Below are 56,934 nucleotides of genomic sequence, written 5' to 3' on the forward strand. Positions count from 1 at the left end.
GCTTCGACGGTGAGCGAGCCGTGAACTCCGACGGGACGGCGACCGCCACGGCCGCCGGCTTCCGCTCGCTCACCCCGCCCGAGTCGTTCGAACGGGGCAGGGACGGCACCCCGCGCCACGGCGACTTCCTGCGCCCGGCCCGTCACCGCCCGCTGAACACGGCCGGTACGGACGGCTCACCGATCGGAGCCCTGGGCGCCGGACACCGACAGGTCCGCGCACAACGCCGATCCGCGGCGGCCCCGATCACGCGAGCCCGCGTCACGACAGCGTCGCGGGCCTCCGCACCTCCGGTCGGTGGCATCGGGCGCCAGCACCTCCGGTCGGCGACGAGCGACCGGACCTCCACATCATGTCGGACGCCGTCGCATGGCTCGGCCGGGGGAGGCCGTCGTCCCTCAGAGTTCCTCCAACGCGCCCATCGCCCGGTCGAGCAGCACGGCCAGCGGGACGGTGGCCTCACAGGCCACCCACCCCGTGGCGGCCACGTCCAGGCAGGCGAGTGCGGCGGCGGCCAGTGCACCCGGCCTGGTGTCCTCGGGCCGGTCGGGGCCTACCCCCAGTCGCCGGGCGATCTCCGGCACCAGCAGCTCCTGCCAGCTCAGTTGCTTCTCGTGGTGCCGGGCGCGCAGTGACGGGGTCTCCTGGAGCATGCGCAGATAGACGAGTGTCTGCTCGGGCGCTGCCTCGTTCATCCTCGTGAGGACGTCCAACGCCCGGCGCAGTGCCTCCCAGGGCCGCTCGTCGTCGGGGCGGGCGGCGAGCGCCTCCGCGATCTGGCGGCCGGATTCCTCCAGGCGTCCCAGGACGATGTCTTCCTTGGTGCCGAAGTACCGGAACAGGCTGGCGCGCGACAGGCCCACCTCGCCGGCGATCTGGTCGACGGTCGTCCGGTCGAACCCCTGCTCGGCGAAGAGCCGGTGCGCCACCTCGACCACCTCCGCCCGAACCGTCGCACGCATGCGCTCACGCAATCCGGGCGGCTTGCGTGCGGGCTGGTCGGCGGTACGGGCGGTCTCGCTCATACCAGAAGGGTACAGCAAGGACTCAATCTGATACTGAGTATCAGATTGTGGAGCTGGCTATGTGCGGCCGCTGCGCGCGAAGATCGGCAGCGGATTCATCGAGACGGTGAACGGCAGGCCCGCCGACCGCTCCCGTGGCTGCGGCGACGTGCGCCGGCCCTGACCTGACCGGCGCTGTCGGCGGGCCGCTACGCCACGGCGCCTTGGGCCTGCGTGGCGACGTGGGCCCATTCCTCCCAGGTCTTCAGCCGCTCGGCGTAGACCTGCGGGACGAGGTGCAGCGGGGCGGTGCCGAAGAAGACCCGCAGGGGCGGGTTGTCGGCGTCCACGATCTTCAGCAGGGCCGCACCGGTGGCGGTGGGATCACCGTTCTCGATGTTGCTCCAGTTGGCGGCGACGGCCGCGCGCAGGTCGTCGTAGGCGGGCAGTTGCCCGGCGAAGGTGGCCGAGGAGCCGGCCCAGTCGGTGGCGAAGCCGCCGGGCTCGACGAGGGTGACCTTGATGCCGAATCCGGCGACCTCCTGGGCGAGGGCCTCGCTCAGGGCCTCCAGGGCCCACTTGGAGGCGTTGTAGACACCGAGGTTGGGGAAGGCGGTGACACCGCCGACGCTGGAGATCTGCACGATGTGGCCGTTGCCCTGGGCCCGCAGGAGGGGCAGGGCGGCCTGGGTGACCCACAGGGCGCCGAAGAAGTTGGCCTCCATCTGGTCGCGGACCTGCTGCTCCGTCAGTTCCTCGATGGTGCCGAACAGGCCGTAGCCGGCGTTGTTGACGACGACGTCGAGGCGACCGAAGTGGTTGTGCGCCCGCCGGACGGCCTCGGTGGCGGCGGCCTTGTCGGTGACGTCCAGGGTCAGCGGAAGGATCGCCGCGCCGTGGGCGGCCACCAGGTCCGCGAGGGAGTCGGTGTTACGGGCGGTGGCCGCGACCCTGTCGCCGCGCTCGAGGGCGGCCTGGACGAACTGGCGGCCGAAGCCGCGCGACGAACCGGTGACGAACCAGATCTTGCTCACGAGAACACTTCCGTTCGAGATTGAGTCTTTCGAGGGGACTCTATATCAGTCTGATACTCAGTATCAAGATGAGTCGTAGAGTCGATGATGTACGCTGCTCCGCATCAGCGAGGCCCGTTTGACAACTGGAGGACAGAGATGTCTTCACATGTGGTGTCCGGCGACCAAGTGACGTCCGGACTCGACCGGCGTACCGAGCTGAGGGAGTTCCTGCGTTCCCGCAGGGCCCGGCTCAGGCCCGAGGACGTGGGCCTGCCCTCGCACGGCCGGCGGCGGGTTCCGGGATTGCGGCGCGAGGAGCTGGCGCAGCTGGCGGGGGTGTCGTACGCCTACTACGCCCGCCTGGAACAGGGATACGGCGACACCATGTCGGTCGAGGTGCTGGACGCCGTCGCCCGCGCCCTGCGTCTGACCGAGGAGGAGCGTGGCCATCTGATCCGGCTGGCCCAGCCCGACCGGCAGAGCACGACGCAGGCCGCGCCACGGCCGCAGCGGCTGCGGCCCACCCTCCAGCACCTGCTCGACACGCTCGGCGTGCCCGCCTATGCCGTAGACCGGCGCATGGACATCGTGGGGTGGAACCGACTCGCCGCCGCCGTCTTCGGGGACTGGGCCCAACTGCCGCCCGAGGAGCGCAACGTGGCCCGGCTGACCTTCCTCTCGCCCGAGGCCCGCGACCGCTTCGCCGACCCGGAGGGTGTGGCGCTGAGGGTCGCCGGAGTTCTGCGCATGAACGCCGGCAAAAGCCCCGATGATTCACACTTCTCTTCCCTGATCCAGGAGTTGTCGCAGAAGAGCGAGGAGTTCCGGCGGTTGTGGGCACGGCACGAGGTGAGCTGCGGGACCATCGGCGAGTCCGTGCGGATACGGCACCCGCTGGCGGGAGAGTTCGACCTCGTCCACGAACCCATGGCGCTGCCCGGGGGCGCCCCCATGCGGCTGATGACCTATCACGCCGAGCCGGGCTCCCGGTCGGAGGAAGCCCTGCGGATGCTGGCCAGTTGGGAGATGGAGCCGCTGCGCTGAGACGTGGGACCGATGACAACGGAGCACCGGGCCTCTCCTCCATCCATGTCGCGCCGTCATGCGGCCTGGACCGAGGCTGGTGACATCCGGGCCACCGGGACGGAACCGTGGATGGGACCGGGGACGCGGGACAGGGGCAGGCCGGTGCCGTTGTTGGCGTGGGCGATGATCTCCGCGGTGATGGAGATCGCTGTCTCCTCGGGGGTGTGGGCGCCGAGGTCCAGTCCGATCGGCGAGTGCAGGCGCGCGAGGTGCTCATCGGACACGCCGGCCTCACGCAGACGTTCCAGGCGGTGTTCGTGGGTGCGCCGGGAGCCCATCGCGCCGATGTAGCCGACCGGGAGACCGAGGGCCAGACGCAGCAGGGGGATGTCGAACCTGGCGTCGTGGGTGAGGACGCAGATCGCGGTACGGGCGTCGACCTGTGTGGTCTCCAGGTAGCGGTGGGGCCAGTCGACGACGACCTCGTTGGCGTGTGGGAAGCGGGCGTGGGTGGCGAACACGGGGCGGGCGTCGCAGACCGTGACGTGGTAGCCGAGGAAGCGTCCGGTTTGGCTGAGGGCTGCGGCGAAGTCGACGGCGCCGAAGATCAGCATGCGGGGCGGCGCTGCGTGGGTGTGGACGAGGAGCGTCAGCTTCTCCGGGCAGGTGTCGGCGTCCCCGCCGACCTCGACGCGGCCGGTGCGCCCAGCCCGCAGCAGCGCGCGGACCTGGGTGGCAACCGCCCGGTCCTCCTGCCGGCCGCCCAGTGTTCCGTCGTACGCGCTGCCGCCTCCGAAGACGGACAGGGTACGGCCCAGAAGGTGCTGCGGCCCGTCCACCACCTGTGCCACGGCTATGGACAGACCGGCCAGCACCTCTTCCAGGGCGGTGGTGAGGTGGGGCTGGTCGGCGGGGTCGACGCGCTGGACCAGGACCTCCAGCTCGCCGCCGCAGGTCAGGCCCACGGCGAAGGCGTCGTCGTCGGAGTAGCCGAACCGGGCCCGCACCGGGGGTTCGCCCGACTCCAGCACCTGCCTGCACAGCTCGTAGACCGCGCCCTCCACGCATCCTCCGGAGATGCTGCCGACCGCCTCGCCGCCGTTGTCCACGGCCAGTGCGGTGCCGGGGGGCAGGGGTGCGCTGCCGCTGATCTGGACGACGGTGGCGAGGGCGAAGGAGCGGTCCTCGCGGCACCAGCGGTACAGCGTGTCCGCGATGTTCAGCATGAGTGGCTCTCCTGGGGGAGGTCGGGAAGCCCGCCGCCGCGCCGGCATGGGGGATTGGGAGGCACGGCGGCGGGCCGATCATGTGGGACGGCGCTCAGGGCCCCGCCCGGGTGGCGGGAGGGGTCCTTGCCGCCCGGGGTTCAGAGCAGGGCTTCGGCGGTGATGGGCAGGTCGCGGACGCGGCGGCCGGTGGCGTGGAAGACCGCGTTGGCGATGGCCGGCGCCACCCCGACCTTCACGATCTCGCCGAGGCCCTTGACGCCGATGGGGTCGGCGTGGAGGTCCTCCCCGTCCAGATAGATCGCCTTCAGGTCGGGGATGTCGGCGTTGACGGGGACGAGGTAGTCGGCGAGGTTGGCGTTGACGATCCGGCCGTCGCGGTGGTCGGTGACCGTGTGCTCCAGCAGGGCCTGCCCGATGCCGCCCACCATGGCGCCGAGGGCCTGGCTGTCGGCGAGCTTGGGGCTGATGATCCGCCCGACGTCGTAGACGCCCAGCATGCGCCGCATCCGCACCAGACCCAGCCGCCGGTCGACGGCCACCTCGGCGAACACCGCGCTGTAGGCGTTCATGGAGTACCGGTCGTCGCCGCTCGGGGTGAAGGTCCCGCGCGTCTCCAGGTGCGTACGGTTGTTGCGGGCCAGCAGTTGCCGGTAGGTCTCCCCGCGCGCGGGGGTGCCCTTGACGTGCAGCCGGCCGCCGCGGACCACGATGTCGTCGGCGTCGACGCCGTGCAGCGGCGACCGCTCGTCCTCGACGGCGAGTTTGACCGCCTCCTGTCGCAGCTTGTCGCAGCCGTCCTGGACGGCGGAGCCGACGCCGGCCATGGTCTGCGATCCGCCGTGCGGCGGGGCCGCCGGGAAGGTGGAGTCGCCGAGTTCGAAGCGGACCGTGCGCATGGTCAGGCCGAGGGCGTCGGCGGCGAGCTGGGTCATGGAGGTGTAGGTGCCGGGGCCCATGTCGCTGGTCGACGCCTGGACCAGGGCCGTGCCGTCGGCGTCCAGCCTGACCCGTGCCTCGGACCGCATGCGCAGGGTGTCGTAGATACCGCTGGCCATGCCCATGCCGATCAGCCAGTCGCCGTCCCGCCGGGAGCGGGGCTTGGGGTTGCGCCGGTGCCAGCCGAACGCGCGGGCTCCGGTCCGCAGGCACTCGCTCAGGCGCCGGGTGGAGAAGGGCAGCCCGTTGGACGGGTCCTCCTGCGGTTCGTTGCGCAGCCGCAGCTCGATCGGGTCGATGCCGGTCTCGTGGGCGAGTTCGTCCATGGCCGACTCGATGGCGAAGGCGGCGCTGGACCAGCCGGGGCCCCGCATGAACGTCGGTGTGTTCACGTCCAGCGGCACGGTCCGAAACGCCTGGCGGACGTGGGGCGTGGCGTAGAGCAGCTGCCCCGGGTTCATCACGCCCTCGGCGAAGTGCTCGTACGAGGACGTCTCGGCCCGTATCCGGTGGACTGCCGCGGTCACGCGTCCGCCTCGGGTGCTGCCCAGACGCAGCCCGTACTCGTAGGCGGGCCGGTAGCCCACCCCGTAGTACAGCTGCTCGCGGGTCAGGACCAGTTTGACCGGGCGGCGGATCTCGCGGGCGGCGAGGGCCGCGATGGTGGTGTGCGGCCAGGTACGCAGCGCGTTGCCGAACGCGCCGCCGACGAACGGCGAGATGACGCGCACGTTCTCCGCCGACATGCCGAACACGGCGGCAAGTTCGTCGCGCGCGCCCAGCACCCACTGGGTCTTGTCCCACACGGTGAGCTTCTCGCCGTCCCAGCGGGCGATGGTGGCGTGCGGCTCCAGCGCGTTGTGGTGGTTACGGGTGAGCCGGTAGGTGCCCTCGACCCTCACCTCCGCCGAGGCCAACGCCTCTTCGGGGTTGCCGCGCGCGTAGTCCTGCGTAGGCAGGGGGTCGTTCTCGGGCGCGCCGGTCAGGTCGGTAGTGGGCTGCTCGGCGTCGTAGGAGACCCTCACCAGGTCCGCGGCGTGCTGGGCGGCCTCCAGTGTGCGGGCGACGACCACGGCGACGGGCTGTCCGAAGAAGCGGACCTTGTCGTCCTGGAAGACGTGCAGCCGTTCGCCGACGAAGGGATCCAACCAGGCGCCCGGGTTGTCGCGGTAGACCAGCGCGGGTTTGTCGAGGTGGCTGATGACGCCCAGGACTCCGGGCAGGGCATCGGCGGCGCGGGTGTCGATGCCGGTGATACGTCCGCGTGCGACGGTGCTGTCGACGACGACGGCGTGGACGACGCCGTCGATGATGGGGGTCCCCCCGCGCGAGGTTGTTCGAGCGTGGGGGAGGTCGGCAGCGTACTCGGCCTGGCCGGTGACCTTCAGCCGCCCGTCCACCCGGGACAGCGGTGCTCCGACGGCTGCCTGTGGCTGCTGGCTCACTTGCCACCTCCTGCGACGCGCAGTTGGCGCTCGACGGTCCGTTTGAGCAACTCGACCTTGAAACGGTTGTGTCGGAGGGGCCGGGCCCCGTCCGCCGCCCGCTCGGCGGCCTTGGTCCACAGGGCCTCGGACGGCCGCCGCCCGATGAGCTCCCGCTCGACGGCGGCGAGCTTCCAGGGGACGGTGCCCACGCCTCCGGCGGCCACCTTGGCCTCGCGGATCACTCCGCCGCGGATGTGCAGGGCGACGGCCGCCGAGGTGAGCGCGAACTCGTAGGACTGCCGGTCGCGCACCTTCAGGTAGCCCGACTTCAGCGGGCGCGGAAGGGCCGGAAGCTCGACACCGGTGATCAACTCGCCCCTGCGCAGGGCCTGTTCGCGGTTGGGTGTGCTGCCCGGCTTGAGCAGGAAGTCGGCGAAGGGCACGGTGCGCTTGCCGTCCGGCCCCAGCAGGTGCACGGTCGCTTCCAGGGCGGTGAAGGCCACGGCGACGTCGGAGGGGTGGGTGGCCACGCAGTCGTCGGAGGTGCCGAGGATGGCATGGGTGCGGTTGACGCCGTGCAGGGCCGCGCAGCCCGAGCCCGGCTCACGCTTGTTGCAGTCGGCGCTCACGTCGCGGAAGTACGTGCAGCGGGTGCGCTGCATGATGTTGCCGCCGATGGTGGCCATGTTGCGCAACTGCGCCGACGCGCTCAGCTCCAGGGCCTGCGAGATCACCGGATACAGTGCGCGCACCCCGCGGTGGGTGGCGGCCTCGGCCATCCGTACCAGCGCGCCGACGCGCAGGCCCCCGCGCCGGGTGACCACGATGTCGCGCAGCGGCAGGGCGCTGATGTCGACCAGTGTGCGGGGGCGTTCGACGGTCTCGCGCATCAGGTCGACCAGTGTGGTGCCGCCGGCGATGTAACGGCCGCCGTCGCGGCCCGCGTCGAGGGCCTCACGGGTGTCGGAGGCCCGGGTGTAGGAGAAGGGATGCATGGGGGCCGTGCCTCATTTCCCGTGCGCGGTCTGCTCGACCGCCCGCACGATCTTCACGTAGCAGCCGCAGCGGCAGATGTTGCCGCTCATGAACTCCCGGATCTCCTCCGGTGAGCCGGTGCGGCCCTCGTCGATGCAGCCGACGCCGGACATGATCTGGCCGGAGGTGCAGTAGCCGCACTGGAAGGCGTCCTGGTCGATGAACGCCTGCTGCAGCGGGTGCAGTCGGTCGCCGTCGGCCAGGCCCTCGATGGTGGTGACCTCGGCGCCGTCCAGCCGGACCGCCAGCGTCAGGCAGGAGTTGACCCGGCGGCCGTCGACCAGGACGGTGCAGGCGCCGCAGGCACCGGCGTTGCAGCCCTTCTTCGAGCCGGTCAGCCCCAGGTGTTCGCGCAGCAGGTCCAGCAGCGAGGTCCGGTTGTCGACCGTGACGGTGCGGCGCTCGCCGTTGACGGTCAGGGAGACGCGGCTGCCGGGCGACGCCTCGGCGGCGTTCGCAGGCTCGACGCCGAACACGGACGGCCCCGCTGTCAGGCCGCCCGCCACGACCGCACCGCCGACGGCGGTGGTCGCGATGAACGTACGCCGGGACGTGGTGGACGGAGACCCGGCAGGAGGAGAAACAGTTGACACGGAGGGCTCGGTTGACATGACCACTCTCTCGGTCGACGGAAGACGGATGGCGGTATCGACCACCGTCATGTGCACGAATCGGCCTGAGGACGAGACATCACGGCTTCCTCAGGAGGAGGTGACAGCGCACATGCCGGGGGCGGCGTCGTGGCGCCGCACGGTGGTTCTGCGGCGGATTCCGTGTCGGACTCGGGCCGTGTGCGGCCGTCCGGGAAGCGGGCGGGCGGCGCGTCCTGGGCGAAGAACGTCTTCGCGCGCGCCAGCGCCTCGGTGTCGCGTGGTTGCCCTCCTCGGGCCGCGTGGGGTGCCCCGCGCCGTGCCGCAGGCCGTCGAAGTCGGGGAGCGGATGCTCGGCGAGCGAGATCCACTGCTGCTCGATGCCGGCGGGCAGCTGTGCGGCGGCCCGGCGCGCGAGTAACTCGGTGTTCCCGTTGCCGCGGTGGCTGCCGAGGATGAAGAGGAAACGGCGGGACAATGGGGGATCTCCTTGGTCGGCGCGAGGACGACTGCTGTGTGTGCGCAGTCGCGCCGGGCGGCGTCGTGGTCTGCCGTGTCCCGGCGGTGCCGGTCGGGCCGGCGTCCGGGGACACGGTTCACGCCGCGGCGGACGAGGCGGGCCCTCGGCTGAGAGGAGTGCGGCGGCCGGGGGGTTGAACGCGATCGGCAGGTGCCTCACCAGGCCTGCGGTGCGGCACGGCATCCACTGTGCGGCACGCGGCGCGATACAACGAGCAGAGAGTTTTGGGACAACTCCGTCAGGTACCACTGCCGTTGGTACGTCTGGCAGTAGCAGCCGGAGCGGTCCGACCGTCGGCGGTGGTCGTCATGCCGTCATGCGTGGGGAGGGTGCCCGGTACCGGACACCCTCCTGGCGTGACGGCGTAGCCCTCCTGCGCGGCGCAGGTGGCGATCGCCTCCAGGGTGCGGACGTTCCCCATGGTGGCGAGGGAGAAGGTGATCACGCCGAGGGTGCGGAACTCCCCGCGCTTGAGGGCACGTGCCGCGCTGTTGGGCCGATAGTCCAACTCCCGCATGGCGGCGTGGACTTGGCGGCGGGCCGCCTCGGTCCCATGAAACCCATCTGCCCCTCTGTCAACACCTTCCGCATCTCGGGGGAAGCCCACTGTGCCGCTCGTCGCCGACGCTGTTCCGGATGACAGGCACCGGCTTCCTGACACAAGCTCCGGGACGTCCAGGGGCATCGCACCGGCCTGAGATCACCGCAGCGGCCTGCGGATCCACACGTCCCGAGCCGCCGGTCCCGGGCCGGAACTGTCCCGGGCGGCACGGGGGTCGAGTGCGCCCAGCTTCGACCATCCCCAGGAGTGCAGGACGTCCGCCGCCGCGTCGTCCTCCGTCTCGTCGCCGGTCCGGTACACGGCCGCCACGATCAGATCGGCGTCGAGGCGGGCCAGCAGCCGCTCGCCCAGGCGGGTCGCGATGCCGGTGCGGCGGTGGGCGGGCAGGACCATCAGCTCGGCCAGCAGGAACATGCGGCCCGAGGCGGTGAGTTCCTCGATGTCCTCGGGCAGTTCTCCGCGCAAACCCGACCACCATGCGCCGGTACGGGCGATCCGGAATCCGTAGGCGCAGCCCACCAGGCCGGCCGCGTCGGCGACCACCATGTCGAAGTCCGGGCGTTGCACATCCTGCTCGAACCGGTCGAGGAAGGCCTGACGGTCGTGGTATTCGGCGCCCGCGGCACCGCGGTACGTCTTGGCGTAGAGGTCCGCGACGGCATCCCGCTGCTGATCGGCCTGCCAGCGGGACAATGTGCGCAAGTGCACCTCTGTCATGCGAGCCTCCCCCGGCCGCGGGACGGACACCCCCGGACACGGCATCCTGACATCAGGAGCCGACGGGGTAAACCGGGCGTCGGGACACGGCCGGCAGGCCGAGACCCTGCGGGAGGACCTGGTCGATCACGACAGACGGCAGAAGGCCCAAGTCCACCTGTGGACAAACCAGGTCAGCGCGGTCGCCGGCACCGATCAGTCGGAGCGCTGAGTGAGGGCCGACGCTGGGTTCTGTGCCGGCCTTCATCGAGGGGGGATCGTGTCCTCATGGCTCAGTGACGGTCCGCCCTGGCCGGCGGGTTCGGCGATCCAGGTGATGTGCGGGGGCAGAACCCGTGCGCACAGGGGGTTGCCGCCGGCGTCGGTCAGGCCGAGGCGTCCGACCAGCAGGCCGTCGCGTGCGGCGGCGGCGAGTACGTCCGCCGGGATGGCGTCGATCATGAGCTTGGCGCGGCGGAACATGGTGAAGACGCCGGAGTCGTCGACCGTGCCCCACGACAGGTAGATGAACCGGCGGCCCAGCCGGTCCTGCACGTACGGGCCTGTCACGTCGATGCCGTCAGGGGAGGCGGTCGCGGTGCACTCCAGGGTCCACGTCGCGGACACGGCGTCGCCAGGCTGTGGTTCGAGGAGCTCGGCCGGACGGTCGCGGCGTTGCACGGCGACGTGGATGTTGGCGAACACGGGACCGTTCCCGTCGGCGGGGGCCGGGCAGGTGCGGCCGGGGAGGTCGACGGCGTCGATACGGATACGCATACCGGCCATCATCTGCCCGTAGTCGGTGCGGTGGACAGGGAGGCGGTTGCTCAGGGTTGTTCGTTGTTCTTCGCCGGGGCGAACAGCAGGGCCATGCCGTGCCAGAGGGGCGTGGTGGATGAGGTGGTGGTGTGCGGCATGGGAGACGCTGACCGCTTCGGCCTGGCGAGGCGTTGGGCCGCAGCACCTGCCCCGGCCCGGCGCGCATTCATCGCGGACCGAAGGCGGCGAGATGATGGGCATCGCCGCCTCGCCACTCGATGAGGAAGACGGTCGCGTCGTCGCTCGTCGTGCCGCCACGCTCCTGTTTCAGGGCGTGGGAGAGAGTTCGTACCACTGCCCGTACCTGGGTGCGTTCGTGGAGGATCCGGTTGGTCCACTCGATGAGTTGCTCCTCACCGAACTGTTCCCCGCCGGCCTGGTGCTCCTCGAACAGGCCGTCGGTGAAGCACAGCAACCGGTCCCCGGGTTGCAGCATCCGCTCGCTGACCACGGGCCCGAGGGTAGATCCCCGGCGGCGACCACGCGCATCGCGGACAGCAGGTCCTCGGGCAGCTCGCCGTGCGGCGCCGACGGCTGCGGATCCTGGCCCGGGACGACTTCGCGCTGGCCGGCGCGCTGTGGCACGCGGAACGGGCCGCGGACGCCGAACGACGTCGGCTGGCGGCGAAGTTGCGCGACGCCGTCCTGAGGGAGGACAGCGCACGTCACGGACGGCGGCTGCGGGGCGCCCTGAGCGAAGGTGTCGATGAGCCGGCGGGTCACGGTCGGGGCCAGGATGGCCTCGGTGCCCGGCCTGCTCGTCGTGGCCGTGCTGCTGACCGCTCACGCGGTGCCGCTGCTGTGGCGCACCCCACGGCGGCACTGGTCGAACAGGCCAGGCAGGGGAGGAGGTGGCCGCCGGTGCCAGGTCGGCACTCGCCGCCATTCTGCGAACGTGTCCCCGTCGTCCCCGGCCATAGCGCCGGCAGCCGGGACCAGGACTCCGGGGCCGGTCGTCAGCGGGCCGATACGCCGGTGGCAGGACCGGTGCTCCTTTCGGTGGGACCGCTCTCCCGGTGGTGTCCCGCATCCCATGTTCCGAGGTCGATGACCTGCTCGTCGGGGAACAGGGCGCACGTGTGTCGTTCCCTCATGAAGACGCTGAGCGGTCTGGCGCCGAGCACGGACGCCGCCACGGACGCGCCCACGATACGGGTGACGTCGCACACGGCGCCGATGCGGAAGAGCGACTGCGAATCGGCGGTGACCTCGTCGCCGCCGGCCCGTAGCACGATGCGCTGCTGCGGGGCGACCGCCCGGGTCGTGACCGCCACAGCGATGTTCTCCAGGCCGTCGGAGCCCACCGCCGCCAGGGCCCGGGCCCGCTGGACGCACAGGCGGTTCAGGAGGAAGCGGTCTCCGCCCCGACCGAGGACGACGGGGATGGCGAAAGACCGCGCCAGGGGCACACAGTCGGCTTGGGGGTTGCGCTCCACGGCGACGACCTTGATGCCGAGAGTGCGCAGCTGGGCGCACAGCCGCAGCCCCACCTGACCCAGGCCGACGACGATGACGTGGCCGTGCCGTGGGATGGAACGGGCTCCCAGGATGCTGGTCATGCGCCGCCCGGTGAGCTGGTCGACGAGGCCGGCGGTGAACAGTGCGGCGAGGGCCAGCACGGCCAGCATGGAGAGGGCGGAGAGGAGCTTGTACCAGGCAGGGCCGTGTTCCGCGGCGGGTGAGGATCCGATCGTGGTGAGGGTGCGTGCCGCGTTCCACAGGGCGTCGTACCAGTGTTCGTGGAGGACGAAGACGCCGAGCAGTATGTCCAGGGTGAGCAGTACAAGGAGCCCGGTGAAGCTGGCGACGAGGGCCTTGGCGGCGATGCCGAGGGAACGGAACCAGGTCATGACGTCGACGCGCGGCCGGGACCGGGAGACGGTGGCGAGGGCCCGCCGGGACAGGTGATCGACCATTGCGGGGCCGTCCTGGCGCCGTACGCCGACCACGCCGGAGCCGGTGGGCTGGAGTATGGCGTACCGCGGGTCGAGGCAGCTGGCCAGGAGGCTGGGCACGATCGTGTCGGTGATGCTGAGCACACTGCAGTTCGGGACGGTACGGGAGACCTCGTCTGCGACGGTGCGGTCGAAGAGGGTGACCACCAGGCGGATGCCGGGCTTGAGATGCTCGGTGAGCAGTGCGTAGCGCAGTGCGACGATGTCGTCGCGGGACACCACGGCGATGCCGTCGACGGGTTGCTGGAGTCGGCGTTGCAGGGTGTCGTGGTCCGGGCGGTTCAGACGGTGAACGGTGTTGCCCCAGCGGCTGATGCGCTCCGCGACTTCCCTGCCCAGGGCTTCGTCGTCCTCGACGATCACTATGCGCTGACCCGTGGCGGGAGAGTGGAGCGGCGCCTCGCCGCCGGCAGTCCGTGTGCTCAACCTTTCGGCCCTTCAGGAGATTCGGGACGGTGAGGGCTGCTGCCAGGGCCCGAAGCCTCGGCGGTTCACCGGGCGTCGCGCTCAGCGTTCGGGTGGCCGCGCAGGGGGTCGCCCCACGTGAAGGACCGCGTGTGCCCAGACGGTAGAAGCGAGGCTTGCCCGGCACCATGGACAGATGCCACACGGCCGGGGCTCCTGATTGCGACAGATGCTCAACGTCGCGACGCGACGCAGACTTCTCCCGCCTCCCGGACCGCAGGCCGGGCGGGGGCAGGCGGCCGGTTCGGCCGGTCCTACGCAGGCCCCCTGCGTCGGCGCAGGGAGGGTCGACGGTGCGCGACCTCGACGCCGCGTCGGGGGCGTGAGAGGGACCTTGCCGCTGCGGCAGCCGGCTGCGAGAGCCTCTCCGCGCTGCCGCCGCTGCCGAGCGGCACACCCGACACGTCGCCCCTTGCGACTCGTATCTGTAGATTTGTACAGCCGGGGCATACCGCTGCCAGGCGCGCCGACGGTCACGCCGGTGCTTATGAGCCTCGCAGGCGAGGACCATATGTTCGATTTGAGCGCGCCGATCGTGACCGCGTTCCTGGTGTACGCGGCCGCCATGATCGGCACGGGTGTCTGGGCGTACACCCGCACTCACACGTTCGCCGACTTCGCCCTGGGGGGCCGCAGGCTCAGCGCGTTCGTCGCCGCCCTGTCCGCGGGGGCCAGTGACATGTCCGGCTGGCTGTTCCTCGCGCTTCCCGGAGCGGTGTACGCGGCCGGCATCGGCGCGGGCTGGATCGCCGTCGGACTTGTGGTCGGCACCTACCTCAACTGGCTGTTCGTCGCTCCGAGGCTGCGCACCTACACCGAGCGCGCCGGGAACGCCGTGAGCCTGTCGGCCTATCTGGAGGAGCGGTTCGAGGACCGCACCCGGATGCTCAGGATGGTCTCGGCGGCGGTCACCCTCGTGTTCTTCACCGTCTATGTCGCCAGTGGTCTGGTGGCCGGCGGGTTGCTGTTCGAGCAGGTCTTCGACGTCCGTTTCGGGCTCGGGGTGACGCTGACGGCCCTGGTGATCGTCATCTACTCGGCTCTGGGCGGCTTCCTCGCCGTGAGCCTGACGCACGTGGTGCAGGGCACGCTGATGTTCCTCGCCCTGCTCGTGCTTCCCCTGGTCGGTGTCGGGGTGCTCGGTGGCTTCGGGGCACTGCGCGACGCCCTCGACGACAAGGCGCCGGGCGTGCTGGACGCGGGGGCCGAGGTCCACTACGCGGACGGCCGGTGGTCGGCAGGCGGGTCGCTCGGCGCCGTCGCGATCGTCTCGCTGCTCGCCTGGGGCCTCGGCTACTTCGGCCAGCCGCACATCCTGGCCCGCTTCATGGGCGTCCGCAGCATCCGTGCCATCCCCGCGGCCCGTCGTATCGGAACGGGGTGGGTCATCGTCGTACTCGGCGGTGCCACGCTCGTCGGCCTCGTAGGGATCGGGCGAATCGGCGTGCCGCTGAACGACCCGGACACGGTGTACATCGTCCTGAGCCGGACACTGCTCGATCCCTGGGTCGCCGGGGTGATGCTGATCGCCGTACTGGCCGCGATCATCTCGACCGCGGACAGCCAGCTTCTGGTCTCGTCCGTCGCCCTCACCGAGGACTTCTACCGCGCGCTCCTCAACCGGCGGGCCTCGGACAGGATGCTGGTGTGGGTCGGTCGCGGCGCCGTCGTCGCGGTGATCCTGGTCGCCTTCGTGATCGCGCTCAGAGCCGACGGGCTGCTGAGCATCGTCGCCTACGCCTGGGCGGGCTTCGGGTCGGCCTTCGGGCCGGTCGTCCTCCTCTCGCTGTACTGGCCTCGCATGACCTGGGCGGGGGCCATGGCCGGCATCGTGTCGGGGGCGGCCACGGTGCTGCTCTGGAAGAAGATCAATCCACTGCTCGGGCCGCTCGAGTCGGGCATCTACGAAATGGTGCCGGGCGTGCTGGTCGCCACGGTCGCCGCACTGGTCTTCGGCAGATTCGTCGGCCGGCCGCCGAAGAGGGCGTTCTGGCGGATGCCGGGCGGCGGGGTGAACCAGCTGATGCTGACGCCGTTCCTCACCCACGCACCGGTCGGCATCGCCGTCCTGGACACGGACCTGCGCTACGTCTGGGTGAACGAGCCGCTGGACCGCCTGATCCCCCTCGGCCAACGGCTGGGGCGGCAGGTGAAGGACGTGCTGCCGAGGCTGGAGGCAGAGGAGTTCGAGGAGAGGATGCGGACGGTCCTGGAGACCGGGACGCCGGTGATGGACTACGAGTTCCGCGGCCCCAGTTACGCGGACCCCGGCCGGGAGCGCGCGTCCTCCGCCTCCTTCTTCGCCATGAAGGACCGCCAGGGCCGGCAGGTGGGCATCTGGTACATGGTCATCGACGTCACCGAGCGCTGGCGGGCCCAGGAACGCCTGGCCCTGCTGAACGACGCCGGTGCCCGTATCGGCAGCACGCTGGACGTGACGCGGACCGCGCAGGAACTGGCCGACGAGGCCGTGCCGCCCCTCGCCGACTTCGTCGCCGTCGACCTGCTGGACACGGTCATGAGGGGGGAGGAACCGGCCCCCGGACCGGTCGGCATGACGCCCGTCCTCCGCCGCGCGGGGCAGCAGTCGGTGCGCGAGGGCTGTCCGGAGGCGAGTCTGGCCGTGGGAGAGACGGTACGGCGTGCCCCCTCGTCGCCCGTGACCCGCTGCCTGCTGGAGAGCAGGACGCTGGTGGAACGGACGCTGGACCCCTCCACCAGCGCCTGGGTGACCGAGGACCACTCCCTGGGCGCCTCCATCCGCGGGTTCGACTTCCGCTCGCTGATGGTCGTTCCGGTACGGGCGCGCGGCGTCACCCTGGGCGTGGCGACGTTCGCCCGGTCCCGGCGCCTCGGCCCCTTCGAGGACGACGACGTACGCCTCGCCGAGGAAATCGTCTCCCGTGCGGCGGTGAGCGTCGACAACGCGCGCCGCTTCACCCGCGAGCGCACCGCGGCCCGTTCCATGCAGCGTTCGCTGCTGCCGCAGGAGCTGACGGGAGGGTCCGCTCTGGAGGCGGCGTCCTGGTACCTCCCGGCGGATGCCCCCAGCGGTGTGGGCGGCGACTGGTTCGACGTGATCCCGCTCTCCGGAGCCCGGGTCGCACTGGTCGTCGGGGACGTGGTCGGACACGGCATGAACGCGGCGACCACCATGGGGCGCCTGCGCACCGCGGTCCGCACGCTCGCCAACCTGGACCTCCCCCCGGACGAATTGCTGGCCCATCTGGACGACCTGGTCATCGGCCTCATGGGGGCGCACGACAGCGACGGGACGGCGGCGGCCGAGGACGAGACCGGGGGAGCCGCCTTCATGGGGGCCACCTGCCTGTACGCCGTGTACGACCCGGTCAGCAGACGGTGCACGCTGGCCCGGGCCGGTCATCTCCCGCCCGTGATCGTCGGCCCGGACGGCGGCGGCGCCGACATCCTCGACCTGCCCGCCGGACCGCCCCTCGGCCTCGGGTACCTCCCCTTCGAGTCCGTCGAACTGGAGCTGGCCGAGGGTAGCCTCATCGCGCTCTACACCGACGGCCTCATCGAGACCTTCGACCGGGACATCGACGTCGGGCTCTCCCGACTGCGCGAGACCCTCATGATGCCCGGAACGACGCTGGAGGAGATCGGCCGCAAGGCGGTCGACGCCCTGCTGACGGGGCCCCCGTCCGACGACGTGGCCCTGCTCCTCGCCCGGACCCACGTCCTGGCTCCGGAGCGGGTCGTCTCGTGGGACCTGCCCAGCGACCCGGCCGCCGTCGGACACGCCCGCACGCTCGCCGGCCGGCAGCTGGCGGAGTGGGGCATGGACGAGCTGACGTTCACCACGGAGCTCATCGTCAGCGAGCTGGTCACCAACGCCATCCGCCATGCGGCCGGACCGGTACGTCTCCGCCTGATCCGGGACCGCGGCCTGATATGCGAGGTCTCCGACGCCAGCAGCACGTCCCCGCGCCTGCATCATGCCCGGACCACCGACGAGGGAGGGCGGGGCCTGCTGATCGTGGCCCAGCTCGCCCAGCGCTGGGGCACCCGCTACACGGCGAACGGCAAGATCATCTGGACGGAGCAGATCATTCCCGCCGACACCCTCGCCGCCGAAACGGTCACCTGATGCCCCGTGACCTGCGGTCGGCTGATCGTGGAGTGTGGTTTCCGCGCCGGCGGACAGGGCGTGTGAGAAGGCGCTGGTGGATTCGGGTCCACGCGTCCACGGAACCGGAACCGTTCTGTATGCGGCTGGGAGTCGGCGGCCTGAACATGCCGCGGCTTGCTCACCCCACCGGTGCCGCTCCCCGCCTCGGCGTCACGGGCCCCAGGCCTGCCCTCGGAGGTGGCGCAGAGCTCGTGCGGCGGCGTGGGCTCCGGGCACACATCCAGCACGCGAAAACTGATTGTTGACCGTGGTTGCCCGGTCTTACGGGCACGGCTGGGGCACGGCCTCGGCTCACGCCGGTCGACCGCGCCCTCCTTCCCGTGGAGAGGTGCCTCACATGCTTCCTCGGTAAGGCGCACATAGGCGATATCGCATGTGCAATCAGTTGGCGCGCTTGCTGCCTGAGGTGAGGCCAGTGCCGTGTGCCCCGACGCGGCATCGGCCTCGCGGTGGGGAACCGGCGTCAGGCGGGGCGGAAGGCCTCATGCTCGTCCCCTGCGCCGAGTGGTTTGTCGCCCTCGTCGCTCCCGGCCCCGTGCCGGGCGTGTTGGCGGTAGCGGAACAGGGCGAGGGACCGGGCGGTGATGACCGCGGTGGAGGCGAGGCCACCGGCCGCTGCGCATACGACAAGGGCCGGCCAGGCGTAGGTGGTCTGTGCCAGGGTTCCGGAACGGTTCATCAGCAGGCCCAGAAGCGAGGCGAGTTGGGTGAGGAGGAGGACCGGGAGCGCCTGGGGCAGCAACCGCAGGGCCGTACGCCACCACGGTCGTCGCGCGGTGTGCCGCGCCCATCGACGCGCTCGCAGGACGCCGCGGATGCCGAGGCCCGTCGCCAGCAGGGTCAGCGCCGCCAGGACCCAGTCGGCCGTCATCGAGAAGGGCTTTGCCACCTCGGGGCTCTTGCCCCGCGCGAGGTCGACGAGGCCCAGCGAGATCTGGGCGGCGTCGTCTCCGGAGATCAGGCCGGTGTTGGTGACGACCGCGATGCCGACCTTGCTGTCGGGCAGCAGGGTGGCCGTGGAGTTGTGGGTCAGGAGCTGGCCGTTGTGCTGGATCTCCGATGTCCCGTCGTCGTGCCGGTACCGCGCCCAGCCCATCGCGTAGTCCGTGTCGCCCGGCACCTCCGGTGGGGTGTGGGTGAGCCGGATGGTGCGTGCGGTGGCGATGCGGCGGCCGTGGGCGGACACGGCCTGGTTGTTCTGGGCGATCAGCCACTGGGAGAGGTCGTCCGCGGTGGTGACGACACCGTGGCCGCCGGCGGTGAACCAGCGGGGGTGAGCACGGGAGAACGTGGTGCCGTAGGCGCGCACATGGCCGCGGCCGGATCGGCGGAGAATCCCCAGCAATACACCAGCCCCAGGCCGCTGACCTGGGGCTTCAAGAAGAGCGGGTGACGAGAATCGAACTCGCGCCCGCAGCTTGGGAAGCGACGGCGCTTGACCTCGGAGGGTTGGCCGGCCGAGGTCCCTCGTCGGTGGGGGCGGAGTCTGTCGCCTGCCGAACTGCGGTGACTCAGTTGTTTTGGTTCTGCTGCTCCTCCTCGTCTTGACGATGCGGGGTCGCCTCGCGCATCGTCCGGACAGCCCGGCGCCAGGAGCTCGTGCAGGACGAAGCGAGGTCCCTCAGCCATGGCGGGGCCGCAGGCCGTTGTGCCTGCGGCCCCGCTCGGGCGTTGGGGTCAGGACGGGTCGCCGTACTGGAGGCCGCGTCCGTTGGTGCCGACATAGACGCGCCCGAAGGTGTCGGGGTCGCCGGTGATGACGCCGACGCCGCCGATGCTGCCCCACTGGTGGGCGTCGTCGTTGACGCGGAGCCAGGTAGCGCCCTTGTCGGTGGAGCGGAAGACGCCGGTGACGTCCTTGACGGTACCGATCAGGTACAGGGCCTGGTAGGCGGCGCCCGGCGCGGCCTTGCCGAAGCCGAGGGTGGAGGCGGACTGCACCGTTTTGAGCGTGGTGAAGGTGCGGCCGCCGTCGGTGGAGTGCAGCAGCCCCTTGCCGCCGCCGGAGATCCACAGGTCCCCGGCGATGCCGGGGACGGCCTTGAGCTCGCCGCCGGGCAGGTTGGTGGCGCGGGCGGTGAAGCTCGCGCCGCCGTCGGTGCTGGCGTGGAGCGTGCCGCCGGCCAGTGAGTAGAAGGTCTTGGCCGAGGAGCGGTCGGCGACGACCACGGCGCCGGTGCCCAGGCCGCTGACCTTCGACCAGCTCGCCCCCTGGTCGGTCGAGCGGTACGGGGCCCGGCCGGCCTGGGTCCAGACGATGGCGGAGCCGTCCGCCGCGAGCGCGACATGGCCGGTGTCGGCGCTGTCCACCGGCTCTGTCCTGAAGCCGGTCCAGCTGGTGCCGCCGTCGGTGGAGTAGGCGCCGTCCTTGTCGCCGCCACGGCCGACGCGGACCATCAGCGCGGGGTTGGACTGGGCGAAATCGATGTCGGTGCTGTTGGTCATCATCGGGTTCTTCAGTCGCCCGGCGGGCACCTTGGTCAGGGAGTCGTGGCGGAAACCGCCCAGGTCGCCCATGGCGGTGACGACTTGGGCGCCGCCGGGCGGGGCGATCGCGTCCAGCAGCGCGGTCTCCTCCAGCCCTCGGGCCCCCACGCTCCAGTGGCTGGTGCCGCCGCTGTCGGAGGCGTTGGCGTCCTTGCTGCGCAAGATGCCGCTGCCGGTGCCGTACAGCACGTGCCCGGAGTCGAAGGGATCGATGGCCAGGGCGGTCATCCAGTGCCCGGTGCCGGTACCGACGTAAGGAGCGGCGGAGGCATTCCGCACCGATTTCTCGGCCAGTGCTTTCCAGCTCGCGCCGCCGTCGGTGGTCCGGTAGATCTCGTCCTCCGGCCACCAGCGGCCGAGGGTGGTGACCATCACCGTGGAGGGCTTGCGCGGGTCGACGGCCAGACCGGAGAACCCGTAGCTGCCCTGGGACGGGGAGATGTTCTTCCACGCCCCGCCGGACGGCGTGTGCTTCCACACCGAACCCGCCGTCACGCCGTTGGGGCCGAGGGCGTTGGTGTACGTCAGGTACAGCGAGCCGTCACCGGAGAGCACGCCGTGCTGCGGCATCTGGCCGGTGGGCTGCCCGGAGACGGCCTGCCAGGTGCTGCCGCCGTCGGTGGAGCGGTACAGGGAGGTGGACTTGTCGGCGACGCCGACGTAGACCGTCTTGCTGCCGGCCGGGCCGTACGTCACGAAGGCGATGCCCGCGCCGCTGCTCGCCCCGTCCTTGACGGGGAACGAGGAGACCTGACTCCATGTCACGCCGTGGTCGGTGCTGCGCCACAGGCCGTTCTTGCGGGTGCCCAGCAGCAGGGTGCCGTTGTCCGAGGGGTTGACCGCCAGCCGCTCGCCCGCCCCGCGGCCGTCCTCGTTGCCGCCCAGCTTGAACGGCAGAGCGGTGCGCTTGAAGGTGCGGCCCCGGTCCGTGGAGCGCAGGATCGCGCCGTTGCCCGCCCAGCCGTTGGTGTAGGTGCCCGCCGCGAGGTAGAGCCGCTTGGGGTCGACGGGGTCGGTGGCCAGCGAATCGATGCCCAGCAGGTTCCAGTCCTTCTCGCCGACCCAGTCGGTCAGCGGGATCCACTGCTCGGCCGCGGCGTCCCAGCGGTAGGCGCCGCCCATGTCGGTGCGCGCGTACAGCAGACCCTTCTCCCGCGGGTTGAACACCAGCCCGGTGACGTAACCGCCGCCCACCACCTGGGCGTTGTTCCATACATACGGTCCGGCCGCGGCCGTGGTCTGCGCTCCGTCGGTCCCGGCCGCCCGGGTCCCGGCCGCCTGGGTCTCGGCCGTTTTCACCAGCTTCCACTGCTGGTTGGTGCCGCCGTGGCTCGGATACTGGATGACTGCCGCGCCCTGGGCCGTGGAGCCTCCGGAGACGTCCAGGACCTGGCCGCTTCTGCGGGAGGTGAAGGTGACGGCCTCGGAACCGCTCACATCGCCGATCCGCCACTCCTGGGAGGCGGAGGAGCTGTCGGTCTGCTGCTCAGCGGCAGCCGCCTTGGCGGTCGAACCGCCCGCTATGCCCAGCACTTTGCCGCTGTTGCGGTTCACCAGCTCGTAGTAGCCGTCCCCGGCGGACTTCAGCTTCCACTGCTGGTTGGCGGTGTTCTGGTCGGTCCACTGCTGGATGCGGGTGCCGTCGGCGGTGGAGAAGCTATTGACGTCCAGCACCTTGCCACTGCGCACGGAAACCAGCCGGTAGTAGGCATCGCCGTCGACCGTCGCGGCCTGCGAGTCCTCCTGCGCGAACAGGAGATACGGCACGACGATGGCGGGCACACCGAGCAGCAGACCGGTCGCGGTCCAGCGACGGCGGTGACGCCCGCGGCGCCCGCCGTTCGTGGGGTTGTTCATGGGGAAGTGCTCTCCTTGCATGCCGTTCACCAGAGGAAGGTGGATCCCGGCCACCGGAACTGGCCGGATCCGACTCCTTGTGGTCACAGGCCCCGCAAAGGGTTGCCGCGAGCCGGGAACTTTTTCAGGTCACCTCGTGGCGCGGCAGGCGTTGATCAGCGACCGGGTGACGCTGGTGCCTTGGTGTCGACGACCTTGGCCCGGAAGGACATCGAGCCGGGCGTTCCAACCCAGGCCATTGACCCGGGGTTTACTGCGCGGATGCCTTCTCCCTGGGGTGGTCGTGAGGGTCGGATCGCACCGCTGTTGACCGTGGCTGTCCGCTCTTACGGGCACGCTATGGGCACGACGTCGTGGAGCGGCGGGATAGTGCGTGAGCACGATGTTCGATGCCTCTGGTTCGGCTCGCTCCGCTTTCTGCTCGCTGTCCGGCGGGGTGGGGATGGTGGCGTGGAGCCGCTGGAGGGCGTCGGGGGTCAGTGCGTGGTCGATCCAGCGACCGCGGCGGCTGCCGGTGATCAGGCCGGCCTCGCGGAGCACCTTCAGGTGGTAGCCCCTTCCTGCCCGCTGTCCCGGGGCGTGCCGAGTTCGTCGGGCGCCAGCTGCACACCGTCGAGTACCGCAGCCCCCGCGACTTCGCCGGACAGCGAGTCGTCGTGGTCGGCGGCGGCAACTCCGGCGCCCAGATCGCCGCCGACCTCGCCTATGACACCGAACTGACCTGGGTCACCCAACGCCCACCCCGGTTCCTCGCCGACGACATCGACGGCCGCGCCCTGTTCGACGTGGCCACCGCTCGTCGCCGCGCCTTGGACGAGGGCCGTACCGACACCGAAGGCGTGATGTCGCTGGGCGACATCGTCGCCGTACCGCCGGTGCGGGAGGCCCGGGACGCCGGGCTGCTGAAGGCATCGCCCATGTTCGTGCGCCTGGACCGCGACGGCGTCGTCTGGGCCGACGGCACGCGAGCACCGGCCGACGCGGTCATCTGGTGCACCGGCTTCCGCCCGGCGCTCCCGCACCTGGCGCCCCTGGGGCTACGCGGGCGGCGCGGCCACATCCCCACCGCGGGAACACGCGCTCCCGGCGAACCGCTCCTGCACCTGCTCGGCTACGGCGACTGGACCGGGCCGGCCTCCGCCACGCTCATCGGCGTGGGCCGCCCGGCGCGTGACGCGGCCCGGGAGATCGCCGAACTGCTCGCGCCCAACCGGTGATCGGGCTGTCAGCTCAGCGTGCTGACGACCTTGCGCACCTCGGCGGCAACGGACTCCGGTAGGCGCGCGTAGTGAATGCGCGCCAGCGATTTCTGGCCCTCGTCGCCGGCGGCGTACGTCAGGAACGACTTGAGCGAGGGCAGAGTCGCGGCCAGGTTGCCCCCTGTCGCACACGATCTCGTAGCTGACCAGGACGATCGCCGCGCGGCCTGCTGGTGGTCCAGGACGGGCAGGAGGCCCCGAACGGTACGCGCACGGCGACCGGCCTCAAGTGCGTCGACCTCGGTGCCGTGGTGGACGCCACCGACATGTGATCCTCTACGGCCGCCGGGCGCACTCCCGGCGGCCGTACGCGCCGCTCAGCCCAGGTTGCCGAGTATCTGCCCCATGGCCGCGACCACGGCCGGCTCCACCCGGTATCCTAAAGGGCCCGGGGGACCCCAGGTGGGGCGAGGACCGAGTCCGCGCCCTCACGATCGTCACCCTCGCCGAACACCTCAGCCGGCGCATTACGTACACGGTCCTGGCGGCGATCCTCGCGGCCGTCACCATCCCGGCCCACGCCCTCGCCCTGCGCGCCCCCTGGCCACCCGCGTCGGCACCCCCGACTCAACAGAGGTCGGCAGCAGGTCAGTTGCCCGAAGCCGTCCCTTCGTCCTGCTCGCCGGCGCACTCACCCTCAACGGCTTCGCGATGTACGCCGTCGTCATCGCCCTCGTCCCCCTCCTCGCCGAACGCGGCACGAGCCCCACCGCAGCAGCCTGGGCCCTCGGCCTCGGCGGCGCGGGCCAGACTCTCGGCCGAACCCTCTACACCACCCTCGCCCGCCACACCGGCGTCACCACCCGCACGGTCACGCTTCAAGAGGGCGCAGCTTCACTGAAGCTCGCAGCCACGGAGCGTCACGGAGTCCACGTAGGGTTCCGAAGCTCGGTCGCCGGTTACCGGAAAGTCATATTCGGCGCGGTACGGCTCCGTCCTGCCGGCGGTAGAGGTCGCGCAGCAGGGAAATCTCGGCGCCGTGATGGATCAGCTCCCTGTTGACGTGCAGGACGATGCCCTCCATGGGAAACCGCTCGGGACCCACCGTGGGCGGATTCTCCAGGTCAGCGTCCGAGAGCCCGCGGACCCCCGCGTTCCATCTCCCATACATCTCATCGAGCTGTTTTAGCGCCTCGTCAGCGGTCCCCGCGTAGGCGAATGTCTGGGAGTCGACGTCCTGGCCGCCGAAGTGCCATCCGACCCGATAGCCCAGGCAGGAGACGATGATGTGCGCCAGCCGCCAGGCAATCGTGGTCACCGGCGCCGGCACCGGGTCAGGGGACGCGGAGTCCATCGTCCATTCCCCCGAACCTGCCGACATCGGTGCGGCCGACGTGCCACGTGGGCGGATGCTCCAGCAGCCACGCACCGGCTCCCAGAAGTACTCCTCATCGGCAAGACCGTGCAGTCGCGGCCGCAGGTTCTTGTGCCAGTGCCGGTCCAACTGGTCCGCGATTCGCTCGCTTCTTGTCATTTCCGCACACTACATACAGAGACCTGGACCTGGCTGCGACCCTCGCGGACGCCGTCGCCGTCCGTGGGCCGCGAGAGCGTACAGTCCCGTCTTGGAGCCCTCTTTGACGCCCGGATGTGGGAGCTGTCGACCGCCGCCCGGGAGAAGTCCAGGGCGGCCGCGCCGCGGAGCTTGGCGAGGAGGACATCGTGCAGCCGGGGCCACACACCAGCCTCGGTCCACTCGGCCAGGCGCCGCCAGCATGTCATCCCCGAACCGCCGCCTGATCAACGTCATGGCCGACACGTCCGGCCTCTTGGCGGCCCTGGACTTCACCCAGCCGGGGCTCGGGGTGGCCGGCGAGGCGATCACGACAGCTGGTCTCCTGATCCTGTCCCCACTCCTGCTCGCAGAACTCGATCACGTCGCCACACGCGAGTTCGGCCGAGAGGCCGCACCCAGCGGTCGACGACCTGCGGCGCCGACTGAGCCGAGGCCGTGTTGTCATGCCGGAGACCACGGAGGACCATTTGAACTCCGTGCAGTCCGTTCGCGCTCGCTACGACGCGCTGGACCTCGACCTGGCCGACGCCGTGAACGTGGCGCTGGCCGCCGGCCACGAGACCGACGCAATCCTCACCTCGACCGGCGCGATTTCCGAGCAGTACGTCCCCTGGGCCGTCACAGGGCATTTCCGCGTACTGCCCGACGGCCTGCCGCTCCGACGGGAACGCCCCGGCGCCGAAGTCCTGTCCAACAGGCACGACTTGGGCAGCCACCGCTGCTGCGGGGTGTGCTGAGAAGGGTGTGTCCTGGCCCTGTCAGGCAGTTCGCCGCCGTGCCGGGGCCTGACAGCTCCCGGACAGGGTGTGATGAGATGGCTCACAGAAAAAGTGCGGCCTCCGCGTGCAACTGTCCCCGTACATGCCATTTACTCGTACGCTCTGGAGGCTTTTCCGGCAGGGGTGCGAGAAACCACCTGTGGCCTTGACCATGCAGGTCATACGATCGCTGAGGCGTCGCACCGCGTGAGCACTCCGCAAGCGCGATGCCCATCGCACTTTTTCCGCCACCCGACCAGGGGTCCATTGTGAAGATTCGCCGTGTTCTCGCAACTGCCGTCGCCGCCGCCGTGACCGCCCCGGTCGTCCTCCTCTCGGCCGTGCCCGCCTTCGCCGACGAGAAGCCGGCCGCGCAGACGCAGAAGGCGAAGCCGACGATCGAAGAGCTCGAGCAGGCCGTCGACCTCGCGCAGAAGGAGTACGACGCCGCCGTCATCGCGGTGAACGACGCCATCAAGTTCTTTGAGGAGGACCTGGAGGCGGAGACCTACCCGACCAAGGCCGCGGTCATCGAGACCGAGAAGGCCGCCGAGGTCGCCGCCAAGGCCAAGACCGAGGCCGATCAGGCCGTCGTGGACGCCCAGGCCAAGCTGGACGCCGCCACCACCGACGAGGAGAAGGCCGCGGCGCAGACGGCGCTGGACGAGGCCGAGAAGGCCGCCCGGGAGGCCGCAGAGGCCAAGACGGCCGCCGACACCAAGGCCACCGAGGCGAGGACCGCCCACGACGATGCCCGCGTCGCCCAGGTCCGAAAGATCGACCTTCTCCAGAAGGCGAGGGACGAGGCCAAGAAGAAGCTGGACGACGCGAAGAAGGCGCTGGCGGATGCCGAGGCCGAGGAGGGGGAGGAGCCGGGTGGCGAGTGCGTCCCCGAGCCCAAGCTCACCACCGTCGTCAGCGGACTGCCGGACAAGGTCGTCGGCGGAACCACGGAGAACTTCACGCTGCGCGTCACCAACGGCACCAACAAGACGATGGACGAGGTGTACCCGTACGGAGCCGTCCACGCCTTCGACGACGAGGGCCTCAAGGAACTCGACTCCCACCTCGACCTGGAGTGGTCCACGGCCGCGAACCCGAACTGGCGCGACGTCGACCTGTCGGCCGGAGTGTCCGTCGGCTCCCTCAAGGCCAGGACCTCGGTCGACGTCAAGCTGCGGCTGAAGGTCGACGCAGACATCCCGGCCGGGCAGGGCGCCGTCTTCGCTACGGCCGACTACGTCAACGAGGACGGGTCTTGCGGCGGTTACCCGGACCTCGACCACTACGAGTTCCAGATCCTGGCCAAGGGCAGCGACCCGGGCAAGGTCGAGGACGCCGAGGGCAAGCCCGGCAAGACCGACAACACAGCCGAGCAGGGCGGCACATCCACCACTCCGGTGAACGGAACCGGCGGTAGCGGCAGCGGCTCGCTCGCCGAGACCGGTTCGAGCGACGTTCTGCCGCAGGTGGCCCTGGCCGGCGGCGCGGCGCTCGTGCTCGGCGTCGGCGCGGTGGTCGTCACCCGTCGCCGCAATGCGGGCGCCGACGCCTGACCGGCACAGTGAGACGCGACCGGGCCCGTTCCCCGAGGGGAGGCGGGCCCGGCCTGTCTCCCGGTCCGAGTGCTTGATCACAGCTGGGCCGGCGCTCAGTGCCGGAGCGGTCACCTCATAGGGCCGTCGGTCCAGAAACAGCACACGGTGTGCTGACGCACGCGGGACATCAGGGTTGGCAGTGGACGGGACAGAGTCGGCGGCGCTCTGCCGGCTCGTGATGCTTCAGTACACCCGTTCTGAATGGCCGAATTCCTCGGCAGGCTTTTCGGTGACGCCTCGTTCCAGGAGGAAACGATCAGCCTTGTCCTGCCGGAACGTGTGTCCTTCCTCAACTGGCGAGCGACGACCTGCCCGACGCCGCCGTCGGCCGGACGCCGACTTCGTCGCCGCCCGCGGCCTTCCGGTGCTTTGCGGCATGGGCGCGGTCGGCGGTCCCGCCCACGCCCAGGGCGAGTTCATCCACCCCGATACGTGCCCGCACCGCATCTGGTGACGGGTGCGCACTGCACGACCTGGCCAGGCAGACCGGCGACGGCTCCGACGATGCCGCACAGTTGACCGTGCAGGGCAAGGTACCGAGCCTCACTGTATGCATGGGACACGAGATGAGGCGAGTCCACAAACTGCGTCGAGTGGCATCCGCGCCACAGGCGTGGTCGTGGATGTCCGGGAGACGACGGATGGCGACGGCGACGCCCAACTGCCCCGACCACAGCCGCGTGTCCGTGCATTGCGTGCCACGCTCGGAATCCTCGCCCGAACCGTCCGACACGAGTCTCTTGCGTGACGCCGGGTGCCCGTTGCACCTGCCGGTTGGGCAGTGCTTGACTTCGCAGGCTCGGTGACTGTGCGACAGGCACGAACAGCTAGAACCGACGACAGCTACCCCGCGTATGGGCGGTTCACGTCGGAAAGGAGAATGCGTGAGTTGCTTACACGCGGCCAGGTGTCCCCTTTTCCCCTACCTCAGGTCGAGTCTGCGGGGCTGGCGCGACTACTACTGCGACAGCGAACACGAGTGGCGTGACTGTGCGCGCTACCGGATGTCGCTCACCGGTGAGCGCGTGCCGATCAGCCTGCTGCCCAACGGAAGAACGGCGCGCTACATCGACTTCACGGGTACCGCCACGTCCCCCTCGGATCCGTCCACCCCCGCCACCTCCGTTCCGCAGTCACCCGACCCCATCGACCGGCCCGGCTCACGGGAGTCCGGCTCCGGGGGCGGCTGGAGCCGGTTCGTCACGTGGATGAGAGGCTCCGCATGAGTACCTACTGGCCCTGGTGGGCGGGGGCCGTCGGGCTGGCCGCGCTGACCGTCGGCTACACCCTCGCCACCGATCGGTCCTTCGGCGTCTCGGGCGCGTGGGACCGTGTGCTGCACTGGCGCCGCGAACGCGAACTCGAGCGGACGGAGGAGGAGTTCGCCGACGAACACGCTCTCACCGCCGCGCTCGTCAAGGCCGGCGCTGACCATTTCGCCACCCTCGCGGCCGAACCGGCCCCACCGCATCAGTCGCATGTGGAGCCGTCGTCGGGCCCGCCCGACGAACCGTCGGCGGCTGAGGACCCGGCGGTCACGCGTCAGCGCCCAGCCCCGTTGGTCACCCAGGCTGCCCTGCTGATATCGATTTTCCTCGGCGGGTTGATCGCCTCCCTCGCCTCCGGGCGGTTCCACCTCCGCCTCGACATGGGACCGGGTTTCCGGAACCTGGTCACGGCCAACCCGGTCGGCATGGTCGTCCTGCTGTTCGCGGGAGGCGTGCTGGTCGGCTTCGGTGCCCGACTGGCCGGTGGTTGCAGCTCCGGCCACGGGCTCAACGGCTGTGGTCGGCTCGACCCGGTCAGCATCGTGGCGACGGCGACGTTCTTCGGTGCCGCCGTCGCGGTGTCGTTCCTCCTGTGGAAGGTGATCTGATGCGTACCCGGGGCGGAATCCTGCTGGCCAACATCGTCACCGGGTTGGCGCTCGGCTTCACCGTCACCAGCATCGGCTTCGGTGACTACGCCGAACTGAACCGCATGTTCACCTTCCAGGACCCGCGGATGCTCCTGTCGTTCGCCGGAGCAATCGTGATCATCGTGTGCGTTTTCGCTCTGCTGCGGGTCCGTCGCACCCCGGGGCGCATCCACGCCGGAGTGATCCCCGGCGCAGTACTGTTCGGCACGGGATGGGCGATCTCCGGTGGCTGCCCGGCGATCCCGATCATCCAGGTCTCCAGCGGTTACCTGCCCGCACTGGTCACGATCGTCGGCATCGTCGTCGGCGTCCGGCTGTGCCGCTGGGCCAGGGGCCGGCACCTTCGCATCGACAGCGGCTCGTGCGAACTGTGAGACCCGGCCGGAGCCGAGCCGCCCTGCCATGACCGAACCGGGCAACTCCGGTCGGCATACGGGCACGGTGGTCATCGTTGTCGACGACACGCCGAGCCCTTCAACCACGAAGTTCACCGAGAGTTCGACGCCATCACACAGAGGGCCAGAAGGGGCCGAGTCCGGTCGACATCCTGGCGCCGCCACTGCCCACGCTGAGCCTCGCCGCACGTGGCCCGATCGAGGTGCGCACTCCACGAGTGGAGACCCGCACGCTCATCCCAGGCACACCGACACGGAAACCGAACCCCATGACGTACCCCTCTCCGCGGATACATCATTCCGGTACATGGACTACTCTTGGTACATGTCCATGAAGCGCACCAACGTCTACGCCGACCCCGAGGACCTGGCCATCATCAAGGAGGCCGCCAAGCGCCGAGGTATAAGCGAGGCCGAGATCATCCGCCAGGGCATCCACCTTGCAGCCATGGCGAACCGGGTCTGGGACGAGCCGCTGTTCTCCCGCACCTTCGAGGGGCCGGGGCGCACGCTGTCCAAGTCGGAGGTACGGGACACGGTCGCCGAGGCCGTCCGGCGCGAGAACGGCCCAGGATCCGGATCCGCCGCGTGATCATTGTCATCGCCGATACGTCCGGCCTTCTGGCAGCCCTGGACTCGGCCCATCCGGAACACCGGGCGGCGAACGAGGCGATCATGGCGGCAGGCCTGCTGATCATGTCTCCGCTCCTGTTGGCCGAACTGGATCACGTGGCGACGCGTGAGCTCGGCAGGGAGGCCGCCCTCAGCGCGGTCGACGACCTGCGGCGCTGGATGAGCCGGGGTCGTGTCGTCATGCCGGAGATCACGGAGGACCACCTGGGTGCCGCCCAGTCTGTCCGTGTCCGCTACCGCGCGCTGGACCTAGACCTTGCCGACGCGGTGAACGTGGCGCTTGCCGCCGACTACGACACGGACGCGATTCTCACCCTCGACCGACGCGACTTCCGGGCCGTACGCCCGTTGGGCCGCTACAAGGCGTTCCGGGTACTCCCCGACGACCTCCCGCTCTGACGCAGGACCCTCGGCGGTCAAGTGCCCGCTCCCACAAGGGGCTTGTGCACCGCCCACGACCAAGCACGTGCAGGACAGGCATCCGCCATGGCCCAGGAACAGCGGGCTGAGGGCTCGCCTCCGGCTCATCCACGTGAAAGTGCAGGTCAGCGCCACGCTGCGATGTGATTGGGGCACCCCCTCAAGGCGCGCGTGCCCTCTGCGTGCCCAATCTCGGGGTACTCGCAGAACGCAGCAACGGATCGCTTGGGGCACGCCGTCGAGATATGGCGGACTGGTGGGTGGCCGATCGCTTCGACGTAGATGGGCGTGCCTGGATCCGGGAGCCCCTTGTGGGCGCCGTTGTGAGTGCGAACGTGCGCGGCGTCAGTCGGCGGTCAGTGCGATCGCGTCGGGGACGGCGTCGAACGCCTCGCATTCCCCGGCTCCGTAGCTCCCATCAGGCGTCGATGATGACGGGGATGATCAGCGGCCTGCGGCGGTGGGTGCGGAAGGCCCAGTTGGCCACGGCACGGGCGATGAGCTGTTCGAGCTGGCGGGCGTCGCCGACGCCTTCCTGGGCGGCGTTGGCCAGCGTCTTCTCGATGACCGGGACGACCGGCTCGAAGGTGCTCGCGTCGTGGACGAAGCCGCGGGCCAGGAAGTCGGGGGCCTCGGCGAGGGCGCCGGTGTCGGCGTCGACGATGGCCACGACCGTGACGACGCCCTCCTCGGCGAGGGTGACGCGGTCCTTGAGGGACGCCTCCGTGGCGCCGCCGACTTCCATGCCCTCCACGTAGACGTTGCCCGCGGGCACCTTGCCGGTGATGGAGGCGCGGCCGTCGACGAGGTCGACGACGACACCGTCCTCGGCGATGACGACCCGGTCGGGGTCGACGCCGGTACGGATGGCGAGGTCGGCGTTGGCCCGCAGGTGGCGCCACTCGCCGTGGACGGGCATGACGTTGCGGGGTTGGACGATGTTGTAGCAGTAGACGAGTTCCCCGGCGCTGGCGTGGCCGGAGACGTGCACCTTGGCGTTGCCCTTGTGGACGACGTTGGCGCCCCACCGGGTCAGGCCGTTGATCACCCGGTAGATGGCGTTCTCGTTGCCGGGGATGAGGGAGCTGGCGAGCAGGACGGTGTCGCCCTTGCCGATACGGATCGCATGGTCGCGGTTGGCCATCCGCGACAGCGCCGCCATCGGCTCACCCTGGGAGCCCGTGCACACCAGCGTGACCTGGCGGTCCGGCAGCTTCTCCAGTTCCTTGGCGTTCACGACCAGGCCGGGCGGGACCCTGAGGTAGCCCAGGTCGCGGGCGATGCCCATGTTGCGGACCATCGAGCGGCCCACGAAGGCCACCTTGCGGCCGTGCTGGTGGGCGGCGTCCAGGACCTGCTGGATGCGGTGCACATGACTGGCGAAGCTGGAGACGATGACCCGGCGGGGTGCGGTGCGCATCACCTGCTCGATCGCGGGGTTCAGTTCGCGTTCGGAGGTGGTGAAGCCGGGGACCTCGGCGTTGGTGGAGTCGGTGAGGAACAGGTCCACGCCCTCCTCGCCGAGGCGGGCGAAGGCGCGCAGGTCGGTGATCCGGTCGTCCAGGGGGAACTGGTCCATCTTGAAGTCACCGGTGTGCAGCACCAGGCCGGCCCCGGTACGCAGGGCCACCGCGAGGCCGTCCGGGATGGAGTGGTTGACGGCCACGAACTCGCAGTCGAAGGGACCGAAGCCACGCCGCTCGCCCTCGCGCACACGCACCGAGCGGGGCTTGATCCCGTGCTCCTTGAGCTTGGCCTCGAGGAAGGCGAGGGTGAGCTTCGAGCCGACGACGGGGATGTCCGCCCGCTCTCGCAGCAGATAGGGCACACCGCCGATGTGGTCTTCGTGGCCGTGGGTGAGGACGACGGCGACGATGTCGTCGAGGCGGTCCCGGATCGAGGTGAAGTCGGGCAGGATCACGTCCACGCCGGGCTGGTTCTCCTCCGGGAACAGCACACCGCAGTCCACGATCAGCAGCTTGCCTGCATGTTCGAAGACGGTCATGTTGCGACCGATTTCGCCCAGGCCGCCCAGAGCGGTGACCCTGAGTCCTCCGTCAGGCAGTGGCGGGGCGGCTTTGAGTTCTGGGTGCGGATGGCTCATACCCTCACGTTAACCGGAGAATCTGCCGGGATGATCCACTGCCTGCAGGGTGGCGGCGAGGCGCGGTGCGACGCACGTGCGCCTCGGTCACGGCTAGGGGAGGGACAGGGAGCGGTGGAGGCGGTAGCGCCCGCCGCCGGTGGGTCGTACGCCGGGCGTACTGGAGAAGATTTCGTGCCCCTTGTCGTGGTCACCGGACTCGGCGGCCTCTTGGTGCGCCTCGACGCTGGCCCACTCCGTGTACAGCAGGACACGGCTGCCGTCGGCGCTGCGCAGGAAGTGGGCCGAGATCGCGCCGGGGTGCCCGCCTTCCTTCGGCTGGGCAGCGATCACCGCGTCGGTGAAGGAACGCTGCCGCTCAGGTCCGTCGACATCGAAGGCGGCCGTGATCAGGCAACCGGGGACGCGGGTCTCGGCCTCCTCGGCCATGCTGCGGTACAGCCGGTAGCGGGGCGGGCCGGCCAAGGGTGCGGCGTAGCCGCCGCCCCGTAGAAACGCGTCGTGCGCCACGGCGCTCTCCCACTGTGCGAGCGACAGCACGGTCTCGCCGTCTGTGCTCGCGAACCAGCTCACGGCAGACAGACCGCGTGGCGGGGAGGTGCCGTCCAGCGCATGCACCTCGGCATCGACGACAGCTTGCTGCCGGTCGGGCCCTCCGACATACCGTGTGCCGATCACGGCGGTACCGGCGCGGGCGATGTCCGGGAAGCGGTCGGTGGTCAACGCGGTCTCCCTGAAAGGTGAGGGGCGGTCGGGTCCCGACGATCATGCGGGGGTGGGGGCCTGGGTGGGCAACTGCTTTACCGAGCCCCAAGGCAGGCGTCGGGCGCGGGCGCGACGGACCGACTGACGGGGTTCAGGCCGGGGCAGCCGCATCCGCGGCATCGGGCCGGTGGCCCGTGGCCGGGTGCGAGTGGGTGGACGGCAGCGCCACCCCGAGGGGGAGTTGGGGCGACGCTGCCGAGACGACGACGGCAGCAGGCTGTCCGCGGCTGCCCTCGGTTCCACTCGCCTGCAAACCTAACCTAACGAGAGGGTAGGTTTGTAGTCCGGCAAGGGTGCCGGCATGTTGAGGCGAGGCGGTGGAGCCATGGGCGAGAAGCTGATGCAGATCGGCGAGGTGTCCGAGCGCACCGGGCTGTCGCTGCGGACGATCCGCCATTACGAGGACGTCGGCGTGGTCGCCCCCAGCGAGCGCAGCATGGGCGGCTTCCGCCTCTACACCGAGGCCGAGGTGCGCCGGCTGGCGCTGGTGCGGCGGATGCGGCCGCTGGGCTTCTGCCTCGACGACATCCGCGCCCTGCTGGACGTACTGGAACAACTTCCCGACGACGGCGGGCCGTTGCCGGAGAACGACGAGCAAGCGCACGAGGAACTGGTGGAACGGTTGCGTACCTACTGGGTGAAGGCCGACGCGCGGTGCGAGGACCTGCGCCGGCAGCTGGGGCAGGCGGAGGACTTCGCCCGCTCCCTGCACGGCCACCTGGCCCGGCTCGTGGACGCCACGGCCGCGGCGGACGCGGAGGCGGTGCGATGAGCCCGAACAGTGACTGGGCGGCCTCGGAGGCGGCCCGGCGGCGGACGTTCGCGGTGATCAGCCACCCGGACGCGGGCAAGTCCACCCTGACCGAGGCTCTCGCCCTGCATGCGCAGGCGATCACCGAGGCGGGCGCGGTGCACGGCAAGGCCGGGCGGCGCGGGGTGGCCTCGGACTGGATGGAGATGGAGAAGACCCGCGGGATTTCCGTCACCTCCGCGGTGCTGCAGTTCGCCCACCGGGGATGTGTGCTGAACCTGCTGGACACCCCCGGCCACGCGGACTTTTCCGAAGACACCTACCGGGTGCTGGCGGCGGTGGACTGCGCGGTGATGCTCATCGACGCGGCCAAGGGTCTGGAGGAGCAGACCCGCAAGCTCTTCGACGTCTGCCGGCACCGTGGCATCCCGGTGATCACGTTCGTCAACAAGTGGGACCGGCCCGGCCGTGAGGCCCTGGAGCTGTTGGACGAGATCGAGCGCGAATTCCGCCTCAAGCCCACCCCTCTCGTCTGGCCGGTCGGCGACGCCGGATACCTGCGCGGACTGATCGACGTACGAGAGCCGGGGCGCATGCTGCGCTATACCCGCACCCCCGGTGGCGCCCACGAGGCCATAGAGGCGCTGGTGCCCGCGCAGCGAGCCGCGCTGGAGGACGAAGCCGACTGGAGCAAGGCCGTCGAGGAACTGGACCTGCTCCAGGTCGATGGCGCCGTGCACGACCAGGAGGCGTTCCTGACGGGCCGGACCACACCGGTGTTCTTCGGCGCGGCGATCTCCAACATCGGCGTACGGCTGCTGCTGGACGCGATCGTCGACCTCGCCCCGCCGCCCGGGCCGCGCGAGCTGGAGGCCGGCGGCGCCCGGGCGGTGGACGCGCCGTTCTCCGGGCTGGTGTTCAAGGTGCAGGCCAACATGGACCCCGCCCACCGCGACCGGATCGCCTTCATGCGGGTCTGCTCGGGCATCTTCGAGCGCGGCATGACGGTCACCCGCGCCGCCTCCGGCAAGCCGTTCGCCACCAAGTACGCGCACAGCGTCTTCGGCCAGGACCGCTCCATGGTCGACATCGCCTACCCCGGCGACGTGGTCGGCCTCGTCAACGCCACCGCCCTGCGCGTCGGCGACACCCTCTACGCCGATCAGGCGGCGGTGTTCCCGGCGATGCCCACGTTCGCGCCCGAGCACTTCGCCGTGGCCCGCCCGGTCGACCTCTCCCGCTCCAAGCAGTTCCGGCGCGGCATCGCGCAGTTGGACGAGGAGGGTGTGGTCCAGGTTCTGGTCTCCGACGTGCGCGGGGACCAGGCGCCGGTGCTCGCGGCCGTGGGGCCGATGCAGTTCGACGTCGTCAGCGCGCGGATGGCCGGGGAGTTCTCCGCCGCCGTGAAGCTGGAGATGCTGCCCTACCGCCTGGCCCGCTCCACCGACGCGGCCGGCGCGGAGGCGCTCAACCGCTCCCGGATCGTCCAGGGCGAGGCTCTGACCCGCATCCGGGACAAGGCGCAGCTCGCTCTCTTCCCCGATCGTTGGCAGGCGGGTTCCTTCGAGCGGGAGTTCCCCGCTGCACGGCTGGACCACCTCATCGCCGCCCACGAGTAGATATTCGACGGTCGACGGTGGGTCGAGGATGCGTGTGATATCTCGATGCCTTCCAGACCGTGACCTTCAGCGACGGCGGCCGAGTCGGAGCCCGCGTCGACCTCGCTCGTGCGCTCGCCGCCGGAAGGCTGCACTGGGGCGACTGGCGGCTCTCCATGGCCTTGCGGTTCCCCGGGGCGGCGGAGGTGCCCGTTCCTCACGATCGCGCTTCCCGCCGCGCGTTTCCGCCGCCGGGGTCCGCCCGCATACGCGAGACCACTTGCCGAGGAGGACGGCCTCGCCCTGCGTCTGGGAACCGTCGATCCGGTTGCCGGAGTCCGGCGGCGCCTTCACCAAGTGCTCGGGCGGAGGAAAGCCCGACCCCGAAACCTACTCTCACGTGACGGTAGACTTCGGTGGGCAAGGGCTCTGCGGTGAGGAGGGCGGACGACCATGGCAGGTATGGCGGCGTGTCCGTCGTGCGGGGAGGCCGAGGACCTGCGCGGCGAACCCGTGGACGGCGATATCCGGATCACCTGTCTGAGCTGCGCCAGGCAGTGGATGCGCGGCGGTGTGCGCTGTGCGAACTGCGGCGGCCAGGACATCGTCCACCGCCCGCAGGCCATGACCCGGCACTCGCGCGGCACCCAGCTGTCCATCATCGGCTGGCGCGAACTCCCGCTGTGCCGCAGCTGCGACGCCGAGGTGCTGGAAACGTCCATCTCCCAGAACATCCCCGTGCCCAGCGACTACGTCGCCGCCTGTCTCGGCGCCGCCCAGAGCCCGGCGGTGGCTGCCGCGCCGCAGGCGGGCCCGCCTGCTCCCACGCCCGCGCCGAAACCCGCGCCCGCCGCCGCGGCCAAACCGGCTGCGGCCGCGGAGAGTTCACCGCCGCCGCGCGCCCCTGCCGGCCCGCGGCAGGCCCGGCCGAAGGCCACCGCGCCGTCGCCGTCCATGGTGCCCACCGTCCGGCAGGCCATCGCCGCATTCATGAGCGAGTCCTCCGGGCAGGCCGATGCCACCGCGATGCTGCTGCTGGGCACCCATCTCGGCTCTCACAACCGGCTGACCGTGCTGGAGGAGGACGGCGCCGCCGACCGGCTCGCCGAGTGGAGCCTCGGGCACTGGGGCGACGGCGGCGACCGCGCGCAGCGGTGCCTGAGCACGATCTGCCGGGCCGTCGACTTCTGGGGCGCCCGCGGCTGGCTCGCCTCCGACCCGGCCGCCGGCCTGCGCTGAGAGCGCCACCGGCCTCCGCTGAGCGTGGCACGAACGGAAGCAGCCCGCGGCCGAGGTTCTGGTCCAGGCCGACCCGCACGGCCAGTACCGGGCCGGATCAACCGCAACGACGGCGGGCGGGGTGTGTACTTCCTGGATCCGGCCGGTCACGGCCTGGAGGTCATCACCCGCCCGTACGGCAGTCACCCGGACTCGCCGCTGACCGGCGTCACCGAAGAGGTGCCGGGAACCGCAGGCGGCTGATCGTCACGCGGCCGGATGGCATCGAGGGGCGCGGACCGCCATGGACCGCGCCCCTCCTCTCGTACTATGACCGCCGGTGCGGCTCAGGCGCCCGAGCGGGCGTCGGCCTGCAGGCGGCGGCGGAGCGTGGTGGCGAAGTCCTCGGCCATCTCCAGGCGGGCCCGCAGGGTCTCGCAGCGGGCGTCGGCCACCTTGCGGTAGGAGTCCAGCCGCTCCCGCAGGCGCTCGCGCTCCTCGCCGGCGGGCGGGTCGTCGGTGGCGGCGAGGCGATCGGTGATGTCCAGCAAGTCGCGCATCTCCTCCAGGGAGAAGTCCAGCGGCTTCATCCGGCGGATCACCATCAGGCGCTCGACGTCGGACTCCGTATACAGCCGGAAGCCGCCCTTGCTGCGGGCCGAGGGGATCACCAGGCCCACTTCCTCGTAGTGCCGGATGGTGCGCAGAGACAAACCGGTCCGCTCGGCCACCTCACCGATCTGCATCTGCCGCTGATCCGTCATCGCCCCATGATCCCCTTCGTTGTTTCCTTCGATTTTCGAATCCATAAAGCAACCTGGCTTAAGTGAGATGAATCACAGGTTCGTGGCGGGGGTTTACCTGTGTTTCACAAGCCACAAGTCGCACTCTGCCCTCACGTCAGGGTAGAGTCTCTACGTGTTCACCGCCGCCGTCGAGAGTGACGGCAAGAGTGAACGCCATGGCGCGGGCCTCGACCGGGCCCCGATGGCATCCAAAGACTTCCGGGCCATGATGCCCGACCGGCAGCCGGACGGCTGTCACACAGATCGGCTGGGCCCCGCTGATGTGGCCGGGCCGCCGAGGGATTCCGCTCCCTGCGTGCGCGGAGTCGTGTACGACGTGGACGCGTCCACCGGCTGGTGGCGCTCTGCCTGAACAGAAACGGTTGCATGTCCTCACCGCTGTCCGCAGCCCCGAAGTTCCGCCTGTCCAAGCCTGACTGGCTCGACTCCCCGAAGGTCTTCCGTACCGAGGTGCTGGCCGGCCTCGTGGTCGCCCTGGCCCTGATCCCCGAGGCGATCTCCTTCTCCATCATCGCCGGGGTCGACCCGGCGGTCGGCCTGTTCGCGTCCTTCACCATGGCCGTCGTCATCTCGATCGTCGGCGGCCGCAAGGCGATGATCTCCGCCGCGACCGGCGCGATCGCCCTGGTCATCGCCCCGCTCAACCGGGAGCACGGACTCGGCTACCTGATTGCGGCCGTCATCCTCGCCGGCGTCTTTCAGGTGATCCTGGGCGCACTCGGTGTGGCCAAGCTCATGCGGTTCGTGCCGCGCAGCGTCATGGTCGGCTTCGTCAACGCCCTCGCCATCCTGATCTTCATGGCGCAGGTGCCGGAGCTGCACGACGTGCCGTGGATGGTCTACCCGCTGGTCATCGGCGGTCTCGCCCTGATGGTGCTCTTCCCGAAGGTCACCAAGGTGATCCCGGCCCCGCTGGTCTCCATCATCGTCCTGACCGTGATCACCGTGGCGGCCGCGATCGCGGTGCCGACCGTGGGTGACAAGGGTGCACTGCCCTCCTCGCTGCCGGTGCCGGGGCTGCCGGACGTGCCCTTCACGATGGACACGCTGACCACCATCGCCCCCTACGCCTTCGCGATGGCGCTGGTCGGTCTGATGGAGTCGCTGATGACGGCCAAGCTGGTCGACGACATCACCGATACTCACTCGGGCAAGACCCGCGAGTCGATCGGCCAGGGCGTCGCCAACATCGTCACCGGCTTCTTCGGCGGCATGGGCGGCTGCGCGATGATCGGCCAGACGATGATCAACGTGAAGGTTTCCGGCGCGCGCACCCGGCTCTCCACCTTCCTGGCGGGCTCCTTCCTGATGGTGCTGTGCATCGTCTTCGGCCCGGTCGTCTCCGACATTCCCATGGCCGCCCTGGTCGCCGTCATGATCATGGTGTCGTTCGCGACCTTCGACTGGCACTCCATCGCCCCCAAGACCGTCAAGCGGATGCCGATCGGCGAGATGACCGTCATGATCGTCACCGTCGCCTGTGTGGTCGCCACCCACAACCTCGCCATCGGCGTCGTCGTCGGCTGCATCACCGCGATGGTCATCTTCGCCAAGCGTGTTGCGCACCTGGCCAACGTCTCCGGCGTCGTAGACCCCGACGGCAACCAGGTCGTCTACGCGGTCACCGGCGAGCTGTTCTTCGCCTCCTCCAACGACCTCGTCTACCAGTTCAACTACAAGGACGACCCGGACGACGTCGTCATAGACCTCTCCGACGCCCACATCTGGGACGCCTCCTCCGTCGCCGCCCTGGACGCGGTGGAGACCAAGTACGCCCAGCGCGGCAAGAAGGTCACCATCATCGGCCTGAACAAGCCCAGCGCCGACATGCACGGGCGCCTCGCCGGCCAGTTGACCGGCAGCCACTGACCGGACCGGCCGCCCTTCCCCGACCACGGACGTAGGTGGGGGAGGGCGGTCTCTCCGCGCGTGGGCCGGGCCCGGAGAATGCCCTGACGCCGGGAGCCGGGTCCGCGGCGCCTCGATGCCGCTCCTCCTCAGTCCCATCGAGTTCGAAGAGAAGCACCACGCCGACCGGGCAACGGCCGAACCAGTGAACCTGAAACCACGTCAACCCGCCCTGACCTGCCAGTGCCCCGGCAGGCAACGTTCGCCCGTCAAGGAGCGGCGTCCGGTGCGTGCTCTCGGCGTGCCAGGTACAAGCCCTCGTACTGGACGTACCTGGGTTTGTACCCGGTGCGGCGAGTGGGGGCACCTCCCACGCCCTTGAGGCAGTGGGGGAGCGTGCCGGGCGCCGTGGGTGCTGTGGGGGACTTTCGAAACACCCCCTAGTCAGCCACTCCCGCGCAGCGGGGGAACCTCAAGCCACGTCCTGGCATCAGCAGGGAGCACGTCTACTACCGCTCGTCGGGGCATCGAGGCGAGCAGTTCACGGCTGGACGAGGTGCTCATCGACACACCCGATGCCCTCTTCTCGAAATTCGAACACCTGGGCGTATGCGGTCGAGCTGAGGTTCAAAAAGCCGCTGATGCCTCAGGTCACGCCATGGCTCTGAGGTTCTCGGCTACTTCTCCGTGGGTGCTCGTGAGGGTCGGATCGCACCGCTGTTGACCGTGGTTGTCCGCTCTTACGGGCACGCTGTGCGCACGGGCGCTACCGGCAGCCGGGTCATACGTGCGCGCGACGCTTACGCCGATCGGATCGCATCGTCTCTCAGGCTGATCCGGAGTGTCCGTCGCGACTGCACATGCCGGGATCCGACACTCAGGCGTGGACCTGCGAATGTTGGTGACATACGCTTCTATGTACATCACCAACATTGCGCAGGAGGTGCGGCATGTCTGTGACCCAGATCGACATCGATGACGACGCCCTGGAGCGTGCCATGGCGCTGTCCAAGGTCAGGACCAAGAAGGAGGCGGTCAATCTCGCTCTGCACTTCTACGCCGAGCAGCAGGAGCGTGCGGCGCGCATCAGCCGACACTTTGAGCGTGCGCGTGAGTGGGGTGCCGTCGAGGACGCCGAGCGCCTGCACCGGGCGGAGAAGGACAGCCGGTGATCTACCTGCTCGACACGTCCGGCCTGGTCCGGTTGCTCCGCGATCCAAAACTGCAATCGGCCTGGTACGACGCGATAGACGCCGGGTCCATCGCATCCTGCTACGTACAGCGAGCCGAATTCCTCTGCAGCGCCCGGAGCGGACGCGAGTACGACGAGATCGCGGAGATGTTCGCCGACCTCTATCCCGACGCGGCGGTGCCGAAGAACGCGGGGCGCTGGACCAGCGCGGTGCAACACCGTATGGCCCAGGCCGGGGAGCATCGCAGTGCCTCGGCGGTGGACCTCGTCATCGCCGCCACCGCGGCCCACCACGGCCTGGCCGTCCTCCACGACGATGCCGACTACCGTGCCATTGCCCGGCACGCATCCGACCTGACCGAGCACAACGTCCACGACATCGCCTGAGGCGCTTCCACAGCCCGACAGAATGTGGCCGGGGAAGGTTTCCAAGCGGGTGCCACCGACGGAAGACGGCGCCTGGTCGGTGTACGCGCTTCTCTTCGACGGTGCGGGCGTGCTGGGCATGACGTTGCCGTTCAGCCCGGCGCCCGAAGCCTCCGACGGCATCGCGCACGTCTACCTCGAAGTGGCCGTCGTCGTACCGCTGTTCGTGCTCACCGGGCGGTTCCTGGAAGCTCGGGCCAGGAACGGCACCGGGGCGGCTCTGCGATCGCTGGTCCAACTCGCCGCGAAGGAAGTGGCGGTACGAGAGGACGGAGCCGAGCGGCTGGTCCCTGTCGAGGAGTTGAGGGCCGGTCAGGTCTTCATCGTCCGCCCCGGTGAGCGCGTCGCCACCGACGGCGTGGTGGCGGAGGGCAGTTCCGCCGTGGACCTCTCCCTGGTCACGGGGAGAGCGAGCCGGTCGAGGCCGGACCGGGTTCAGCCGTGGTCGGCGGGGCGGTCAACGCCGGCGGACTGCTGCTCGTACGGGCTACCGCGGTCGGTGTGGACACACAGCTTGCCCGCATCACCCGGCTGGTGACCGAGGCGCAGGCGGGCATGGCGCGGGCGCAGCGGCTGGCGGACGCGGCGGCGGGGGTGTTCGTGCCGGTGGTGCTGACGTTCGCCGTGACCGCTCGGGTTCTGGCTGGGTGCCGGGGCCGACCTGCAGGCCGCCGTCACCATGTGCGTGGCCGTCCTGGTGGTGGCGTGCCCGTGTGCGCTGGGGCTGGTCACGCCGACCGCGCTGATGGCCGCCACCGGGCCCGGCGCGCAGCTCGGTGTTCTGGTCCGGGGCCCGCAGGCCCCGGAGGGGCTGCAGCACATCGACACGGTCGGGGCCCGGCCGGCAGGTTCCAGCGGAGCACCGTCTCACAGCCACTTTGACAATCCGTGCGTGCTCCGGCACCCAGGCCGTCGACTGCTATCCGGGACGTCGTCACCGCAATCAATGCCATCGATCCACAGGAGTGGGCCATATCCTCACGAAGAATGACTCGCCGTACGTTTCTGAGCGCGGGTGCGGCGAGCGCCGCGAGCGCCCTGCCGATCGTCCCCGGCTTCTCCGGCCTGCTGTCGCAGGCGTTCGCCGCGGACACACAGACCAACCTGAGCAAGATGGTCGACATGCGGTTCGGCATGTTCAACCACTTCGGCCTGGGCACGTTCACGAACCAGGAGTGGGCCGAACCCAACCAGAGCGCCACCCTCTTCGCTCCCCCGAGCGTCAACTGCGCGCAGTGGGCCGACGCGGCGGTTCGCGTTCCGCCATCTGCCGGCAGCGGCTTTCACGAGGTGAGTTCCGGTGGAGGCGCCAACCGTGACACCCGGCGGCCGGAAAACGCCGTCCGAGAGGGGTATTTGCATCCCGCTAACAGCAGGGCCGTGAACGGCGGAGCCGCGTAACCTCCGGGCAACACCGAGGCGGTGTGTGACGTGCGTCACGTCATCCCATTGGTTACGTTGAGGTGACTGGTTACCGATGGTGACTATGGAGGTGCAGCAGGACGAACTCACCGAAGGAGAGGGGCCGGCCATGCGGTCCACCACCGCGCTCAGGATCGCCCGGCAGTACGCCGACGCGGTCTCCGACAAGGACTTCGCCACCGTCACGGGCTTGTTCGCCGACGACATCGTGTGGCACCAGCCGGGCGACAACCGCTTCTCCGGTTCGCATCGCGGCACGGCCGCGATCGGCGAGATGTTCGGCGGCATGATGACGGTCACCGAAGGAACGTTCGCGCTGGAGCCGACCACGGAGCCCATGGCGAACGGCTCGCTGGTCGCGGTACCCGTCCACTTCTCGGCCGTGCGGGACGGCGTGGAGATGGGGATGAACGGCGTCGACCTGCTGCGGATCGAGGGCGAGCGCATCGCGGAGGTCTGGCTCTTCTCGGCGGGCCAGCAGGGCGAGGACGAGTTCTGGGGCAATGCCTGAGAGCGGGTCTGCCGAAACCTGACCGGGCGTCGTCGATCCATCCCGAGTCGCGTATGTCGCGCCTCGCATCCAACCCGTAACAGTAAGTCGTACTGCCTCTATGCCAGGGGCGTAAGGAGTGTTGTCATGACCAGCAAGAACGTCGACATCGCGAGTGAGTACTTCCAGGCCGTGCGGACGGGTGACTTTCCCAAGGTGGGGGAGCTTCTGGACGAGGGGATCGTCTGGCATCAGCCGGGCGCCAACCGGTTCTCCGGTGAGCGCAAGGGGCGCGACGCCGTCTTCGCGATGCTCGGCGGGATGATGGAGGCCAGCCAGGGCTCCTTCGCCATCGACGCGGTCCACGCCCTCATGGGCAACGGCGACATGGTGGCCGCCTCGATCCACTTCGCCGGGCGGCGCGAGGACGCCTCCATGAGCATGGACGGCGTGGATGTCCTGCGCCTCAAGGACGGCAAGATCGTCGAGATGTGGCTGTTCTCCGGCGACCAGGTGGCCGAGGACGCCTTCTGGGGACAGTAGGCCGCCCGCATCCTTCCCAGTCGGAAGCCGTCCGGCACTGCGGTACCGTGCCGGACGGCTTGTGGCGTGGGTTACCAGGCGACCGACGGCAGGATCCCTCGACTCCGGGCGCGAGTTCAGGGCGCCGCCCGCACCGTCGGGTCCACCTTCACGACGTTCCGCTCGCCGGTGAGCGCGGCGGACATCCAGTGCCGAGGCGAGGTCCTCCTGACGCCGAGTGCTCACCTCTGGTGACCGGTCACGGACACTGGCGGGCGTCGTAGCTCTCGCGGGCCGCGAGTACTTCGGAGATGTGGTCCTCGGCCCAACTACCCAATGCATGAATCGGGGCGTGCAGGGTGCGACCCAGTGCGGTCAGCTCGTATTCGACTCTGGGCGGTACCTCGGCGTACACGTGCCGGATGACGATTCCGTCCCGTTCCAGGTCTCGGAGGGTCTCGGTGAGGACCTTGGAGCTGATGCCGTCGACGGTGGCACGCAGGTCGCGGAAGCGCATGCGGTCGGCACTGAGGGCGATGACCACCATAGCCGTCCACTTGTTGGCGACGCGAGCGAGTGAGGTGCGGGACGGGCAGGTCGCCGTCATGACGTCGAAGGCCGGAAGCTCTGGCATGCGTGACATCCCCTCATTGGTTACGTGAAGGCGACTGTTTACCGGTGGCTGGTTACCGATGGTGAGTGTAGGGCCCCAGGAGGCAGTACTCGACTGAGCTCGGCTGAGGAGAACCGATCGCGGAGCCCACCACCACGCTCGCCGGTATGTTCGCCGACGACATCGCGGGCGTGACGTGGCAGATCAGCCGGCGTCTCCACGCCGATGAGGCGCATGCAGGCGCGGTTTACGAGGGTGTGGCCGTCCCAGGATCGTCCGCAATGCCGTCGCGGCCGGGGCGCGACGCCGGTAAACCGTCCACAGCAGCGCCGGGAACTACCGGTGGGGCCGAGCGGACCAGTCAGGAGAGAACTCTCACTGGGAGGTAGTCCATGGAACGCCGTACTTTCCTGCAGGCGTCCGCGTTGTCGACCGGGCTGGTGGCGACGGGCGCGCCCCTCGCCTCGGCGGCGTCGCCGTTGCGTGTCCAGATTCTGCTCTACGAGGGTGTGGAGGAACTGGATTCCATCGCGCCTTTCGACGTGCTGTCCATCGCCGCCACCATGGGCGGCGCCATCCGGACGACACTTGTGTCGACCAACAAGCCGACCATGGTCACCGCGTCGAGGGGGCTGCGGATCGAGGTACCGCGCGGCTGGTCACCGCAGGACGCCGATGTGCTGATCGTGCCCGGCGGCATGCGGCACGACCAGCCAGGATCGGGCATGCACCGGCTGCTCGCGGACAAGGCGTTCATCCGGCGCCTCGCCGACGTCGAAGCGATCATGGTCGGGGTCTGCACGGGCGTGATGGCCTTGTCGGCGGCCGGATTCACGCGCGGCAGGCCGGCCACCACCCACTCGGACACCAAGGCCGCACTCGCCGCACAGGGCGCGAAGGTGGTCAACGCGCGCGTGGTCGATGACGGTGACCTCGTCACGTGCGGTGGCATCACCTCCGGCCTGGATGCCGCGGTCTGGCTGGTCGAGCGGTTCCTCGGCGCGCAGTTCGCCAACCAGGTCGAGACCGTATTGGAGTACGAGCGCCGCGGCACGGTCTGGCGTAACTCGTAGCGCAGCTTGAAGGATTGATCACTCTCGGCGACGAACGCGCCCCGGGGGTGGTCCATCGACGTCAACGAGACGATGCCGCGGCCGTAGAGCACCGCGTCCGGCGTAACGGCGTCGACCACGGACGGAGACGACCGTCGCCTCTCCTCCTCTACAGCAGGCTGTAGAGGAGGAGAGGGGCGGAGGGCAGATCAGGACGGGATGATCTGCCATTGCTGCCGCGTCTGTGACGCGTACGGCTGTTGCTCGATGTTGGCTCCGTTGACGGTGCTGCCCTCGTCGACGGCGAGGGCGAGCCCGCTGTAGCGGTTGATGAGGAAGTAGTGCCCGTCACCGGTGGGTGTGACGGCCCAGTGCTGCTGGGGGGCGCCGGCGTCTGACCAGATGCCGACGTTGCCCCCGTCCGCGCGGGAGAGTCCCGCGACCTCCAGGAGCTTGCCGCTGCCCACACCCTTGATCTTGTAGTAGCCGTCGTCGGTCTTGGTGAAGGTCCACTTCTGGTTCGCCTTGTTGAGCCATGGCCACTGAAGGACGTTGGTGTTGTTGGCGGTGCCCGCGCCTTCCACGTCGGCGGCCTTGCCGCTGTGCCGGGCGACCAGCCGGTAGACGGTGCCGTCACCCGGCAGCGTGGTGGACACCAGTGCCGGCTTGACCGACCGGCCGCCGATCCTCACGCCGCCGATGTTGGCGTAGCCGCCGGTGGCCGCGTTGACCTGGATCCGTACGAAGCCCACGTTCCGGTTGGGCCACTCCACCAGCTTGGTCTTCTGATTGCCGGCCCAGGTGCCGGTGGCGACCTGGGTGAAGTTGACCCCGTCGGTGCTGGTCAGGATGGTGTAGGAGGTGATGTCACCGTCGGTGGAGTTGGTGCGGTTCCACTGCTTGGGCAGGTACTCCAGGGTGGAGACGTTGCTCCACACGCCGCCCAGGTCGATGGTGATGGACTGCGGCAGCGACAGGCCCCAGGTCGACCAGCAGGTCTCGTAGCGGACGTCGCTGAGTCCGTCGATGGCGTGGAGCGGTCCCTCGCCGGTGTGGAAGCCGGTGGCGTACGCGCTGACCGGTGTGACGGGATGCTCTGCGCGCAGCAGCTGGGTGGGCAGCGGTGGCCGGGAGGTGTCGGGGCTCCATGCGGCGCCGACCTCGGCGAGGCGGTTGACGATGTTGGTGTCCAGCAGGCCGTTGCGGTTGGGCGGGCAGTTGAGGATGAACGAGGTGTACTTGGGTTCCAGGTCGGCCAGGTGCGAGAGGATCGCGTCCTTGCTCATGAGGCCCTCGGTCGGGGTGGAGGGGTGCCAGAACCAGCCGTTGCTGATGGTCTGTCCCTGCATTCCGGCGTAGGTGTTGCCCGCCGGCGCCGTGATGCCCAGCGGCTCCTCGAAGAAGATCGCGTCGCTGAGGAAGGGCTCGGTCAGTCCGCCGATGTCGATCATGACGCAGTCCGGCTGCAGCTGCTTCACCAGCGAACGGATCCTCTGGTAGGAGACGGACTGCTGCCCCATCTGCCATGCGTAACCGTCGGTCATGAACATGTCGATGGTGCCGTAGTTGGTGAGCAGCTCGGTGATCTGACCGAGGATGAAGGTCATGTCGCCGGGCTGGATGGCATCGGTGATTTCGAGCCCGGTCACCTTGTGTCGGCTCTCCCATGCCTCGACGCCGAAGGTGCGGTCCCAGATCGAGTAGTAGAACCCGACCTTCAGCCCCTTCGCGCGGAAGGCGTCGCAGTACGCCTTCACCACGTCCTGCTTGTAGGAGCTGTTCGCGACGTTCTGGGTGCCGTAAGCGCTCGGCCACAGGGCGAAGCCGTCATGGTGCTTGGTGGTCAGGATGCCGTAACTCATCTTCGCGGCAACCGCCGCGTCGGCCCACTGCGCGCAGTTGACACTCGGGGGAGCGAAGAGGGTGGGGCTCTGGTTGGGTTCGGCCCACTCCTGGTTCGTGAACGTGCCCAGGCTGAAGTGGTTGAACATGCCGAACCGCATGTCGACCATCTTGCTCAGGTTGGTCTGTGTGTCCGCGGCGGCCGCCTGCGACAGCAGGCCGGAGAAGCCGGGGATGATCGGCAGGGCGGTCGCGGCGGTTGCCGCACCCGCGGCGCCGAGAAACGTACGGCGATTCATTCTTGATGAGGACATGGCCCACTCCTGAGGATCGATGGCATTGATCGCGATGACGACGTGCCAGGTGGCAGTCGACGTCGGCCTGGGTGCCGGGGCACGCACGGATTGTCAAAGTGGCTGTGAAACGGTGCTCCGCTGGCACCTGCTGGCTGGGCAGGTGCCAAGTGGAAGGTGACCGCCCGAGGTTGGCGACCGGGCTGTCGTGGGAGGCGTAATCGCCTCGGCGCTGAGAGGTAAACGTGCAGGTCAGGTCTTCCCGCTGCCAGGTGCCTCTGGCCGTCGCGCCAATGTCGCCTGGAAGAGGGGCGCGTCGCGGGACGTGGTACCGCCCGAGGGCAGGCCGGAAGCTACCTGGCCAGGTGCGGTCGCCGTCGGCGGTGTCGGTGAAACCGGGATGCGTTGGTCACGGTGCCGGAGCGGCCCGGGCGCGCAATCCGTTGATGAGTAGTGGGACCACACTCAGGAAGGCGGCCGGCACGAGCACTACGGCGCGCCGGGCATCAGGAGCTCCTGCATGGAGAAGGCACGGACGGAGGGCGAAGCCCGCCCTCGGCGGACCGCCATGCCGGCGAGCTTCCCTTCGGTGGATGACCGGCTCTGACAACGTGCGCTCCTAACTCTTTGCGGGACAACCACGGTGCTGCGGCTCGACAACCGGGCTGATCACCCTCAGACGGCGAGCAGGAGAGAGGCCACCCGCACGGCGTGTGTTTCGCCGGAGTGACATCGGATCTATTAAGGGGCTTCAGCGCAGAGTCTGTCTAGAGGATCGACAGAAACCCCGTGATCATGGCTGGTGGCACCCTCAAGTCTCAGGATCAAGCCGCCGAGGCGCGGGATGTGAAGGGTCCGATAGGTCGGGTGAATAGGGTGGTTGGGGCCCTTGCGAACGCACCTCCAGACGGGTCAGGCGCGAGCAACACCAGGACCGCCGCCATGCGCCGCCCGTCCGTGACGACGCGGTGGCCGCCGGTATCGGGCAGCAGCGGGCCCGGGCAGGGTGATGACGCGTCCCCGCCGGGGTCCTGTTCCTGGGTGACGCAGCCGGGTGTCGGCGAGCGTGGCGCCCGCTGCCTCGGGAAGGGCCGGGATGCCCAGCCATTCGACGTTGTCAGCACCGCTCACCGTACGTCCCCTTCCGTGGAGGCCAGGATTTCGGCCAGGTGCATCGTCCCGACGCCGGTACGCAGCCGGGACAGACCGCCGCCGATGTGCGTCAGGCAGGAGTTGTCGCCCGCGCACAGGTACTCGGCGGCCGGTATCCAGGACATGGCGCATCTTGTCGGCCGGCATGGCGTTGGACACGTCCGCGTTCTTGAGCGCGAAGGTGCCGCCGAAGCCACAGCAGGACTCGGCGGCGGGCAGTTCGACCAGGTCGATGCCGTTCACCGCGCGCAGCAGCCTGAGCGGCCGGTCGCCGACGCGCAGCATGCGCAGCGAGTGGCAGGTCGGGTGGTAGGTGACCCTGTGCGGGAAGTACGCGCCGACATCGGTGACGCCGAGGACGTCGACGAGGAGTTCCGACAGCTCGTACACCGTCGGCACCACCCGCCCGACCGCCTCGGTGAGCGCGGGGTCCCCCAACTGGGCGGCCACCACCCGGTGATGGTCGCGCACCATGCCCGCGCAGGAGCCGGAAGCGGTGGCCACGGCGTCGTAATCCGCGAAGACCTCCGCGAAACGGCGCACCATGGGCAGGGTCTCGGGGCGGTAGCCGGTGTTGAAGTGCATCTGACCGCAGCAGGTCGTTCCAGTAGTTCGGTCACCGCGCGGCCGGTGCGGGGGAACATCATGTCGTTGAAACAGGTGATGAAGAGAGCTATGCGCATGGTGCTTCCTGAGGAGCCGGGGAGCCGGTGACGGTCAGTCCGTAGGTCCGCAGGGCGGTTTTGGTGAAGACCTCGCGGCGTTCGGCAGGATTGAGTGCTGCCGTCAGCTCCTGTGCGGCGGCGACGACTTCGGCGTAGGTGGCGGCCAGTCGGCAGACGGGCCAGTCGGAGCCGAACATCAGCCGCCGCGGTCCGAAAGCATCCAGCACTGTGTCCGCGTACGGCCGGAGGTCCTCGACGCTCCACTGGTCCCAGTCGGCCTCGGTCACCATGCCGGAGAGCTTGCAGACGGTGTTGGGCAGCGAGGCCAGCAGGCGCACCGCGTCCGCCCACGCCCGCAGCTCGCCCGAGGATATGGGGGGCTTGCCCGCATGATCGAGTACGAAGGTGAGGCCGGGAAGCAGTCGGGCGGTCTCCTGGGCGGCCGCAAGCTGGTGGGGCCTGACAACCAGGTCGTACACGAGCCCTGCCTCGGCCACTGCGGCGAGCCCGCGCAGCACGTCCGGCCGTACCAGCCAGCGAGGATCGGATTCGCCCTGCACCTGGTGGCGGATGCCCACCAGGTGCTCGCCACCCGGCCCCTCCCGCAGTGCCGCGAGCGCGCGGGCGACATCCGGGGAGGTCAGGTCGGTCCAGCCCACGACGCCGGCCACCAGGTCGCTGTCCTGGGCCAAGGCCAGGAACTCGGGCGTTTCCTCCGGTACATCGATCGTCTGGACCAGGACCGTCGCGGTGACGCCGGCGGCCCGGGCCTCCGGCTCCAGGTCGGCGAGCGTGAAGTCGCGGCGCAGCGGGGCGAGTTCCCGTCCGGTGATCCAGTCCTGGTCGCGGAGGGAGAGGTCCCACACGTGGTGGTGTGCGTCGATGACGCCCTCAGCGTTGTTCGCCTCCGTGGCGGTCACCCCCACGACTCCTCCTTCGGTCGATCGGTTTCTTCGACCGGTGTGGCGGCAGGGACGGGGACGTGCGGGGGCAGCAGCCCCTCGGCGCGCAGTCCGTCCCAGACCGCGGCCGGCATCGTTCGCCGCAGCTGATCCACTGTGTCGCGGACCTCCTCGGCGGAACGAGCTCCGGACAGTACGCTCGCGACCGCCGGATGGCCGAACGGGAAGCGCAGAGCGGCTGCGCGCAGCGGTACGCCGTGGCGTTCGGTGACCGTCTTCATGCGCAGGGCCCGGTCGAGCACATGGGGTGGGGTGGGCGCGTAGTCGTACGTGGCCCCGGGTTTCGGGTCGGTGAGCAGACCCGAGTTGAACACCCCGCCGACGATGACACTCCTGCCGCGGGCGGCGGCCTCCGGCAGTACCTCCGCAAGCCCCTCCTGCTCCAGCAGGGTGTAGCGGCCGGCGAGCAGCACCACGTCGATGTCGGTCTCGCGCAGGAAGCGGGCGGGGAGCGCGCACTGGTTCACTCCGATGCCGATCGCCTTGACGACGCCTTCGCCGCGCAGCCGTTCCAGCACCGGGTATGCCTCGGTGAGGGCCTGCTCGGCGTGGTGGTCCGGGTCGTGCAGCAAGGCGATGTCCACACGGTCCAGGCCGAGGCGGTCCAGGCTCGCGTCCAGGGAGCGCAGGACTCCGTCGGAGCTGAAGTCCCAGACCCGCCGGTGGGTGTCGGGCACGGCGAAGCCGTGGGCGAGATCGTCGCCGCGGCCACCCTCCGGGTTGGGTTCGAGCAGCCGCCCGACCTTGGTGGAGACGGTGTACGTGTCGCGGTCGCGTCCGCGCAGCGCGGCGCCCAGGCGTCGCTCGGACAGCCCGAGTCCGTAGTGCGGGGCGGTGTCGAAGGTGCGTACGCCCGCGTCCCAGGCCGCCTCCACCGCGGCGGACGCGGCCTCGTCGGTGACCGGGCGGAAGAGGTTGCCGATGCCGGCGGCCCCGAACGACAGCTCGGTGATCCTGGCGCCGGTGCCGGCCGGCGTCGTGGCTCTCATGCGCCGACCGCCGGGCGCAGCCGGAGCCCCTGCATACCACCGTCGACGGCGAGGGCGATGCCGGTGACGGAGACCGCGGCGGGGCTCGCCAGGTAGACCACGGCCGCCGCCACCTCGTCCGCGGTGACCAGGCGGCCCAGGGGCTGGCGTGCGTCGAGGGCGGCGCGTTCCGCCTCCGGGTCGTCTGCGGCGTCCAGCAGCCGGGTCACCCAGGGGGTGTCGGCGGTGCCGGGGTTGACGCAGTTGACGCGGATGCCTTCACGGACATGGTCCGCGGCCATCGCCAGGGTCAGCGACAGCACCGCGCCCTTGCTGGCGGAGTACAGGGCGCGCTGGGGCAGGCCCGCGGTGGCCGCGATGGAGCATGTGTTGACGACTGCCGCGTGCGACGAGCGCCGCAGATACGGCAGGGCGGCCCGGGTGGTGCGCACCGTCCCCAGGACGTTGACGTCCAGGACGCGGTGCCACTCCTCGTCCGGGTTGTCCTCGACGGTACCGACGGCGCCGATGCCCGCGTTGTTGACCAGGATGTCCATGCCGCCGAGCTGCCCGGCAGCGGTCTCCACGGCGGCGCGTACCGAGGCGTCGTCGCCGAGGTCGGCCTTGATGGCGATCAGCGGCTCGGGGGCGCCGGAGGGGTTGAGGTCGAGGACGGCCACCGTGGCGCCGTGCTCGGCCAGCATCCGGGACGTGGCCAGCCCGATGCCGGACGCGCCGCCGGTGACGATGGCCTTGAGCCCTGACAGGCCGCTCATGCTGGTCAAAGGGGCGCCTTTCACGCTTGGCCGAAGGTCTGGCGCTGGGCGCCGACACCGTCGACGGAGAGCGGCACCGGCTTCGACACGCGCCATCTGTCCGTCGACGGCGTCCTGGCCACCAGGGCCCGCTCCTCGGTCACCCGCTCCCACCTGACCGCGACCACCAGCGGCTACACCTTCACCCACAGCTCGCTGAGCTACCTCAACAGCCTCGCGCAGCCCGGCCGGACCGAGATCCACGGCGTCGGATCCTTCACCGACCGCTATGCCCCGGTGACCGGCATCAGCAACGGCACCATCACCATGGCCCAGCCCTCGTGGGACAACAACACGTTCGGCTACGACACCCTGACGAGCCCCTTCCACGCCGGCCCCCTCTATATCGAGAACGCCTACGAGTTCCTCGACACGGCCGGCGAGTGGTACCTCGACACCGCTACCGGCACCCTGTACTACAAGCCGCTCACCGGGCAGGACATGAGTGAGGCCGACGTCGAGGTGCCGAAGCTGGAGTCGCTCATCGGCGTCGGAGGGACGTACTCCTCCCCCGCCACCCACATCGCCTTCTCAGGGCTGCAGTTCTCGGGCACCAGTTGGCTGGACCCCACCGTCCACGGCTACGCCAGCCAGCAGACCGGCGCGTACATCTCCGGTACCTGGGACCGCCCGTCGGACGCGCTGACCTCGTGCCAGAGCGGCTGCCCGCTCTTCGAAGCGACACGCCCGCACTGGGACCAGATGCCCTCCGCCGTCCAGGTCTCGGCCGCCGACCACATCACGTTCACCGGTAACCGGTTCACCCAGCTCGGGCAGGGCGGCCTCGGCATCGGCAACGACGCCAACGCCCACACCACCGGCGTGGGACTTGGCGCCGACACCATCACCGCGACGGGCAACGTCTTCACCCAGGACGCGGGCGGCGGCATCGTCGTCGGCGGCCTTCAGGCGGACGCGCACCACCCCAGTGACAGCCGGATGACCAACCGGAACATCACGCTGAACAACAACCTCATCCATGACGTGGCGTTGGAGTACCGCGACATGTCGGCCATCCTCGTCACCTATGTGAACGGCGCGACCGTCTCGCACAACGAGGTGTACAACCTGCCCTACTCCGGCCTCACCATCGGCTACGGCTGGGGCGTCAACGACATCGGCGGCAGCCAGGACTACGTCAACCGGGGCCTGTACAACTACCAGCCCACCACAGTTCCACGATCATCACCAACACCGACGGCCGCGGTAACGTGGTGAGCGGCACCGTCGTCGTCAGCAACGGCAACTGGCCGCCAGCCGCCAAGACGGTCATGGACAACGCCGGTATCCAGCCCCTGTACCGTCCGCTGACCACCGACCCCGTCAGCTCCCCCTACAGCGCCTACTCCTCCACCCCCGCCAACACCGGCCAGAGTGGCGGCCACTTCACCATCACCGACGCGGGCGCGGACATCCGGGGCGCCGGCGGACAGCACGACGACGAGTACGGCACCGTCTTCCGAAACGGGGCAGCTGTCGACGGCACGTCGGTGACCGCCCGGGTCGACAACCTGGACAACACCAACGACTGGGCCAAGGCCGGCGTCGTCCTGCGCAACGACCTCACGGACGACGGCTCCTCCGCCGGATACGCGGCTGTGGTGGTGACCCCGAAGAACGGCGTCAGCTTCCAGCGGGACTCCGACGCCGACGGCTACCTCGACCAGTTCACGTCCACCGCTTCCACCGTCAAGGCGCCGGTCTGGGTGCGGCTCACCCGCACTGCCACCCAGGTGTCCGCCTCCTACTCTGCCGACGGATCCACCTTCACTCAGGTCGGCTCGACGGTGACCCTGCCGTCCATGGCGACCACCCAGGATGCCGGTGTCATCCACACAGCCCACAGCACCACCGCCGGCAGCGCGACATTCAGCAACCTGCGCATCGTCACCTCTCCCTACAAGGCATACAGCTCGATTCCGGCCGCCGTCAGCCAAAGCGGCGGAGTGACCTCCCTGACCAGCGCGGGCATCGACATATGGCGCTCCGGCACGGCATACGACGACGAGTATTCCGCCGCCTACCAGACGGAGGCCGCTGGAACGTCCTCGACCGTCACCGTCCGCGTCACCAGTCAGGACAAGACCAACAACTGGGCCAAAGCCGGCCTGATGCTGCGCAACAACATCGCCTCCGCCGGCTCGTCCACCGGGTACCTCGTCCTCGCCACCACCCCCGGCAACGGAATCGCCCTGCAGTCGGACTCCAACGGTGACGGCTACCTCGACACCAACACCATCAAGACCGGAAGCGCCACCGTCGCCCCTGTCTGGCTCCGCCTGGTCAGGAGCGGCACGTCGGTCACCGGCTCCTACTCCGCCGACGGCACCACCTGGACCACTGTCGGCACCGCGACCCTGACCGGGGCGAACAGCACCCTGGACGCGGGCATGTTCTCCACGGCCCACGCCGGAACCATCGGCACCGCGAACTTCAGCCAGTTCTCCGTCAGCTGACGAAGCGGTTCGGGTCACGATCTCCGAAACGAGCTCCGCGTGCCGGTGCGACCTCCGCACCGGCACGCGGAGCGCCGTCATGTCCGGGCCAACCTGCGTGCGGCATGGCAACGCCCACGCGCAATCGACGGTGCCGCACCCACCCTGCAACGCGCGGAGTCTTCACGGCCGCGCCGGCGAGCCGGTCGGCCGCCCCGGGTACGGGCGGCGGGCCCGCAGCGCGTCGGTGTGAGCAAGAACCTCAGCAGAGGATGAATCCTGGATCCGGACACGCGTTCTGCGGGCGCGGGGTGCTCGGGTGCCCCGCGTCGTGTCTCCGCGGTCCGGGATCACGCCCGGACCGAGACGGGTGGAGATCAGGACGCCGCGAGGTCGAGCCCCCGAAGTGTGGTGCCGGGGGCCGCGGTCAGGGCCTGCCGGTCTCGGCTGCCTCCTCCGCGGTCCGCAAGGATCGGCTCGCCTGATGGTGCAGGGCGTCCGCGAGCAGGCGGCGGAGCCCGACACCCGGAGTGGCGAGAGCGCGGACGTGGACGGCACTCCGGACGCAGACGGCACATGACGGCTCCGGAACTCGACCGATGCCGGCACTGAACAGGTGGCGACACGCGTGGGTTCCGGCGTCATGGCATTCAAGAATCCGCAAACCCACGCACTTCCGACATAGGCACCCAGAAGATGGCCGCACCTGATCTGGGTGACGAGCAGTGGAGTCAGCTGCTCACCCACCTGGTCGGCGGGCAGCGCAGCGTCGTCAAGCAGACGGCGGTCCGCGTCGGCAACGTCCTGGTGATCGTCTCCGGCTTGCCGGGTCTCGTGGATGCCAACCTGGAGAAGGCACTCGCCAAGGCGGAGGCCGTCTCCTGACCACCCTGCGGTACCGGTGCCCCTCTGCCTTGGCGGAGGGGCACCGGCGTATGCCCCGGATTAGCGTGCGTTGCGCAGCCCGTCGTGTCGGCTTGGCGAGCGTCGGACAGTACTTCCGCCCTTCGCCGCAGCGGTGATGTGTTCGGGCATCCGGGCGGCGTCGGCGGGTAGGTCGGCCATGCGTCGCAGGCGCCACACGAGCACGTCGCTGATCGAACCGGCGGTGTCCAGCTCCCGCCGCGCGACGGCCTCGGTCAGCAGCTCCGTCGGGTCGTAGCCGGCGCTCTCGGCGTCGGCGAGCGTGGCGGCCAGGGCGTGCCAGCCCGGTTCGGCGAGGACCTGATCCGCCAGCTCCGGCACCGCCTGACACAGGTGGACGGTCTGCCTCTGGCGCAGGGGCCGGGACAGGCGCTGGCCCTGCCGGTACAGCACGCCCAGCGGGACGCCGGCCGCTGCCCGATAGGCGGCGCGCAGGTGCTCGGCGGCCTCCCGGGCAGCGGCTGCCTGCTGAGCGTGCCCCTTCTTGGCGTGCCAGTGAGCGGCGGCCGTGACGAAGAAGAACACCATGTCGATCACCATCGCCGAGGTCGCCCCGTCCTCCCCGCGGCCGAGCGCGGGCCCGCTGTAGACGAGGTCGCGGGCTGCCCGGCGCAGGGCGCGGTCGTGCCCGCTCTCGGCTTGGATGTGGGAGCGGGTGGCCCGCTCGAACACGAAGGCTGCCTCGCGTAGTTCGGCGCGGGTGTGGGCGGCGGAGGTCTTGGCGAGCGCGTCCAGGACCTCGCCGGCCGCTGCGATGTGCGCGGCCACCTGCCTGTCCTCACCGTGGTCGACGATCATCAGCGCTTGCCACGCAGCGGTGGCAGCACTGCGTCGCGCGGCGGCCGGACCGGTCGGCGCCGGGCCGGAGGATCGGGCGGACGGTGCGTTGTCGCTTTGGTCGGCGGCGTCGCTGTCGCCGGAGAAGCGTTTGCGGATGCGGGGCAGGGACAGGTCGGGGGAGAGGGTGGAGCCTGCGTAGAACACCGGCTCCTTCTCGCCGTTGCGGTTGTCCGGGAGGGCGTCCGGCCGCGGGCCTGCGCTACGACGGCGACACCCTGTATCTGCCGAAGGTCCCGCTCAACAACGGCCAGCACTTCGAAGTGCTGGCCCTGCTGACCGGAGGGGCGGTCGGCGACGACGTCGAGGTGAGTGGCGGTATCCGCGACGGCGAGGTGAAGCGCAACCAGAGTCTGGGCTTCCGGCAGCCGACCGTCAGTCACCATCTGAAGGTCATGACCGAGGCGGGCCTGTTGAACCGCGAGCGCCGCGGCACCTGGTCCTGGTACTCGGTGAACTACGACGGCCTGAACCGAGTGCGCGCGATCTTGGACCCCCCGTCGGCGATCTCGCGATGGCGGCCTCCAGCCAGGTGTAGTCCGCAGCGTTCCTCGAAGGCGCCGGTCAAGCCGTGCGTCTGTATGGATTCGTGCGCGGCGAAGGGAGCGGCCTTCCGCGGGGCCGCCCCCTTCACTGCGTGACGGCGCTCATCGCGTGATGCCGCCGGCTCAGCCGAGGTAGTCGGCGAGGTCGCGCTCCAGTGCGGCCTTCGGCTTGGCGCCGACGATGGTCTTGGCGAGTTCGCCGCCGACGTAGACGTTCATCGTGGGGATGGACATCACGCCGAACTGCGCGGCGGTGGCCGGGTTCTCGTCGATGTTCAGTTTGACGATCTCGATCTTGCCGCCGTGCTCGGCCACGATCGCCTCCAGTGAGGGGGTGAGCTGGCGGCACGGGCCGCACCAGGCCGCCCAGAAGTCGACGAGCACGGGCTTGTCGCTGGTGAGGACGTCCTGCTCG

General features: G+C 69.9%; 44 protein-coding genes and 13 pseudogenes (1 of these 57 only partly in view). 29 read left to right on the top strand and 28 right to left on the bottom strand.

Annotated elements, in window-relative coordinates; genetic code table 11:
• Window positions 1–398: 398 nt before the first annotated feature.
• Together AQJ91_RS41315 and AQJ91_RS41320 are read right to left on the bottom strand one after the other, a co-directional pair.
• Complete coding sequence (locus AQJ91_RS41315; RefSeq protein ID WP_067033096.1) at window positions 399–1,025, bottom strand: TetR family transcriptional regulator; 627 nt, start codon at window positions 1,023–1,025, stop codon at window positions 399–401.
• Between the two features lie 188 nt (window positions 1,026–1,213).
• Entirely contained in the window at window positions 1,214–2,038 is an 825-nt protein-coding gene (locus tag AQJ91_RS41320) for an SDR family oxidoreductase (protein WP_199848157.1), read from the bottom strand.
• Window positions 2,039–2,176: 138 nt separating this feature from the next.
• On the opposite strand from AQJ91_RS41320, the gene AQJ91_RS41325 reads away from it, so the two are divergent.
• Complete coding sequence (locus AQJ91_RS41325; protein WP_067033098.1) at window positions 2,177–3,064, top strand: helix-turn-helix domain-containing protein; 888 nt, start codon at window positions 2,177–2,179, stop codon at window positions 3,062–3,064.
• A gap of 56 nt (window positions 3,065–3,120) precedes the next feature.
• Here the strand turns inward: AQJ91_RS41325 and AQJ91_RS41330 are convergent, their stop codons facing one another.
• The 7 genes and pseudogenes from AQJ91_RS41330 to AQJ91_RS41355 all read right to left on the bottom strand — a co-directional run bounded on the left by AQJ91_RS41330 (window position 3,121) and on the right by AQJ91_RS41355 (window position 10,062).
• On the bottom strand, window positions 3,121–4,272 hold the full coding sequence (locus AQJ91_RS41330; RefSeq protein WP_067033100.1) for an XdhC family protein: 1,152 nt from the start codon (window positions 4,270–4,272) through the stop codon (window positions 3,121–3,123).
• Between the two features lie 140 nt (window positions 4,273–4,412).
• Window positions 4,413–6,656, bottom strand: coding sequence for a xanthine dehydrogenase family protein molybdopterin-binding subunit (locus tag AQJ91_RS41335; protein WP_067033102.1), 2,244 nt, complete (start codon window positions 6,654–6,656; stop codon window positions 4,413–4,415).
• Entirely contained in the window at window positions 6,653–7,633 is a 981-nt protein-coding gene (locus tag AQJ91_RS41340) for an FAD binding domain-containing protein (protein WP_067033105.1), read from the bottom strand. Before AQJ91_RS41340 ends, AQJ91_RS41335 begins: the two co-directional genes overlap by 4 nt.
• Before the next feature lie 12 nt (window positions 7,634–7,645).
• The gene (locus AQJ91_RS41345; RefSeq protein ID WP_067033237.1) at window positions 7,646–8,284 is read right to left on the bottom strand and encodes a (2Fe-2S)-binding protein; all 639 of its coding nucleotides are present in this window, start codon (window positions 8,282–8,284) and stop codon (window positions 7,646–7,648) included.
• Window positions 8,285–8,546: 262 nt separating this feature from the next.
• Window positions 8,547–8,741, bottom strand: a pseudogene (locus AQJ91_RS56765) (NAD(P)H-dependent oxidoreductase); the annotation flags it as partial.
• A 355-nt stretch (window positions 8,742–9,096) separates the two neighbouring features.
• A pseudogene (locus tag AQJ91_RS41350) lies at window positions 9,097–9,390 on the bottom strand (hypothetical protein); the annotation flags it as partial.
• A gap of 93 nt (window positions 9,391–9,483) precedes the next feature.
• Entirely contained in the window at window positions 9,484–10,062 is a 579-nt protein-coding gene (locus tag AQJ91_RS41355; RefSeq protein ID WP_067033108.1) for a hypothetical protein, read from the bottom strand.
• On the opposite strand from AQJ91_RS41355, the gene AQJ91_RS41360 reads away from it, so the two are divergent.
• On the top strand, window positions 10,061–10,273 hold the full coding sequence (locus tag AQJ91_RS41360; RefSeq protein WP_067033110.1) for a hypothetical protein: 213 nt from the start codon (window positions 10,061–10,063) through the stop codon (window positions 10,271–10,273). The genes AQJ91_RS41355 and AQJ91_RS41360 overlap by 2 nt on opposite strands.
• A 32-nt stretch (window positions 10,274–10,305) precedes the next feature.
• On the opposite strand, the gene AQJ91_RS41365 is transcribed toward AQJ91_RS41360, so the two are convergent.
• From AQJ91_RS41365 to AQJ91_RS41375, 3 genes and pseudogenes are all read right to left on the bottom strand, one after another.
• Window positions 10,306–10,818: a DUF5990 family protein gene (locus AQJ91_RS41365; RefSeq protein ID WP_234383354.1), complete on the bottom strand. Its 513-nt coding sequence runs from the start codon at window positions 10,816–10,818 to the stop codon at window positions 10,306–10,308.
• A gap of 208 nt (window positions 10,819–11,026) precedes the next feature.
• A pseudogene (locus AQJ91_RS41370) lies at window positions 11,027–11,314 on the bottom strand (SpoIIE family protein phosphatase); the annotation flags it as partial.
• A gap of 502 nt (window positions 11,315–11,816) precedes the next feature.
• On the bottom strand, window positions 11,817–13,241 hold the full coding sequence (locus tag AQJ91_RS41375) for an NAD-binding protein (protein ID WP_079085589.1): 1,425 nt from the start codon (window positions 13,239–13,241) through the stop codon (window positions 11,817–11,819).
• Between the two features lie 550 nt (window positions 13,242–13,791).
• On the opposite strand from AQJ91_RS41375, the gene putP reads away from it, so the two are divergent.
• Window positions 13,792–17,391 (top strand): sodium/proline symporter PutP, encoded by a 3,600-nt coding sequence (gene putP, locus AQJ91_RS57970; RefSeq protein WP_067033115.1) that lies wholly within the window; start codon window positions 13,792–13,794, stop codon window positions 17,389–17,391.
• A 505-nt stretch (window positions 17,392–17,896) separates the two neighbouring features.
• Here the strand turns inward: putP and AQJ91_RS41385 are convergent.
• Both AQJ91_RS41385 and AQJ91_RS41390 read right to left on the bottom strand, forming a co-directional pair.
• Window positions 17,897–18,778 (bottom strand): serine hydrolase, encoded by an 882-nt coding sequence (locus AQJ91_RS41385; RefSeq protein ID WP_234383355.1) that lies wholly within the window; start codon window positions 18,776–18,778, stop codon window positions 17,897–17,899.
• Between the two features lie 332 nt (window positions 18,779–19,110).
• Window positions 19,111–21,777, bottom strand: coding sequence for an RICIN domain-containing protein (locus AQJ91_RS41390; RefSeq protein ID WP_067033117.1), 2,667 nt, complete (start codon window positions 21,775–21,777; stop codon window positions 19,111–19,113).
• Between the two features lie 554 nt (window positions 21,778–22,331).
• On the opposite strand from AQJ91_RS41390, the pseudogene AQJ91_RS41395 reads away from it, so the two are divergent.
• A pseudogene (locus AQJ91_RS41395) lies at window positions 22,332–22,994 on the top strand (SidA/IucD/PvdA family monooxygenase); the annotation flags it as partial.
• Window positions 22,995–23,439: 445 nt separating this feature from the next.
• Window positions 23,440–23,855, top strand: a pseudogene (locus AQJ91_RS56780) (MFS transporter); the annotation flags it as partial.
• Between the two features lie 91 nt (window positions 23,856–23,946).
• Here AQJ91_RS56780 and AQJ91_RS41400 read toward each other — a convergent pair.
• The gene (locus tag AQJ91_RS41400) at window positions 23,947–24,510 is read right to left on the bottom strand and encodes a DinB family protein (RefSeq protein ID WP_067033119.1); all 564 of its coding nucleotides are present in this window, start codon (window positions 24,508–24,510) and stop codon (window positions 23,947–23,949) included.
• Window positions 24,511–24,617: 107 nt separating this feature from the next.
• A pseudogene (locus AQJ91_RS51105) lies at window positions 24,618–24,773 on the bottom strand (IS5/IS1182 family transposase); the annotation flags it as partial.
• On the opposite strand from AQJ91_RS51105, the pseudogene AQJ91_RS41405 reads away from it, so the two are divergent.
• The 8 genes and pseudogenes from AQJ91_RS41405 to AQJ91_RS41435 all read left to right on the top strand — a co-directional run.
• Window positions 24,773–25,211, top strand: a pseudogene (locus tag AQJ91_RS41405) (PIN domain-containing protein); the annotation flags it as partial. The pseudogenes AQJ91_RS51105 and AQJ91_RS41405 sit on opposite strands and share 1 nt — an antisense overlap.
• A gap of 368 nt (window positions 25,212–25,579) precedes the next feature.
• Window positions 25,580–26,866 carry a hypothetical protein gene (locus AQJ91_RS41410; protein WP_067033121.1) on the top strand — a complete coding sequence of 429 codons (1,287 nt, stop codon included), beginning with the start codon at window positions 25,580–25,582 and terminating at the stop codon, window positions 26,864–26,866.
• A 373-nt stretch (window positions 26,867–27,239) separates the two neighbouring features.
• Window positions 27,240–27,362, top strand: a pseudogene (locus tag AQJ91_RS56785) (M20 family peptidase); the annotation flags it as partial.
• 430 nt (window positions 27,363–27,792) lie between these two features.
• Window positions 27,793–28,134, top strand: a complete 342-nt coding sequence (locus AQJ91_RS54115; RefSeq protein ID WP_159054777.1) for a hypothetical protein — start codon at window positions 27,793–27,795, stop codon at window positions 28,132–28,134.
• On the top strand, window positions 28,131–28,784 hold the full coding sequence (locus AQJ91_RS41420; RefSeq protein WP_067033125.1) for a YeeE/YedE family protein: 654 nt from the start codon (window positions 28,131–28,133) through the stop codon (window positions 28,782–28,784). Before AQJ91_RS54115 ends, AQJ91_RS41420 begins: the two co-directional genes overlap by 4 nt.
• Complete coding sequence (locus AQJ91_RS41425) at window positions 28,784–29,200, top strand: YeeE/YedE thiosulfate transporter family protein (protein WP_067033126.1); 417 nt, start codon at window positions 28,784–28,786, stop codon at window positions 29,198–29,200. The genes AQJ91_RS41420 and AQJ91_RS41425 overlap by 1 nt, the downstream gene beginning before the upstream one ends.
• A gap of 346 nt (window positions 29,201–29,546) precedes the next feature.
• Entirely contained in the window at window positions 29,547–29,813 is a 267-nt protein-coding gene (locus tag AQJ91_RS41430; RefSeq protein ID WP_067033238.1) for a ribbon-helix-helix domain-containing protein, read from the top strand.
• Complete coding sequence (locus AQJ91_RS41435) at window positions 29,810–30,253, top strand: PIN domain-containing protein (protein ID WP_059413910.1); 444 nt, start codon at window positions 29,810–29,812, stop codon at window positions 30,251–30,253. Before AQJ91_RS41430 ends, AQJ91_RS41435 begins: the two co-directional genes overlap by 4 nt.
• Window positions 30,254–30,692: 439 nt before the next feature.
• Here the strand turns inward: AQJ91_RS41435 and AQJ91_RS41440 are convergent, their stop codons facing one another.
• Window positions 30,693–32,378 carry a ribonuclease J gene (locus tag AQJ91_RS41440; RefSeq protein ID WP_067033128.1) on the bottom strand — a complete coding sequence of 562 codons (1,686 nt, stop codon included), beginning with the start codon at window positions 32,376–32,378 and terminating at the stop codon, window positions 30,693–30,695.
• Between the two features lie 93 nt (window positions 32,379–32,471).
• The gene (locus AQJ91_RS41445; protein WP_067033130.1) at window positions 32,472–33,101 is read right to left on the bottom strand and encodes an antibiotic biosynthesis monooxygenase family protein; all 630 of its coding nucleotides are present in this window, start codon (window positions 33,099–33,101) and stop codon (window positions 32,472–32,474) included.
• Window positions 33,102–33,468: 367 nt separating this feature from the next.
• Between AQJ91_RS41445 and AQJ91_RS41450 the strand changes: the two genes are divergently transcribed.
• From AQJ91_RS41450 to AQJ91_RS41465, 4 genes and pseudogenes are all read left to right on the top strand, one after another.
• The gene (locus AQJ91_RS41450; protein WP_067033132.1) at window positions 33,469–33,915 is read left to right on the top strand and encodes a MerR family transcriptional regulator; all 447 of its coding nucleotides are present in this window, start codon (window positions 33,469–33,471) and stop codon (window positions 33,913–33,915) included.
• Entirely contained in the window at window positions 33,912–35,513 is a 1,602-nt protein-coding gene (locus AQJ91_RS41455; RefSeq protein WP_067033134.1) for a peptide chain release factor 3, read from the top strand. The genes AQJ91_RS41450 and AQJ91_RS41455 overlap by 4 nt, the downstream gene beginning before the upstream one ends.
• A 432-nt stretch (window positions 35,514–35,945) precedes the next feature.
• Window positions 35,946–36,731, top strand: coding sequence for a hypothetical protein (locus AQJ91_RS54880; protein WP_199848158.1), 786 nt, complete (start codon window positions 35,946–35,948; stop codon window positions 36,729–36,731).
• 46 nt (window positions 36,732–36,777) lie between these two features.
• Window positions 36,778–36,974 (top strand): annotated as a pseudogene (locus tag AQJ91_RS41465) (VOC family protein); the annotation flags it as partial.
• A gap of 83 nt (window positions 36,975–37,057) precedes the next feature.
• On the opposite strand, the gene AQJ91_RS41470 reads toward AQJ91_RS41465, so the two are convergent.
• Complete coding sequence (locus tag AQJ91_RS41470) at window positions 37,058–37,474, bottom strand: MerR family transcriptional regulator (protein ID WP_067033138.1); 417 nt, start codon at window positions 37,472–37,474, stop codon at window positions 37,058–37,060.
• A gap of 408 nt (window positions 37,475–37,882) precedes the next feature.
• Between AQJ91_RS41470 and AQJ91_RS41475 the strand changes: the two genes are divergently transcribed.
• The 7 genes and pseudogenes from AQJ91_RS41475 (at window position 37,883) to AQJ91_RS41505 (ending at window position 43,437) form a co-directional block, all read left to right on the top strand.
• Window positions 37,883–39,385, top strand: coding sequence for a SulP family inorganic anion transporter (locus tag AQJ91_RS41475; protein WP_067033139.1), 1,503 nt, complete (start codon window positions 37,883–37,885; stop codon window positions 39,383–39,385).
• A gap of 929 nt (window positions 39,386–40,314) precedes the next feature.
• Window positions 40,315–40,536 carry a type II toxin-antitoxin system VapB family antitoxin gene (locus AQJ91_RS41480; RefSeq protein ID WP_067033141.1) on the top strand — a complete coding sequence of 74 codons (222 nt, stop codon included), beginning with the start codon at window positions 40,315–40,317 and terminating at the stop codon, window positions 40,534–40,536.
• Entirely contained in the window at window positions 40,533–40,943 is a 411-nt protein-coding gene (locus AQJ91_RS41485) for a PIN domain-containing protein (protein WP_067033142.1), read from the top strand. Before AQJ91_RS41480 ends, AQJ91_RS41485 begins: the two co-directional genes overlap by 4 nt.
• 70 nt (window positions 40,944–41,013) lie before the next feature.
• A pseudogene (locus AQJ91_RS41490) lies at window positions 41,014–41,814 on the top strand (HAD-IC family P-type ATPase); the annotation flags it as partial.
• A 155-nt stretch (window positions 41,815–41,969) separates the two neighbouring features.
• Window positions 41,970–42,257 (top strand): annotated as a pseudogene (locus AQJ91_RS54885) (alpha-L-fucosidase); the annotation flags it as partial.
• Between the two features lie 202 nt (window positions 42,258–42,459).
• Window positions 42,460–42,915: a nuclear transport factor 2 family protein gene (locus tag AQJ91_RS41500; protein WP_199848159.1), complete on the top strand. Its 456-nt coding sequence runs from the start codon at window positions 42,460–42,462 to the stop codon at window positions 42,913–42,915.
• Between the two features lie 126 nt (window positions 42,916–43,041).
• Window positions 43,042–43,437, top strand: coding sequence for a nuclear transport factor 2 family protein (locus tag AQJ91_RS41505; protein ID WP_067033147.1), 396 nt, complete (start codon window positions 43,042–43,044; stop codon window positions 43,435–43,437).
• A 238-nt stretch (window positions 43,438–43,675) separates the two neighbouring features.
• On the opposite strand, the gene AQJ91_RS41510 is transcribed toward AQJ91_RS41505, so the two are convergent.
• A complete protein-coding gene (locus AQJ91_RS41510; protein ID WP_067033149.1) occupies window positions 43,676–44,050 on the bottom strand; it encodes a winged helix-turn-helix transcriptional regulator in 375 nt (124 codons plus the stop codon).
• 371 nt (window positions 44,051–44,421) lie between these two features.
• On the opposite strand from AQJ91_RS41510, the gene AQJ91_RS41515 reads away from it, so the two are divergent.
• Window positions 44,422–45,102 carry a DJ-1/PfpI family protein gene (locus tag AQJ91_RS41515; protein WP_067033151.1) on the top strand — a complete coding sequence of 227 codons (681 nt, stop codon included), beginning with the start codon at window positions 44,422–44,424 and terminating at the stop codon, window positions 45,100–45,102.
• A gap of 188 nt (window positions 45,103–45,290) precedes the next feature.
• On the opposite strand, the gene AQJ91_RS41520 is transcribed toward AQJ91_RS41515, so the two are convergent.
• The 6 genes and pseudogenes from AQJ91_RS41520 to AQJ91_RS54120 all read right to left on the bottom strand — a co-directional run bounded on the left by AQJ91_RS41520 (window position 45,291) and on the right by AQJ91_RS54120 (window position 51,906).
• A complete protein-coding gene (locus AQJ91_RS41520) occupies window positions 45,291–47,237 on the bottom strand; it encodes an RICIN domain-containing protein (protein ID WP_079085591.1) in 1,947 nt (648 codons plus the stop codon).
• Window positions 47,238–48,343: 1,106 nt separating this feature from the next.
• A pseudogene (locus tag AQJ91_RS41525) lies at window positions 48,344–49,051 on the bottom strand ((Fe-S)-binding protein).
• The gene (locus AQJ91_RS41530; protein WP_067033242.1) at window positions 49,042–49,953 is read right to left on the bottom strand and encodes an amidohydrolase family protein; all 912 of its coding nucleotides are present in this window, start codon (window positions 49,951–49,953) and stop codon (window positions 49,042–49,044) included. The pseudogene AQJ91_RS41525 and the gene AQJ91_RS41530 overlap by 10 nt, the downstream one beginning before the upstream one ends.
• A complete protein-coding gene (locus AQJ91_RS41535; protein ID WP_067033155.1) occupies window positions 49,950–50,984 on the bottom strand; it encodes an aldo/keto reductase in 1,035 nt (344 codons plus the stop codon). Before AQJ91_RS41535 ends, AQJ91_RS41530 begins: the two co-directional genes overlap by 4 nt.
• Window positions 50,981–51,739 (bottom strand): SDR family NAD(P)-dependent oxidoreductase, encoded by a 759-nt coding sequence (locus tag AQJ91_RS41540; RefSeq protein WP_067033157.1) that lies wholly within the window; start codon window positions 51,737–51,739, stop codon window positions 50,981–50,983. Before AQJ91_RS41540 ends, AQJ91_RS41535 begins: the two co-directional genes overlap by 4 nt.
• Before the next feature lie 20 nt (window positions 51,740–51,759).
• Window positions 51,760–51,906, bottom strand: coding sequence for a hypothetical protein (locus AQJ91_RS54120; RefSeq protein WP_159054778.1), 147 nt, complete (start codon window positions 51,904–51,906; stop codon window positions 51,760–51,762).
• Between the two features lie 109 nt (window positions 51,907–52,015).
• Between AQJ91_RS54120 and AQJ91_RS41545 the strand changes: the two genes are divergently transcribed.
• The 3 genes from AQJ91_RS41545 (at window position 52,016) to AQJ91_RS41555 (ending at window position 55,098) form a co-directional block, all read left to right on the top strand.
• Window positions 52,016–52,996 (top strand): right-handed parallel beta-helix repeat-containing protein, encoded by a 981-nt coding sequence (locus AQJ91_RS41545; protein WP_067033159.1) that lies wholly within the window; start codon window positions 52,016–52,018, stop codon window positions 52,994–52,996.
• Entirely contained in the window at window positions 52,993–54,234 is a 1,242-nt protein-coding gene (locus AQJ91_RS41550; protein ID WP_159054779.1) for a DUF1349 domain-containing protein, read from the top strand. The genes AQJ91_RS41545 and AQJ91_RS41550 overlap by 4 nt, the downstream gene beginning before the upstream one ends.
• Window positions 54,235–54,909: 675 nt before the next feature.
• Complete coding sequence (locus tag AQJ91_RS41555) at window positions 54,910–55,098, top strand: hypothetical protein (RefSeq protein ID WP_067033165.1); 189 nt, start codon at window positions 54,910–54,912, stop codon at window positions 55,096–55,098.
• 60 nt (window positions 55,099–55,158) lie between these two features.
• Here AQJ91_RS41555 and AQJ91_RS41560 read toward each other — a convergent pair.
• A pseudogene (locus AQJ91_RS41560) lies at window positions 55,159–56,157 on the bottom strand (mobilization protein); the annotation flags it as partial.
• 80 nt (window positions 56,158–56,237) lie between these two features.
• Here AQJ91_RS41560 and AQJ91_RS57975 point away from each other — a divergent pair.
• Complete coding sequence (locus AQJ91_RS57975) at window positions 56,238–56,615, top strand: ArsR/SmtB family transcription factor (protein ID WP_324618052.1); 378 nt, start codon at window positions 56,238–56,240, stop codon at window positions 56,613–56,615.
• A gap of 27 nt (window positions 56,616–56,642) precedes the next feature.
• On the opposite strand, the gene trxA is transcribed toward AQJ91_RS57975, so the two are convergent.
• Window positions 56,643–56,934 carry the 3' portion of a thioredoxin gene (gene trxA / locus AQJ91_RS41570; protein WP_067033167.1) on the bottom strand. It continues 32 nt past the right edge of the window, so only the last 292 of its 324 coding nucleotides appear in the window; its start codon lies beyond the right edge, outside the window; the stop codon is at window positions 56,643–56,645.

Source organism: Streptomyces dysideae, from assembly GCF_001514305.1.
Classification (GTDB): domain Bacteria; phylum Actinomycetota; class Actinomycetes; order Streptomycetales; family Streptomycetaceae; genus Streptomyces; species Streptomyces dysideae.

Bases quoted from the DNA above. Each gene is read 5' to 3' on its own strand.
- AQJ91_RS41390 (WP_067033117.1), bottom strand. From the start codon at position 21,777: ATGAACAACCCCACGAACGGCGGGCGCCGCGGGCGTCACCGCCGTCGC.
- AQJ91_RS41440 (WP_067033128.1), bottom strand. From the start codon at position 32,378: ATGAGCCATCCGCACCCAGAACTCAAAGCCGCCCCGCCACTGCCTGAC.
- AQJ91_RS41540 (WP_067033157.1), bottom strand. From the start codon at position 51,739: ATGAGCGGCCTGTCAGGGCTCAAGGCCATCGTCACCGGCGGCGCGTCC.
- AQJ91_RS41535 (WP_067033155.1), bottom strand. From the start codon at position 50,984: ATGAGAGCCACGACGCCGGCCGGCACCGGCGCCAGGATCACCGAGCTG.
- AQJ91_RS41315 (WP_067033096.1), bottom strand. From the start codon at position 1,025: ATGAGCGAGACCGCCCGTACCGCCGACCAGCCCGCACGCAAGCCGCCC.
- AQJ91_RS41325 (WP_067033098.1), top strand. From the start codon at position 2,177: ATGTCTTCACATGTGGTGTCCGGCGACCAAGTGACGTCCGGACTCGAC.
- AQJ91_RS41470 (WP_067033138.1), bottom strand. From the start codon at position 37,474: ATGACGGATCAGCGGCAGATGCAGATCGGTGAGGTGGCCGAGCGGACC.
- AQJ91_RS41515 (WP_067033151.1), top strand. From the start codon at position 44,422: ATGGAACGCCGTACTTTCCTGCAGGCGTCCGCGTTGTCGACCGGGCTG.
- AQJ91_RS41330 (WP_067033100.1), bottom strand. From the start codon at position 4,272: ATGCTGAACATCGCGGACACGCTGTACCGCTGGTGCCGCGAGGACCGC.
- AQJ91_RS41355 (WP_067033108.1), bottom strand. From the start codon at position 10,062: ATGACAGAGGTGCACTTGCGCACATTGTCCCGCTGGCAGGCCGATCAG.
- AQJ91_RS41450 (WP_067033132.1), top strand. From the start codon at position 33,469: ATGGGCGAGAAGCTGATGCAGATCGGCGAGGTGTCCGAGCGCACCGGG.
- AQJ91_RS41420 (WP_067033125.1), top strand. From the start codon at position 28,131: ATGAGTACCTACTGGCCCTGGTGGGCGGGGGCCGTCGGGCTGGCCGCG.
- AQJ91_RS41510 (WP_067033149.1), bottom strand. From the start codon at position 44,050: ATGCCAGAGCTTCCGGCCTTCGACGTCATGACGGCGACCTGCCCGTCC.
- AQJ91_RS41505 (WP_067033147.1), top strand. From the start codon at position 43,042: ATGACCAGCAAGAACGTCGACATCGCGAGTGAGTACTTCCAGGCCGTG.
- AQJ91_RS41500 (WP_199848159.1), top strand. From the start codon at position 42,460: ATGGTGACTATGGAGGTGCAGCAGGACGAACTCACCGAAGGAGAGGGG.
- AQJ91_RS41345 (WP_067033237.1), bottom strand. From the start codon at position 8,284: ATGTCAACCGAGCCCTCCGTGTCAACTGTTTCTCCTCCTGCCGGGTCT.
- AQJ91_RS41480 (WP_067033141.1), top strand. From the start codon at position 40,315: ATGTCTGTGACCCAGATCGACATCGATGACGACGCCCTGGAGCGTGCC.
- AQJ91_RS41360 (WP_067033110.1), top strand. From the start codon at position 10,061: ATGCGAGCCTCCCCCGGCCGCGGGACGGACACCCCCGGACACGGCATC.
- AQJ91_RS41555 (WP_067033165.1), top strand. From the start codon at position 54,910: ATGGCCGCACCTGATCTGGGTGACGAGCAGTGGAGTCAGCTGCTCACC.
- AQJ91_RS41425 (WP_067033126.1), top strand. From the start codon at position 28,784: ATGCGTACCCGGGGCGGAATCCTGCTGGCCAACATCGTCACCGGGTTG.
- AQJ91_RS41475 (WP_067033139.1), top strand. From the start codon at position 37,883: ATGTCCTCACCGCTGTCCGCAGCCCCGAAGTTCCGCCTGTCCAAGCCT.
- AQJ91_RS41400 (WP_067033119.1), bottom strand. From the start codon at position 24,510: ATGACAAGAAGCGAGCGAATCGCGGACCAGTTGGACCGGCACTGGCAC.
- putP (WP_067033115.1), top strand. From the start codon at position 13,792: ATGTTCGATTTGAGCGCGCCGATCGTGACCGCGTTCCTGGTGTACGCG.
- AQJ91_RS41520 (WP_079085591.1), bottom strand. From the start codon at position 47,237: ATGTCCTCATCAAGAATGAATCGCCGTACGTTTCTCGGCGCCGCGGGT.
- AQJ91_RS41365 (WP_234383354.1), bottom strand. From the start codon at position 10,818: ATGCGTATCCGTATCGACGCCGTCGACCTCCCCGGCCGCACCTGCCCG.
- AQJ91_RS54880 (WP_199848158.1), top strand. From the start codon at position 35,946: ATGGCAGGTATGGCGGCGTGTCCGTCGTGCGGGGAGGCCGAGGACCTG.
- AQJ91_RS41455 (WP_067033134.1), top strand. From the start codon at position 33,912: ATGAGCCCGAACAGTGACTGGGCGGCCTCGGAGGCGGCCCGGCGGCGG.
- AQJ91_RS41430 (WP_067033238.1), top strand. From the start codon at position 29,547: ATGTCCATGAAGCGCACCAACGTCTACGCCGACCCCGAGGACCTGGCC.
- AQJ91_RS41340 (WP_067033105.1), bottom strand. From the start codon at position 7,633: ATGCATCCCTTCTCCTACACCCGGGCCTCCGACACCCGTGAGGCCCTC.